This window comes from Paraburkholderia dipogonis (genome assembly GCF_046027395.1).
GTDB classification, from domain to species: domain Bacteria; phylum Pseudomonadota; class Gammaproteobacteria; order Burkholderiales; family Burkholderiaceae; genus Paraburkholderia; species Paraburkholderia dipogonis_A.
The window spans coordinates 288,035-344,122 of the sequence record NZ_JAQQEG010000001.1 but is presented as its reverse complement, the minus strand read 5'-3'; the positions used below and the strand labels follow the sequence as shown (position 1 = coordinate 344,122).

Here is a 56,088-nt window from a genome sequence, read left to right as displayed (position 1 = left end):
GCCAGACCACCATAGACATTCGTCTCCTGGGTCGCGATCCAGCAGAAATCGTCAAGCCGTGGCAAGCCACAGTGCTCAACGATGAAATTCAGGTCCTGAAAACTGGTGGCGGCATCGTCTACATCGGCCACGTCGAACGCATCGCGATTCAGCGGCAGAATCGTCGGTCCCTTGTGGACGTGGATGTTCTTGATGCCCAGCTTCTCGCAGCGTTCGAAATAACGCTGCACGCCGGGGTCCGACAGCTTGTAGCCCTTGCTGTCGCCGCGCCATTCCGCCGTGTAAAGCTTGACGCCCTGAATCTTGTAGAGGGACGCAAGCTCCTCGAGACGATCGAGTCCGGCTTCACCATCGCGCGGATCGAATGCGCCGTTGACGATAAAGCGGTGCGGATACTTCTGCTTCACCACGTAGTTGGCTTCGGTCGTGTTGAAGCCGTTCTTGTAGAAGTCCGTCAGATAGGTTGGCTGACAGATCGCCATGTCGTCGTAACCCGTGACGAACAGGTCGTTGTACATCGCTTCTTCGCCGTACTTGTCGAACTTCTCCTTCGGCCACAGATACTCCTTGGGGCTCAGGTTCGAGTGATACGCGTAGAAGCAGTCAATGAATTGCTGACCGTGCACGTTTTTAAGGTTGGCCTTGCTGCCGTCCCATAGATGAACGTGTCCGTCGATGATGAAGATTTCCTCACCGTCCGTGGTTCGATACATGGCACTCGTCTCCTTGGTTGCATGGGCGGCCCGTCGCCCTCGAGGGCACCCGGCCGCCTGATTTGCTGGCGGGGTGTTCGCTCACTCGTAAGCCATCGCATCGTCCATATTGCCGAACAGCACCACCGTCTCGTCGTCGATCATCACCATCCGCCCGTAGTGGGTCGAGGTGGAGATTTCGAACAGATGCGGCGTCATCTCGCGACCGAGCACTTCGCTGATCTCGCCCATCTTGAACTCGATCTTGCCCTGCCCGTCGATACGGATCATCGCGGGCAGATAGGTCACGGTGATGCCGGGCTTGGCGGACATCAGTTCGGCAATCGCCCGGGCCTCGACGCTGTCGTTCATCGTCACGCCACACTGATGCGAAATGGTCTGTTCGAAGCGGACGTCCTTCATCGACTTGAAAATATTGTCGGTATGCACTGACATTGCGTACTCCTCTTCGCGGTTGGTTCGATGGGTTCGAGCAGCGCTCAGGCGCGGATCGACGACGGAAAGTGAACGCCGATTTCTCTCGCGATCATCTCCGCCCGCTCTATCGAACTGTTCAGACAGTCGTTGAACTGGGCCGTCTTCACATGCGGAATCGACCAGATCGGCTGCAACTGCTTTGCTGCCGCCGAGGCCAGCGCACCGTGTTTTTCCAGCCACTCACCGAACAGCTTGCGATTGGCTTCGCCGTGCTGCGGGTCGTTAGCGAGCATATGGAACAGTTCGACGGCATTAGCCAGATTGCGCTCATAGTCGCCTTCCGCCGCGGACACGACAGTCGGAGTCAGAAAATCGTTCTGCGAGGCGGCGACCTGCATGATGAATCCGCTGCGAAACAGATCCGCCACGAGCGGCTCGAATACGACGTTCACGGCGAAGTACTTCTCGAGAAAATCGGTGGCGCCGCCGATGGTCTCTATCGCCCGGCGCGTGTCCTGCCAGATGGGATCGGTAAGCCAATGCTGCTTGCCGGCATCGAGGTCGAGATTGGGCAGGTCCAACGCGATCTCGCCTAAATAAAGCGTCAGGTCCTGAGCAAAGCGCAGCTTGTACGACGCGTTCGTGAGGATGGCGCTGTTGATCATCTGGGTGTAGCCGTAGCGCTGCGCATGCATCGTCGCTGTGCCCAAACCGAACTCCGCATGCTTGTACGCGCCCAGATGCTGTTCCAGCACCTTGATCCAGGTCTTGTCGAAGCGCTTTACCGCCCCTGAGCGCCGCGCGTTCTGGATCGCGCCGGTGATCATGCCGACAATGGTCGACTGGCGCTGGTAATGGGTACGCTCCCACTCTTCGTCCACAGCGCGGAACTGATGCCAGTCCGAGCTTCTGGCCGCCGTCCAGGTTTTCGAATACGTTGGCGTACCGTCAGCGAATGCAAGAATCCAGTCTTGCAGCAGATAACGATTCGGGTCCGGCTGTACATCCACGGTCATGTCTTCGTAGTGGCTCGCCTTGCGCCCCTTCGGCTCGAAGTAGTTGTACTTGCGGCTGTCCCAGCCGGAAAACTGGGCCGCGCCGGCCGCGCCCGACTTCACTGGCGACTGCTCTGCCAACGTACTCATGTTAGTCCTCCATCGTGTTTCGGTTATAGGCACTTCGAATAGGCGTTTTGCCAGATTCGGTCAGCGAACCGCCTGCGTAAACTTGTCGAAATAGAGCCGCTCTGGTGCGACACCCGCCATCTGAAGAACCGGCATCACCGCCTCGATCATCGGGGTAGGACCGCATGTGTAGGCGTCGATCTCGCCAGCAAGCGCCTCCTCGCGCAAGGTGCGGCTGAGCACCTCGTGAATGAAGCCGGTCTCGCCCGTCCAGCCGTCATCTGGTTCGGCATTCGAGAGCGCCGGAATAAAACGGAAATCCGGCAACTTTTGCTCGAGCTCCTCGAACTCGTCGAGATAGAACAGATCGCGACGGCTGCGCGCGCCGTAAAAGAAACGGATCGGTCGCTCTTCACCGCTTTGCACGTGATCGCTGAGAATCGACCACAGCGGCGACATCCCGGACCCTCCGCCCACCAGCACCATCGGTCCGGGTTGGTCCTCGCGCCGGAAACAGGTGCCGTACGGCCCCTTCGCGACCAGCCTGTCGCCAGGACTCAGACCACCGTCCAGTTGCGACGAAAACGCACCGTCGGGATACTTCTTGATGATGAATTTCAGCGTCGATTCGCCGTCAGGCGTATTCGCCATCGAGAAAGATCGCGTGATGCCCGCGCCCGGAATCGTCAGGTCGACATACTGGCCGGCCCAAAAGCGCAGCGGCCTCGACAACCTCACCTCCAGCAGCCTGATGTCGTGCGTGAGCGCGGTGATCTTCGTGAGCGTCGCATCATATTCGTTCACCGCGATCGAGCGGCGCATCAGGTCTTCGTCATAATTCAGTAGCTCGACGGTCAGATCGCTATAGGCGAGCGTGCGGCAAAGCAGGATGTGGCCGGATTCGCGTTCGTAGTCGGGCAACGCGAACGTCGAGTATTTCTTGAGTTCGACATCGCCTTCCACCAGCAGCGACTTGCAGCTGCTGCACTGCCCCTCCTTACATCCATGCATCACCGCAATGCCCTGGCGAAACGCTGCATCGAGCACTGTCTCGCCTTCCGCCACCGACATCTGCACACCGACCGGCTCGAAGTAAACGGTATGGAATACTTTGTCGTCGCCTGTGTCCGTCATCTCGTGCCTCGTCTCTTGCGTGTCGCTCATCTTGTGCTCCTGATCCGTCCGGCGGCGATATAGGCGCCGCCGGATCGGATAGCTTCGTCAATTCACCGGATTGATCTTGAAGCCGGCGCGATACTCGGCAATGTGTTTCTCGCGCTGCTCCGGTGTCATGGCGCGCAGCAGCACGATCGGGCTCTGGATCGTGTTGCCGCGCACGTGGTCGAGCGTCCACATCTGCCTGTCGTCAAAGCGTAGATGCGGTTGCGGCACGAGCGTCTTGCCGTCGCTGCGCACAAAGCCGAGATCCTTGATGCAATCGGCCAGATCCCAGCCGTGGTAGCACTCTTCCCATTGGCGGCGCCCGCTGAAGCGGCCCATAGCCGGGGTCGGTCTGCCCTCGTATTCCGGCGCGAACGCCACCTTGTGCGTCCAGCGGCACAGTTCCGAGCAATACGTGTACAGTTGGCCGTCGACCTCATCGACCACGAAGTCTTCACGGATCAGACAGGGCACCAGACAGCTCCAGCAACGGTGCGGATACACGTAACCGTTCTCCTGGTCGAACAGCATGTTGGTTTCGCCCGGCACGCTCTTTTTCGCGTACCACTTCCAGAAGTCGCCGAATTCGGCGTACCAGCCGGGATACTTGTGTTCGAACCATTCGAAGTCTTTTTCGGTCTGCGCTTCGATGCGCCAGAAGTTGACGGGCCAGCCCACGGAGAAGAACTGTGCGACCTTGTGGACGTAGTTCTGCTTGACAATGCGGTCCCAGGCCGCGGCGACGTCGTCGTGGTGAATCTTGATGCCGTACTTTTCCAGCGGCAGCATGTAGGTGCGGTAGTAATCCTCGTAGATCCACCGGTGCCACAACTCGGCGTACGATTCCTTGTTCTTGTCGCGGTCCGTGGTGCCGTACTCGATGAAGGTGCCAATAGCGGCATCGACGATCGCGTGGTTCTGCCAGAACGCATAGCGCAGGTCGCGCTCGAGCAGTAGATGGTTGTCCGGATCGTTGATGATCGACATCACCAGCGAGTGACCATTGCCGATATGGCGGCTTTCGTCCGACTGCACCGAAAGGAACACAGTCGGCAACGCGTAGTCGCCGTTGCGGGCGGCTTCCGACGGCATCGCGACAAACAGCGTGTTCGTGAACGCCGTTTCGGCCACCACCTGCAGAAACACGTTAGCGGCGGTGACCGCATCGCCGGTCAGGAACCCCTCGGCGAACTGACGGCCGATCGTGGTCGCATAGCACTTGCCAAACGCGGCTTCAGTAATATCGAACCCGGCCGGATCGATATAGTTCTCCATGTACCACTTTTTCAGGTTCATCTGGATCGTCGAGTGCCGGAACTCGTCGACCATCTGCATCGTAAAGCCGGTGCGTAGTTCTTCACCCGGCGCGAGCCGGCCAAGCATCGCCATCGAACGCGCCGCCGAAATCTCGGGGAACGGAATGATAGCGAGGAACAGCTTCATCCATTCCACCCAGCGGGGCTGGACGTTACGGAACATGTCGCCGCGCAATGCCGCGTCGAGTGCACCGTAGACGCGGTTGTCCTTTTCCTCCTGCATCGGAAAATAAGAGCGCAGCACCTGTTTCATCGGGTCACGTGGCGCCTTGCTGATCTTGTAGTCCGTCGGGAAGGTCATGGCCTCCTGGACGTAACTCGGAGTCCAGCCGAGATCGGCAACGCGGCGTGCCGCTTCGCCAATGCTGATCCCGCGCTGGGATGTGATCTTGTTGAGCGTTAATCCATCAGACATTGAGCTCTCCTAGTTCCATTTCGATAACTGTCGCAATGCGACGCTTCGGGCAGGGCCGGCTACCGCCAGGACCAGAGTCAACAACACGGGCGGGCCGTCTCGTTAGCAAGCGAAAAGTTCGGGAGAAGGAACGGAAGGACAAGCCCGCAGGGCCGGTCTTCATAATCGTGTCTCCTGCTGTTTTCGGTTCGCGTTTTGTGACGTCGACGCTTTCGGTTTGACCTGCACTGATAGAGCGATAAGCGTGCCAGAAGGACTCCTTTATTCCGCATCAAGCCTGGTAACGAGCACGGGCTTTTGCTAAAAATTCTTGCAGTGCGCCATGTTGTGTTCTGCGACAACTCCCGCTCACGACGCTGTCCGATATTGGGACGTTCGGATCGGGTAACGGGTGCTGGGTCGATCGCCTATATTCTTTCGGATACCTTATTTTCCATGATGGCTAACGGGTAAACCATGCCACTCTGCTACGTCGCTACGCTGCCGTGCCTTTCGCCTGTAAGAATCACGCTTCGGGCAGCACCGTCAGGCTCTTTTCCTTCAGCGACAAAGCGTGCCGTAAGAATTAGCGCGCCCAGCGCGAAGTCCTTTCCGTACGCCTCGATCATCTCGTCTGCCACGGCGCCAAGGCGCTCGAAGAACTGCTCTTTGGATGTGTGTCCGTTAGTCATGGTTGTCTCCGTTTTGACATGTGATGGGAGCACGGCCCGTTTATCTGCGGCGTCCGAAGCGGAACAGCTCGTCTGGCAGAAACACCAGCGCCACCTCGCCCGCCTCGGTTCCCAGAGCGAGCCGCCCACCGTCCGGCGACCACGCCATCGCGCTGACCGCACTGTCGCCGGACCCCTTGATGAATAAAATGTCGCTACTGCCCGGCTGACACAGCAATACCGCGCCGCTGTGATAACCCACCGCAATCAGAGGATGAACCGGATGGCAGGCCACCTGGCTTACCGGCGCCTTGCCGGGAACGCCGCATTCGTGTGGCTCACCGTTCGCGCCGGGCGGATCGAAGCGCCAGCACACTGCGCGCATGCCGCCGCTGGTGGCAAGAAAGCGGCCGTCAGCCGAGAACGATAGCGAGCGCGGCTGCCCGGGATAGCCGCCCATCTCGATGTCTGCGCCGTCGGGCAGCCGCCAGCCATGCAGCGCGTTCTCCTCCATACCGCTCACGAGATAGCGGCCATCAGGGCTCCACGCCACGTTACGGTGATAGCCCGGCCACGCAAGCTGACGCTCTCGGAGCGTGTCGGCCGCCCAAAGCGTGACCCCACCATGATGCGAGATCGCCAGTTGTGTACCAGCCGGGTCGAAAGCCAGCGATGTTGCCGTTCCGGGCAGCATCAGGCACGCGGGTTTAGCACCAAGCCAATGAACCCGGCGGCCGCTTGCATAGGCTCGACCGCCCGCCTGGCTGGCGGCCACGTGGTCGATCCATGCGCCGGCCTCGTGCGCGACGAGTTCGCTCGTGCCATCGAGGCGCAGACGGACAAGACGGCCGTCATCACCACCGCTCACGAATCCGCCCGCAGGGTCGGCGGCAAGGGCCAGACACGTGCCCTCATGCACGCTGAAGCGCGCGAGCGGCGCGGGTGGCGCTTGCGCCTGCACGACCTCGACGCCGCCGCTCTCGCGTGGTTTGAGTCGAGGGCCGCCGTCCCAGACACCGGTGGCGAGCGCAAGCGTACCGTCGCCAAGGGCGAATCCAGCAGATTGCCCCGCCGCGTCCCACACGACTTCGACGACGGACGCGTCGGTGACCCAACATGCACCAAGCAGTTCGATCAGAACAGGGGGCGCGTTCATGAGTCGATCTCGCAGTACCGGATGCTCTCCCGCAACTCGCGCCGGTCGAGATTGCGGCCGATAAACACCAGGCGGCTGTCACGGTGCTCCCCGGCTCGCCAGGGCCGGTCGAAATCCGTATCCATCGTCATGTGCACGCCCTGAAACACGAAGCGATGCTCCGATCCGGCGAGATCGACGATACCTTTTGCACGCAACAGGTTCTGGCCTTGCTCGACCACCAACTGCTGCAGCCAGGAGAGGAAGCGCGTACGTTCGAGCGGGCGCTCGACGCGCAGCGATACGCTATCGATACCGTGACTATGGCGGCCCTGTTTGACGGGAGCGCCTGCACGAAGCGGCACGTAGTGGTAAGTCCGCTCGCCGCGTGATGATTCACCGGCCTCACCCGCCGATGTGGCAAGCGCCATGCGCGTGAGATCGAACGCCCCGCGATCGAGCAGCGCGGCAAGCGGTATTTCGCAGCGCACACTGGTCCGCGATTCCACAGTCGGGTTGATGCGCCGCACGGCGTCCTGAACCAAAGCGAGACCGGCCGGATCGACGAGGTCGATCTTGTTGACCAGTACGATGTCGGCCTGCGCGAGTTGCTCCGCGGCCTCGCGGCTGTCTGCGAGGCGCGCCTGCAAATGCACAGCATCGGCCACGCAGACTACGCTGTCGAGCCGTGTGCGCTGCCGGATCTCATCGTCGATAAAGAAGGTTTGCACTACCGGCGCGGGGTCAGCCAGACCGGAAGTTTCAATCAGGATCCCGTCGAAGTTATCCTTACGCTTGACCAGGGCCGCCACCACGCGAATCAGATCGCCACGCACCTTGCAACAGACACAGCCGTTGTTCAATTCAATGACCTCGTCTTCCGCGCCGACGACAAGACCACCGTCAATGCCAATCGCGCCGAATTCGTTGACGATCACCGCATAGCGCCGGCCGTGCTGCTCGCGCAGAATGCGATTGAGCAGCGTGGTTTTTCCGGCGCCGAGAAAGCCGGTGAGCACCGTAACCGGAATCCGCTTCATTGCCAGCCCCCTTCTGTCTCAGACGACGCTCGACTGTCCAATCGGGCCAGCTCGTTCGCAAGCTGCTCCCGCTCCGATTCGATCGCCCGCAATGCGCTTTCGGCCTCGCCGAGACGCTCGCGCAATTGCTCGATATGCGACGTTCCTTCTGGCGAGACACCGTCGCGCGCCTCGCAAGCGAGTGCGCACGCCAGTTCGATCTCCGCGCCGGCGCGTCTGCTTTCTCCGCGTAAGTGGCGGGAATTGACTTCGGTCAGTGCAATAACCAGACGCATGCGCTCGAAAAACGAGACTGCGCCACGCTCCATAGTCACGGCGATCTCCACGTTAAGGTCCGCCGGTCGAGGCGTCTACGGAATCAGCACCGCCCGGCCTTTGATCTTGCCGTGGTGCAGATCCTTGAGCGCCTGATTCGCCTCGCTCAGACGGTATTCCCGTGTCGACAGATGGACGAGGCCACGGTCGGCGAGCGCCATCAGTTCGACGAGTTCGGGATAGGTGCCGACCAGGTTGCCGACGATGGTCTTTTCGCTGGTGATCATGTCGATGGTCGGCAACTCGATCTTTCCGCCATAGCCAACGATGTAGTAGAAGCCCGCGTTGCGCGTCATGGCGAGGCCCTTTGCGATTGCGTCGCCTTCGCCGACAAAATCGATTACCGCTTCGGCGCCGTTGCCGCCCGTCAGTTCGAGTACGCGCTCCACTTCGTGACCGTCGCCCTTGACCGTGTGATGCGCGCCGCAATCCTTCGCAAGCTGCAGCGCGACATCAGAGCGGTCGACTACGATGATTTCAGCCGCGCAAAGCGCGTTCAGCACCTGAATGCCGATGTGCCCCAGACCACCGGCGCCAATCACCACGGCAAATTGACCGGGGAGCAAATGGCGCGACGCTTTTTTTGCAGCGCGGTACGCGGTCAAGCCGGCGTCGGTATACGGTGCGACGTCCTTCGGCGCGAGCGATTTCGGCAACTGGATCAGCGAGCGTTCGCCCGTCAGCAGATATTGCGCGTAGCCGCCGTTGGCATTGATACCGGGAAACCGGCTGTCCGTCGCGTGCATATCGTCGCCACGCCGGCAGGCGAGGCAATGTCCGCTCGTCACGAGGGGATGGCAGATGACCGGGTCGCCCACCTTGACACTCTCCACACCGCGGCCCACCTCTTCGACCCAGCCGGCGTTTTCGTGACCCATGATGTAGGGCAACGTCACATCGACCTTGCTGCGCCAGATGCCTTCCACGACGTGCAGATCGGTGCGGCACACGCCGGCGCCGCCAATCCGGACGATGACATCAGTGGGTCGCTCGATCTTCGGATCGTCGACATCTTCGTAGTGCACGAATTCTTCACGAGTCAATGACTCGTCGTACTGATGCAGCACAGCAGCTTTCACTTTTTGTCTCCTCCGTTTATGTATGGCCGGCCAATGCACGAACCGTAAGAGCGGTGCTTTTGCGAGCGGCCAAACCAGACTAGGCAATGTCCATGCCAAAGGAGGAGAAAGCAATCACGCCACCCTGAGAAGGCTCGTGAGTATGCAGCAGCGGCGTTATCCGCAGTGACCAGACGGCTCGCGTGCTGGAGTACTGTCGCAAAATCGGACGCTTGGTTTGGTGAGGACCGCCGGCGTGTCCGAAAATGGGACGCATCGGGCGTGAAGGCTTCGCGCGTCCGACGGTCACGACCTCTCGCATGATCCATACAGAAACCTGCGGGTCTGCGGATTTTTACGGCTCGGTCCAATCGGATTGCGATAGACGCAGTTGCGCCAGATAGCACGCCGCCGAACGGCATTTCCGGCGACGGCGTGGCCGGCTGGTTGATCCACAGCATGCCGACTTCCCGTTGCTGCAACAGCAGACGCCGTAGCTTTTGAAACAGTAAGACTAGAACTTATGTCGGAATCCGATACGAGCGACCGCTTGACGGCGATTCGAAGAAGGCGGCAAATCGGCGATGTTCGCGACCGCCGTGTGCCCGGTCGAGTCGTTTCCGCTAACCGTCTGCCATGCGCCTGAAAGATAGACATCGGTGCGCTTGGACAGCGAGTGATTCACACCGGCGGAGATCTGATTGTATTTGGCGCCCCCAATGCTTTGAGTCACGGCGTTCCCTTTCAGAAAGTTATAGGCCGCCCCGACCGACCAATCCGGGGCAATCAGGTACTGCAGGCTGGCTTCCGCGTCATTGAAATCCGCACTGCTTCCACTAAGCGCGGCAATGTTCGAATAGCGAATGTTCGAATAGGTCGCGCCCATGACGACACGTCCGAACCTGTATGAACCGCCGGCCGCTACTACCTGGTAGGTTCTTGCCGACGCATAGCCGCTGTAGATCGGGCTTGCGGTCAGCCCGTTCGACGTCGCGGTATCGGTTGGGTTGCTCCCGAACAAGGACGCCGCCGGATTGTTGACGTGTGAATATGCCACGGACATGCCAAGCGGGCCCCTCACGAAATGGGCTCCGAAAGAGTACGCCTGGTTGGTTGCAAGCGAGCCCGGCACACCGCCGAAGCTATAGAGACTTTCGAAACTCAAACCGCCGAAGTTGGGACTCTGATACTTGACTGAATTGTTCTGGCGACGTGTGAAGTTGAAATTGTCGAGGTCGCCGGGATGTGCCGCGTGATCCGAGCCAAGATTTGAATCACCGAACTCGTATATTCCTACGTAGTCGACGATGGGATCATATTGCCGCCCGAGCGTCAGGGTGCCATACCGGTCATTCGACAATCCGACAAAAGCCTGACGGCCAAATTCATCTCCGCCTTGCGCGAGATTTCCGGTATTGAGTTCAAAGCCGTTCTCGAGCGTGAAGATCGCCTTGAGGCCGCCGCCGAGATCTTCGGATCCTTTGAGTCCCCAACGGGACCCATTCAGCCCGTTGTTGGCATCGAGTCGGAACAGTCTGCCGCCGCTTTTGCTGCCGGCAACAGGCGCATTGCTGATTGCTTCGAAGCCCTCGTCAATGATGCCGTATAAGGTAATGCTGCTTTGCGCGTGCGCGGCAGGGACAGACACAACAAAAGCACATGTCACTATGACTTTTTTCATTAGCAAACTCGCAGGATTTCGGCGTCGCCCGCAGCGCGTGGAAAGCGCAAGCAGGTCCGACGATGCCGAAGCGGAAGAAAGAAGACAATTCAAAGCCAATGGACGAAACGAACGCCGGCCCGTTTTATTCCTCTGACTTTCAGAAAACGAATTCGCGAGAGTTCTTGCAGCTCCGCATAACGTGGGCGACTGCGGCTGAACAAGCGCTAGCAGAGATGTGTTATCGGGAGGATATCGATGGGCGACCTGTACGGCTCGCCTTCATGCAGCGAGACCGCCAGGTACATGTCTTTCTTGTCCCGCGAGATGGACACCTGGATCGAGTCAATGCTGAACTCGGTAAGCACGGCTCAGCTAGTACGCGCTCATCAGTAGTTCTCCCGAACTGTCAAGACCGAGCTGGCTGGCGACTAAACGCATGCGTATCGTCGCCGGTCGAACGCCTCGTACGGGGCAATAGGGTCGCGAGAAAGTCCAATCGCCGGCACTAGTGAAAGGAGGTTCATCGCCGGCGTCGGCCCGCTGTTGCAGGTAACCCGCGTGAGAGGTACTGGACGCGTGGAAGTTGAGATTGAACCGCGCATTACGGCCTCGTTTCGGCGTCTTACACCCGTGTAAATTGGGGTTGATGTTGAGGATCATGCCGCGGATGAAAATGGCGTTCCGGTTGCGCCGGCAATCGTACACGCCATTCAGACTCACGACGCTTCCTCGCAGATCGATCCCACGGCCCGGGCGATGCGCGTGAGTTGCGACAGCGCTTCGCGCAACAGCGGTGATGCATCGCGATTGTGCGTGGCCGAACGGCGACGAGGGTTCGGTAGTACCCCACGCGCGCCTGCAACTTAACGATCCAGCGGGAGAGCCGATGGTTGCGTCGGGGCGCGGTGGGGACCGCGGAGCGCGCGCCCTGGAACAGGAGCGTGCGCAGATAGTCGTTACCCTGTCTGGTGATCCGCCCGAGCCGCTGCTTGCCACCGTTGCGATTTTGTTTGGGAACGGGACAAAAGCTACCTTCGCTCGCTCAATAGCCGCCCGCGCTAGTGCCCATGCTGCTACCCATGCTACTGCCCATATTGCTGCTACCAGAATCACTCATATCTCCTGGCGATGCGCATCCAGTCATTAGCACCGACAGCGCAAGCGAAATACCCATCAGAACCGCCGAAAGAATTCGGAACTTCTTCATCTCAATCTCCTGTTGGCAATCGGGGCATCAAGGCGGCAGCCACTTACGTCACGCGTCAGGACACGCTTCGAACCCGGTTAAAAAAAGCGCCCGCAGTGCGGGCTGTACGGGCGGCGCCATATGTCGTCGCGCCATCACGTTACTGTCCATAACGATGGTGGGTCCTGGTTTATTCCAATGCGTTGACCTTTTTATTCGGTCCTTTACTGTCGTCGAAAGCGGCCACTACTGCCCCGATTCGAGCCGGAGTAACACTTCGATGGGGGATCACAATCCGCCCGCAGTCGCTCCGTTTCAATCTTGACATGTCGACAGAGTCGGTTCGCACCGGCTTTGCGCTCCACTACAGCTGCTTGAATGGGACCGCTCGCCGTCTCTGGCGCCACGCTTGACGATCCCACATCGAGCGCCTGGATCTTCAGCCGGCTACATCGACGAATCTATGCGACCATACACACCCGTCGTCGCCGTCGGACCTGCCGCGAAAAACAGCGTGTTGGAAGGCTGGTTGTCGACGTTGTTGCCGAACGCCAGACCCCAGAGTCCTGGCTGCGTCACCTTCGAACCATCGGCCTGCGTGAGCGGCCCTTTGGACTCGCCAGTCGCAGGATCGAACGCGTTGATGGTGCCGTCGCCGAAGTTGCCGATCAACAGGTCGTTGCTGAACGCGCCGAAATTGGCCGGCGCCATGGCGATCCCCCACGGCGAATTGAGCGGCCCGTTTGACGCGACGCGCCTGATCAGGTGGCCGGCGGTATCGAATGCATCCACCACGCCGTTGCCCGCACCGCTTTGATCTCTGTGACCATCGGGCCCAAGCTTCGCATACACCACATAAATCGTATTGCCGACGGCCTGGATGCCGAACGGATTAAAACCCGCAGGTACGTTCGGATCGCTGAAGGCGCCGGCAGCCGAGACTTTCGTGAAAGTCTTGTCGAACATATCAACTTTGCCGTTATGGAAATCGGCGGCGTACAGCATGCTTGCGCCGGCGTTGCTGGCGATTGCAAGGCCTGTGTATTCGGCTGCGCCCGCGCCGTCGTCGTGAACGGTGACAGCCTGCGTCGGCAGCACCTTAGGCGACCAGGCCGCGATCGTGCCGGCGAGTGTGGCAAAAATGAATGCCGCGTTACCGGTTGCGCCATTCGCGGTGACGGCAAAGTCCGTAGTACCGTTGAAAACGATGCCGGTCGGACTCGCGGGTTGACCGCTTGCGGCCGGCGGTAGTGTGACGACGAGCGATTGCACCACGCCATTGCCGTCATACAGCGACGACTTCTGTGTGTTGTTGTCCGATACCCAAACGGGGGTGGTCGGACCGAACGCGATGCCCCAGCCGTTTTGCAGATTGGGGTCGACGTGCGGCGCGGCGACGCTGCCGTCGGACACGAGAATGGTCGACTTGAATGCACCGGCGGTCGCTGTGGGCATGTTGTTGTTCGAATTGCCGCCGCACGCAGCAAGTGCGAGCGTGGCCGCTCCAGCAAGCGAGAGAACAGTTGCAAGTTTATGCATGGCACCTCCTGATCCTTGAATGATTTGCTTATAGTCTCCGCGCGGCACGAACACTGGCAACGCGCGTCGACCCTTTTCTGTTCTGAACGAGCGCACCAACCCGCGGCGGCATCGATGGCATTCTTGCCCGCGACCTTCGCGTCGGTGGTGCGACGTCATTGCGCATTGAACGATCAAGCACGCGTGTTTATTCCGTGCGATCCGTATTTGAGTCACCTGAGGTTCAGATTGTGGGGCGGTGGTGCGCACGGACGTTGATATCTACTCGCGGTGCCCAGATGGCAATTGACTTTCAACGGCAGCTACAGATCGGCTTGACTGGCTCACCTTGAAAGCACGCGCATCCTCAGAGGCAGACGGGTTAGTAAGTCGGCCACCCCCGCGCGCGAACCCGCGTTATAGAGTGCCAACCGGTTGCGCACATGGGTTCAGCTGCGCGAACACCCCAATGCCGCCTATGAGGGATGGCATGGCCCCTTCCTGCTATGCCCGAGAGGCATGCCCCCCTGCTTACAAGGTCTTTGTTGCACCTTCGACGGAAACCTATAGTCGTTGCACCACCATGGTCAAAGAGTGGCGTAAGAAGCTCTTTTTTGATTGCTGAAATCCTCGCAGGCCAGGGCCGTACCGCCGTCTACACCAGGAAGCGCGCGAAGGTGGTCTTCGCCGATCTTCGCGATGGCGGGGAGCCGAGAAGGGGCACATTCAAAAAATTCCCGGGCAAGGATAACAGTCAATGAATCATTAACTCGATCAGTGACGCGGTGAATCGCTCACGGAAACTTTAGGAAATCACATGTCTGAGTTAGCCCAAAAAGTGGCACTGGTTACCGGTGGCTCACGGGGTATCGGTGCGGCAATCGCGAAACGTCTGGCCGCGGATGGAGCGAGCGTGGCCTTTACATACGCGAAGGACGCCAGCGCGGCTTCGGCCGTGGTCAAAGAGATCGAACTCAATGGCGGAAAGGCTATTGCGATCCAGGCGGATGCTGCTGACGTCAAAGCTGTCGAGGCCGCGGTCGAAAAAACTTTTGCGACCTTCGGCCGGCTGGATGTGCTGGTGAACAATGCCGGCACGGCCATTCCGAAACCGTTCGAAGACACGACGTTGGAGGAAATGGATAGAGTGATCGACATCAACATCCGCGGCGTATTCGCTACGACCAAGGCTGCGCTGAAGCACCTGAGTGATGGTGGCCGCATCATCATGATCGGATCGGCGGTGGGCGAGCGTGCCATTGCGCCCGGGCTGGTGCCCTACGCAGCCACGAAAGCAGCCGTCCGGATGTTCACCCAGGCGCTGTCCAGAGAGTTGGGAGGCCGGGGCATCACGGTCAACAACGTCCAGCCGGGTCCGATCGATACAGACCTGAATCCCGCCTCAGGCGATTGGGCGGTGCCGCAGAAAGCCGCCACCGTACTCGGCCGCTATGGGCGCGTTGAAGAGATCGCCGCCATGGTAGCTTTCGTCGCCGGCCCAGAGGCCTCGTACATTACCGGCGCGAATCTTACGGTCGATGGCGGGATGAATGCCTGAGCTTGGGGACATATTCGGCCGGCTGATTTGAAGGGTACGGCGACGACATGACACACGCCGGAAGCAACAGCGTGTTTCGGCAACCCGGAGGAGACCAGAGGACGTTCCTAGCTGCGCGCGCGGACCCGTTTGTCCACTGCATCGACATGACGGGCGGGATCGCCGTGCGAAGCGCCGCGCCCTCCACCGTCCGCATCCTCATAGCATGCGAACAACTGGCAGACAGCTCGCGGGTCTAGACAGCCATGCAGCAACGCGCGGAACCGGTGGTCGCAGAAACGCTGCGCGACATCAGCCAGCAATCGCAGATGCGTGTTGTTTGCCCATTCCGGGACGAGCAGAATGACCACGTCGCTCACCGGTTTGCCATCTGGTGCATCAAACGGAATCGGCTTTGCGGGACGAACGTAAAAAGCCATGGCCTGGCGCAGCGTTCGTATTTGACCGTGCGGAACGGCTACGCTCTGGCCGAGGCCAGTCGAGCCTAGCGCTTCGCGTGCTGTGAGTCCCGCCGTCACGGTCGTTGCCGGCAGCCCATAGTGCTGTTCGAAGAAGCGGCCGAACTGCGCGAAAAGTGTCTCCCGGTCAGCCACGTCCAGACCAAGCAGAACATGATGCGGTGAAAGCAGTTGCGCCAGGGCGGCCCCTTTTTCATCCGTTTCAACGCCACCGGCGCACGACAGCGGCTCGCCATCCATCAAGTCCCGCCAGGCGTGCGTCGGCGCGTCGGGGATTTCAAGCAGCCGCCCTACCTCAGCGGCCGGCGCCAGATGCGCGAGCCGTTGAATTGCCCCGTTGACCGCGTCCTTGGGCAGATAGAGCGATAACCTCACGCGACCCGTTCCGTGCAGAGGCGCGACGCGAATGGTCCATTGCTGATCACCACAGTCGCGGATCAGCGCCTGGCGCAACGGCGTGGCGTGCTGGGCGTCCAGGGTGACGCGCATCATCACGTTGCGGCCTCGCGTGGCTTGCGATCGGCCATGGGGTGGGGTTTTATCCAGTCCAAGAAGAGTCCGTAGACCATCCAGCGCGCGAGTCATGGCGGCTCCTGTGCGTTATCTCCTATCAGGTTAGCTAAATCGCCATTAACTTGGCGTAAAAATCGCTGCCAGCCGCAAACAGATCAAAGCGTTGTGGACAAGTGCGCCTCTTGTCGTTTTGCACGACGCCGTTCGCGAATCCGTTAGCGAGTGACTCGAAGTGGCCCGACTCGGGCCGACGGCGATCCGCCGCGTTCTCATGGTCGATCTCGATCGAAGTTCAAACGGACGTTGTGACCCATTCCTGTGTAGTGGGCAACCTCAAGTTTTTCGCAAACGTTCCGATAAAGCACGAGCGGACGAATAATTGGTAACGCCTCTTGAATGGAATGATTGATGCGACGCATGTCGAAACTCCTGAACCTTGGCGCGATCGCGGCGCTCACCGCCCTCGTGGGTTGCGCGGCAGGACCGCGCGCTGAGGTCGATACAGGAAAGCTTCGTTCGGTTCACACGGTGACGGTCGTGTACCCCGGGAAGGCGGTATATAGCGGCGGCCGCGCTCAGACGCCGCTTCTGTTGACTGGCGGCGGCCTGATCGGTGCGGCGCTCACGGGCGCTGTAACTGGCCTTGCGAATGCTAGCACCGCCAAACAGGATCCACTCGCGTTTGACGATGTTGTCACGGCAAAACTAGGCGACACAAAACTGAACCGCCGCTTCACTGACGGCATTGAAGCGGCTCTGCGTTCCCACGGCTATGTTGTCAACGAAGTCGACGTCTCCACGCCCACACTCCCTACCTTTTCGCGTGACGATCATAACCGGTGGCACGCAAGCGGCCCGGTCTACCGGGAGAGCGACGCGGTACTCTTGATTCGCGTGTCGCCAGCGTATAGCTCTGGCGGGCCAATGAGCGCCTATACGCGTCTGATCGTCGGCGAAATCGATATGTTCACAAGCGATACGCACGAAGCGGTTTTTAGACAACCCGTCCATTGGATGAAGACTATCGATCCGTATACCTACCACTTCATGGATGCGATCGTAGCCGATCTTCCTCACGCAATCAGCGGACTCGACGAGAGCCTGATGGCGCAGGTGGACCTCTTCGATAAGTCGTTAGACAGTATCCAGCATTGACGTCGGGAGTCGAGCCAGAGCTTGTGGACGCCGGGCTCGACACTGAATTTCCGTAGGCGACCTGGCAGGTCAGGTCCAGTGCCCTTTTCCTCGCTATTCGAAGCACTGGCATGTCGCCTTGCCGCAGAATAAAGGACTCGCATCGCGCAATAGACGCCACCGCGTTTTTTTTTGGCCAGCCATTCCTGCGCTTTAATCGAGCATCTACAGAAACAAGATATAACGTTTTATTCGGCCGAGACATTGCATGTTTATGTAATCGGAGATCTTCAGGGCGACGAAAACGCTTCACGTCTGCCCTGGGTCAACCAGATCCCGACCAGCAAAGCAGGCAGAGCCGCACCGACAACGCACGTCAACAGCCATCCGTGCATGGCGAACGCGATACTTGCAAGAGACGATCCCACAGATGCACCGATAAAACCCGCTGCGATAAAGACCGTAGTGACTCTTCCGCGCGCTTGCGGAGCAAGTCTGTAGATGACCGACTGATGTGTGACCTGCAGACCCATGACACCGATGTCGAGAATTACAATCCCGATCAGCAACGCGGCGAGCGAATGCGATCCCGCCAGAATGAAGCCCCACGCAGCAAGCGTCGCAATCGCAAGGGTCCACGTCGCCGTGAAGGCGTAACCACGGTCGGCAAGCCGTCCGGCACCGCTGGCAGCCATCGCGCCGGCGGCGCCGGCGAGACCGAACAGGCCGATCGTCGATTCAGAATAGTGATAAGGCGGACCGCTCAGAAGAAACGTGAGGCACGTCCAGAGCACGCTGAACGTGCCCAACCCAAGTGCGGAGAACAGCGCTCGCTGGCGCAACAGCGGCTCGTCCTTGATGAGCTGCACGAGCGATGCGAGGAGCGCGCGATAGCGCATCTCACCATGCCGCTCTTCGGCGGGCAACTGCGTCCATAGCACCGCGAGCAGGCATGACACGAGTCCCGCAGCGATCAGGTATATCGCGCGCCAGCTACCAGCCCATTGCACCACGAATCCTGCAACCGTTCGAGCAAGCAGAATGCCGAGCAGCAAACCAGTCATCACAGTGCCGAGATATTTCCCGCGAACCTTTTCGGGCGCGTACGATGCAACCGTCGCCAGCAGAACCATGACCGCACTGGAGCTCACGCCGATGCAAAGGCTGGCGGCGGCGAACATCGGGAACGTATGGCTCACGCTTGCAAGCAGCAATGAGACCACATTGCAGGCCAGCATCGCGGCAACCAGGCGCCGGTGATTGACGACATCGCTCAACGGAACAATAAATACGACGCCAATCACATATCCAAACTGAATCGCCGACACGAGATACCCCGCCCACGTGAGCTGGACGGCAAACGACGAGGCCAGCAACGCGGTAAGCGGTTGCAGGTAGTACAGGTTCGCAGTCAGCGCTGCACAGCAGAAAGCAAACAACAAGACGCGCATGGGCGTCACGACCTGCGCGTTACTGACTTCATTCGACATAACGATCGACCGGTTTTATCAAATTACTGTATTGGCGGCCGGATTCATGATTACCCGTTCGGGATCGGCATCCGTACCGAATCCTCACCGCAGACATATCCGGGAAAGCGGCTAAATTTCCTTAATTCCGCTTACAAAGCCTTGATGCGCTTCGTCATTCTGGCACCGTAAGTCAGGAACGCGATACTGCATATTCATGTATATCCGCGACAATAGTTTGTGGACTCACATGACGAAACATCAGTGCCACGGGGGTGCAAGCATTGATGCAGCGGCTGCTACTGGAATTGTGAAATCCATATATCTCCAGTACTACGCACGAATTGGCATGCTACGTATGCGCCAGTTAGAGGCAGCACTCAACAGACTTCCCCACGGATTGCACAAAGTTGCTGGCTTCAGGCCACGTTGATGGCATCTTTACGCGTCGAGCCGGATCTTTTTCGGCGCCTTGATGCCGCATTTGTTGAAATGAAAGCGCGCAAACGATATCGAAGGGTAATGACATGTTACGTTTGCTGATTCCGAGCCGCACGCAGAGCAAGGCCGAATGTCCGCAACTCCATTTCCCCCGTGCCTTGCGCCAGCAGCAGAAGCTGCGCGATGCCGAGCGCGCTGAAACAGAACAGCGCAATCCTTTACGACGCGTGCGTCCCCTATCGCTGGACACGCCACGCGTATTCGCCCCGGTGACGTAGACGATCGCCGTGCGCGCCGGCGCGAAACACCCAGATGTTGTGAGCACCCCGCAGCGCATCTGATCGTGTTTTGTCGGTGCGAAGGCTGTTGCATCGCAGAATCCATCCGACTTTCAGGAACGCGCTATGACAGCGCGATCATGAGTGCGCCAGCGGTTTTCTCAGTACGGTTGACAAACAAAGGAAATCAATGAAGAAGGTTCTCAAAAAACTGTTGTTGTGCAGTGTGCTGGGCACCGCGACGGTTGCGACGATGAGTTCAGCCGTCAGTGCGACAGCGGACACCAAACCGCTAATCAAGATCGGCTATGTCGAAGGTTGGGACGACAGCGTCGCAACGTCGAACGTGGCCGCACGCATTATCGAGAAGCGACTGGGCTATCCGGTTCAACTCGTGCCTGTGGCAGCAGGGGTCATGTGGCAGGGCGTCGCGCGGGGCGATCTTGATGCGACGCTGTCGGCATGGCTGCCGGCAACACATGGCGCGCACTGGGAACAGGTCAAAGGGAAGGTGATCGACCTTGGCACCAATTTCCAGGATGCGAAGATTGGTTTGGTCGTGCCGGCTCGCTTGCCCGAAAATAGTGTTGCCGAACTCGAAGCGCACAAAGCGGATTTCAACGGTCGTATCGTAGGGATCGATGCCGGTGCGGGCGTGATGAAGAAAGCGGACGACGCCATCAAGGCTTATAACCTGAGTCTGACGTTGATGCCGAGCTCGGGCAGCGCAATGACGGCGGAGCTCGCTCGACAGATGAATGGGGACAAGCCGGTTGTTGTGACCGGCTGGGCGCCGCACTGGATGTTTGCCAGGTGGAAACTCAAATTTCTGGATGATCCCAAGAAGGTATTTGGCGGCGCCGAGCACGTTGATAACGTGATCAACCCACCGCTTGAGACGAAGGCCGCACCCGTGGTTGCGTTTCTTACTAAATTCCAGTGGAAACCGGGTGAAATCGATAGCGTGATGCTGGCGACCGAGAATGGTAGCAAGCCTGAGGCCGCGGCCGATGCGTGGATTGCGGCGCACGCGAATCGCGTCGATAGCTGGCTCGCTGAGAAGAAATAACGCTTCCAGGTTTCGTAGCGCCTACCTGATGTCGGTGCGGGATCTACCTGCTCTTTGGCGTGTTTCCCGCATTCCCTCAGATAAAAGTAGACGTGCGTCCCATTCAAATCGTGGTGGTTTGATTCAAGGAATTCCGCCACAAGGACATGCAATCAATGGGTTCCCCAAAAGTCGTAGTCGAAGGTCTCTGCAAGGTATTTGGAAACAATCCCAACGCAGCTGCGGACTTGCTCGCGCGCGGTGCCACCAAGGACGAGATATTTGCCAGAACAGGCCAGGTGGTCGGTGTCCACAATGCCTCTTTCGACGTGCAGGAAGGCGAGATCTTCGTACTGATGGGCTTGTCCGGTTCCGGCAAATCCACGTTGATCCGTCTGATCAACCGGCTCGTCGAACCGACGGCGGGCAAGGTCGTCATCAACGGCCGCGACATCGCCGCCGTGCGACGCTCCGAGCTCATATCGCTCCGGCGCACCGATATGAGCATGGTGTTCCAATCGTTCGCGTTGATGCCGCAACGCACGGTGCTGTCAAATGCAGCATTCGGCCTTGAGGTGGGTGGCATGGGCCGCAAGCAGCGCGAAAAACGCGCGCTCGACGTGCTCGAGCAAGTGGGGCTCGCCACGTTCGCGCATAAGCTGCCAGCGGAACTGTCGGGTGGCATGCAGCAGCGTGTCGGCCTCGCGCGCGCGCTGGCAGTCAATCCTTCGCTGATGCTCATGGATGAGGCGTTCTCCGCACTCGATCCGCTCAAGCGCAAGGAAATGCAGAACGTGCTGCTGGAACTGCAAAAGAACCAGCGCCGAACGATTATGTTCGTGTCGCACGATCTCGAAGAGGCGCTGCGCATCGGCAACCGCATCGCGATCATGGAAGGCGGCCGCGTCGTGCAAATCGGTACGCCGCAAGACATCATCGCGAGCCCCGCCGACGACTACGTGCGTGCATTCTTCGAAGGCGTCGATACAAGCCAGTATCTGACGGCCGGCGATGTGATGCAGACAAACGGCGTGCCGCTCGTGCGCAATCTCGACCAGTCGAGCGTCGAAGCATCGTTGAACGGCAGCGCCGAATACGCGTTCGTGGTCGATGCGGAGCGCCGCATTCGCGGCTTCGTCACGCGCGATGCGATCGGCAATGCGTCGCCGTCGCTGCGCAAGGTCGAATGCATTTCGCGCAGCGCTTCGCTCGACCACGTGGTGTCGCGCGTGTGCGTGAGCTCGACCGCGTTGCCGGTGGTCGACGATGAAGACCGCTATTGCGGCTCCGTCGATCGGACGGATGTTCTGCAGGTACTGACGCGCAACCGGGACGCCCATGTCTGAGATCATTCCACTTGGCCGCTGGGTCGATCAATCGGTTCACTATCTGCTCGATCACGATGCAAATACCTTCGATGCGATCGGCAAGACGATTGAAAGCTTTGCTGCGCTGATTGAGCACGGCCTGCAGGCCATTCCGATGTGGGCGCTGATGGCGTTCTTCATCGGCATCGGTCTGTGGCGCGTGGGCTGGCGCTTTGCGATCTTCGCGATGCTATCGCTATTGCTGATCTATGCGACCGGGTTCTGGGATCAGACCGTCATCACACTAGGTCTGACGTTGTCGTCGACACTGATCAGCCTCGTGGTCGGCGTGCCGCTCGGCATCTGGACCGCGAAGAACAGGCACGTCGCGATGGTCATGCGGCCGATCCTCGACCTGATGCAGACGATGCCCGCTTTCGTCTATCTGATTCCGGCTGCGATGCTGTTCGGCCTGGGCCGCGTGCCAGGCATTCTGTCGACAGTGATTTTCGCGATGCCGCCCGCCGTGCGTCTGACGAGCCTCGGTATCCGTCACGTGAATCGCGAGATCGTCGAAGCGGGGCAAGCGTTCGGCTGCACGCCGTGGCAATTGCTCTACAAGGTGCAATTCCCGAACGCGCTGCCGTCGATCATGCAGGGCGTGAACCAGACGATCATGCTGGCGCTGTCGATGGTGATCATCGCGTCGATGGTCGGCGCGGGCGGCCTCGGGAATGACGTGCTCGCGAGCATCCAGCGTCTGGATATCGGTCTCGGCTTCGAAAGCGGTCTGTCCGTCGTCCTGCTCGCGATCATTCTGGACCGTATCACTGAGAGCTTCGGCCGCACCCCCGGCACAGCAAGTGCGCCGCGCTTCGCAGGCCTGCGCAGTGTGATTCGCGTACGACGGGCGCGGCCGGCCGCACAGAACTGAACAGGTAGAGAGCACCACGCCGCCGCGAAAGCCACCAACTTCCGCACCCGCCAGACCTACCGTTAGCATCATGGAGAGTGTCGTGACGTCAGCCACGCATGAATTATCGTTGTCGAGCCTTACGCATTTTAGCTTTCTCACGCTGCCCGGCTTTTCGATGATCGCGTTCATAAGCGCGATCGAGGTGTTGCGCATGGCGAATCACGCAGGCCGCGCGCAGCACTATCGATGGTCGATCATTACGCCCGATGGCATACCAGCGCGCGCCAGCAACGGTATCACGCTCAAGCCCGCGTGCACGCTTGAAGAAGCGGGCAGACCGGATGTGCTGATCGTCTGCGGCGGCACGCAGATCCGCAGTGCGGTGGATAACAGCGTCAGGAAGTTCCTCGGCGATGTCGCGCAGCAGGGCATACCGCTCGGTGGCATGTGCACCGGTGCATATGCGCTGATGTCGGTGGGATTGCTCAACGACTACTGCTGCACTGTGGATTGGGAAGACCTGCACGCGTTGCGCAAGGAGTTTCCGCGAGTACATTTTACAGACGAACTGTTCGTGATCGACCGCGATCGCCTGACGTGCGCCGGAGGTACCGCGCCGCTTGATCTGATGCTCAAACTGGTCGGCAGCCGGCTCGGGCAGAAGGTCGCCGAACAGGTATCGCTCGAGTTGCAACATTCTGCGAAGGCGTCTGCGTGATATCGCCGTGAGGTCGCAACATAATCATGTAATTACGGTGTCGAACCCGGCTTGCTACCATGGTTGCATCGAACAGCAATTTTTGATGCACTCAGGGCTGCATGGACGCCAGCAACAATAACCGAAGTGGACCGGCCCTGAACGGGACAGGCCATCACATGGCCCCGGCCGATGTTGATTTCTCGTTGGTTCGCGGCGTCGAATCGCGCCTCGTGAGAGCGCGCGCTGCCCTGCTGAAGGAATCGGATCAGGCTTTCAGCGGTCTTGCCGTCAGCACGAATGAAGCCGCTGTCCTGACGGCCATCGGTAAAAGTGTTGCCAACAGCCCTACGGGATTGTCTGAGGTGTTAGGCGTCAACTCGGGATTTATGAGCCGGTTGTTGAACCGACTGGAGAATAAGTCGCTGCTGCAGCGCTCCCAAAGCACGGGAGACCGAAGAGTAGTGAAAATCGCGCTAACGGAAGCGGGTGCCCGCATGTACATCCGCCTCGAGCAGATTATGCCCAATTTATTGAATCGGCGATTTGGCAGACTCTCGCATGTGGAACTGGTCGAATTGAACGGCCTGCTTGAAAGACTTATTGGCGAGTGACGCACCGGATGGACGCGTAACGCACTGGACGAGATCGACCTACTTCCGAATTGCACTTTGACATCTTTGTGCTGATACCATTTCCGCAGGTCTATCTGGAGCGCTGACCGATCCCGTGTGCCGCTTGCGTCATCGCGGCGCACCACTTCATGTTCAACTATCTTCGGCTTGCCTTTCCATGACTCGCGTATATTCGCGCCAATGAAGAAAAGGAGAATTAGTTTCCAGGCAACCACGAAGGTAATCCGGGCAAGCACTAAAGACGTCATCGCCCGCGACAGGGTCTCCGAGCTTGCTCCAGTTGAGAACCTCTCCGCGCCAAACCACCATGTTCAACAGCCGTAGAAAGACAATATGACCTCAACCATCAACCCCATCGTCCATCACACGCTCCGGGCGAACGGCATTCGCCAGCATTATCTGGATTCGGGTAACGGCCCGGTCGTCGTTTTGCTCCATGGTTTTCCCGAAACCCAGCTTTGCGTGACGTTTTCAAATCCCGGTTCTAGCGAACAAATTTCGCGTTATCGCGCCCGACCTTCGGGGGTATGGCGAAACCGACAAGCCGGCAACTGGGTACGACAAGCGCAATATGGCGCAGGATCTGATTGCCCTGCTCGACGAACTCGGCATCGGCATCGGCATCGGCATCGGCAAGATTGCATTGGTCAGTCACGACCGGGGCGCTCGCGTCGCCACGCGATTCGCCAAAGATTACCCACGGCGTCTCGACCGGCTAGTGGTGATGGACAACGTACCGACACGAGTCGTGGCTCAGAACATGAACGCGCAGACTGCACGTGCCTACTGGTTCTTCCTGTTTCATCTCGTCCCGGACCTGCCGGAAACTTTGATTAGCGGTAAGGAAGCGGAGTGGCTTCAGCATTTTTTCGCGGACTGGTGCTACAACCCGCATGCGATCGACGGAGCGGACTTCGACACTTATGTCAGGGCTTATAAACGGCCGGGCGCCGTGCGCGGAGCGATGTCCGACTATCGGGCGAATGCCGAGGATCGTATCAAGCATCCTTTCCGCTGTGACACTCAGTCTCACGATATTCCTACTGAAGCACTTCTGAAACCGGGTTGATTCCAGTTTCATGTAATAGCCGCCCTTCGCCGCGCCAACTATCACCAAAAATATCTTGCGGCTTCGGTGTCGCAGATAGTTCTTTGGCGCCGACCGCTGGTTTTCCGATCCCCTCGCGATGATCGACGAGATCGCTGCCCGGCGGTGCACAGTCAACAAGCTTCGCCGCGCACCGGCTGCCAAGGACCGCGGTTCGAATAAAGCCGTTGATCTGACCTATCAGCGCGGACAGCGTCGCTTCGGTCGATTGATTCAAGCGCTCGTCTGCGTCAGGAAGCGGTCGCTCTTTCATCTTGATTCTCCGCTTAGCATTGGGATTGAACGTACCGGGATACTGCGCCCCGGAATCGTTACGGTGGGCACTGCGCCTACGCAAAGTCACCAGACGGATTGCCGATTTCTTCGGAGGCGGTGATACGATTTTTAGGCCAGCTATTCCCGCGCTTTGATCAAGCGCCACAGAAACAGCATATATCGTTGTGCCCAGCCGATACATTGCATATCTATGTAATCCGAAGCACCTAAGTGCGACTGCCCCCATGGAGCTTTCTGTTGCCGTCCGTGTCAGTTGCCTGATCTCCTGTTTGTCTAATGAGAATCGAGGAACCGCATCATGCAAGCTCCCTTTGAAGAAGACAGAACGTGGCAATCAACGATGGCTCTCCTCTCGAGCGAAGGTGAAACGCATCTGCCCATTGTGTCCAGCCACGTCCGCCCGATGCGCACTTGCTGCCGCTTTAACAGTCTTACATTAGCTAATCTATGGACACGATTAGCAGTTTTTAAGGACTTCAACAGTATTTCAAGTACATGCAGCACCGATTGCCCGCGCGGCCTGTTAGCGTCCCGGGCTCACTCGCCTGGTAGCGAGCAAGCCTCAACCGCGCAGCGCCACAGTAACCACAACGAGAGCCGAGAAGATCAGCGCCGGGACGAGATGCCGGAACGACTCCCGGTTTCGTAGCAACGTGAAGAGCACGACGACCAAAATCGCACCGGCCAGAGTTAGGCCCAGGACTCTGGTTTGTTGTCCAAAAAGAAGTGCCGCACACAACAGCTCAAGAGCGCCACAGAGCAAATGAAACCATGCCGGGTAACCCCAGCGCGCGAAGTCGCGCTTCACCGCGCCGCGTCCTGTGAGATTGACCACCCCAGCAACCGCGAACAGAACCGCTACGATCATCGCGAGAATCGATTCGAAAGATGCACTGTTCCCCGCCATGGTCATGCTCCGTTGATTTGCTGAAAGTACTTTTGTACGGAGAGGTCCGCAATCAGGCCGGGGCCATGGGGCTTCCACGCAAGAACTCGCCGGGCATGCTGGCCGCTTACTGTCTGGTCGAGCGCCAGTGCGTCAGCGAACGGTCCAAGCGATTTGCGAGCATCGTCGAGCGGCCAGGGTTCGACGCAATCGGCGCCGACCGAGGCCCGAATCGCTTCACCCATTTCGGCAACCGCAACGGCCTCTTCCGCGACCACGTTGAAGATCTGTCCCGTGATTCGACCGTCCCCGCTTGCCGCCCGTTCCACCGCGCTCAGGTACGCCGCGGCGAGATCATCGACGTGCACGGCAGGCCAGTGGTTGCGACCATCGCCGACAACCCTCACACTGCCGGTCTGACGGACCATGCCGGCAAGCATGCCGAAGATGCCGCCGCCGTAGCCGTGCACCATCGCCGGCCTGAGGATTACTGCGGCAATCGAGCGGCGTGCTGCTAGCGCCAGCACCTGTTGCTCCACTGCGGGCCGCCAGGCGACGAGTGGTGTCGGGTTCAGCGCCGATGTTTCAGTCGCGGGCTCTCCCTCCGTATTGCCGTAGACCCAAGTGCCCGACGTATAGACAAACGCCGCGCCCGGACGCAAATGCGAAAGCATCGCTGCAGTCGCGGCCTCATCAGCAGCAGCGGCGGAAGCATCGTTGGTCGACGCCGCGTGCACCACGCCATCAGCGGCACCGGCAGTCGCAGCGAAAGACTGTGGCTCGCGCAGGTCGCCGGAATGCAGCGTCACACCGAGACGTGCCAGTGCGCTGGCGGCCGCCGAGCTGTCGTCGCGCACCAGCGCCGTCACCTCATGGCCGAGGCTGATTGCCTTGCGCGTGACCGCTTGCCCGATAAAGCCAGTACCACCTGTAATGAACAGTTTCAAAGCGTTCTCCAATGAGTGGCTGCGAAGTTGAATAGTCTTACAAACGAGACTCATCGGTCTCGTTTTGATCAATCTAAACGAGACTGACCAGTCTTGTCAACTACTCGACGATCTGTTATTTATCTCGCATGGACACTTCTTCTCTCCCCGGCCTGAGCCCGCTGCAATGCCGCAAGCGGTCTGCAATCCTCGATGGCGCGAAAACCGTTTTCTTACGCGAGGGTTTCGGTTTGGCAACGATGGATGATGTCGCCTCGGCCGCCGGCGTCGGCAAACAGACGGTCTACCGCCACTTCAAGTCGAAGGAGGCGCTCTTCGTTGGTCTGGTGAGCGCGATGTGCGCTCAGGTGGGCGCGGTGCTTGCCGGCGCTCAGGGCGAGCAATCCGATGGCGCACCCGAAGTCGAGTTGCGCGAGTTGGGATGGTTGCTGGCACGAAGCCTCATTACGCCGGATAGTCTGGGGCTTTACCGGGCCATCGTTGCTGAGGCCGCGCGCTTTCCGGAACTCGGCCAGGTGTTTTACGAAAATGGTGCAAAGGTCGTGCGTGCCTTCGCCGCAAAAATTCTGCGAAGACGATTTGACGAATCGACTGCTGCATTGCGGGCAGCGACATTCGTTCAGTTGGTGCTTGGCGATGCGCATCTGGAACTGACACTTGGCTACACGGTTCCCGATGTTGAAGCACGCTTTGCGCTGCAGATCGACGAGGCGGTAGCGGCTGCACTTCGCTAAGGAGCGGCGCATAAGATGTCGAGCCGCTGCATGCAAAACGCAACAGCGTGTGGCGCAGGAAGCAAGACAGCGCGTGTCCGATTCCGAACGCAGTCGCGCACCGGTTTCCGTACGATCCAGGCGAGTTTCTAAAATTGTGAGTGTCGTTTTGTGGCCGGTCACTGTCTGCCGCCGATCGACGGCACGCGACCCTCACCGGCCGCTCGCCCAAGTATGAACGCTACGACGGGTTCCAAGCTATAACGGTCATTCACGCGGCCATCTCTGCGCGTACGCTCGACACCGGACAGACCATCGCACCGCAGCCGAAAATATCCATTGAGCCTCAAGCAGACGCCTACCCACGATATCGCTCAGTTACGGCCGCATCCCGCCCGCACGACCGTCTACTCAACTCTGTCGCTCAGGAAGAGCACTGACGCAGTTCGCGCGCTTCACGTGGCCACCCGCAAAGATAAATCGTGGATGCCCTGGAACCAGTATGGTCTGTTGTGGATTACCAAACGATGTGGATGACGCCAACCTCTTCCACGAACGCCAACAAGTGATCTGACGAAGCAACCCGGGCGAGTTTGTTGCCCATTCAACTCCAGCATTCATGTGAGTTCAGTCTTCCGTATGCGCCCAGGGCACGCTCGCAAGACATTCGCCGAGATAGGCCAGCATCGCTGTCACCCGCGCCGGCCTGAAACCGCCAGGCGGTGTGACAAGGTTGAGATGAACTCTCGCAATCTGCCAGTCTGGTAAGACTTCCTCCAGTTCGCCGCTGCACAGCGCATCCCAGACGACGAACTCCGGTTGCAGCGCCAGACCCTGTCCCGCAAGCAGTGCCGGAATGATGGCCTCGGCATTGTTGCTGCTGATTCTCCCCTTCACGGGCACCACGCACTCGTCTCCGGACGCATGACGGAAGCGCCATTGGCCGGGCGTCGGCAGATTGGTGTAGATCAGGCAGGCATGGTCCGCGAGTTCCCGTGGATGCGTCAGGCGGCCGTTGCGGGAAAGATAGTCCGTGCTTGCGACGAGCGGCCGGCGCACCTCGCAGAGCTTGCGCGAGCGCAGCGACGAGTCCGGCAGCTCGGCGATGCGCAGTGCCACATCGTACCCTTCGGCGACGACATCGATCACAGTATCCGTCAACGACAGGTCGATGTTGACGTCGGGATAGCGGTTGAGAAATTCGGGAATCAGCGGCGTCAGATATTTGAGGCCAAACGACATCGGCGCACTGACGCGCACCGTGCCGTGCGGCGTGAGCGCTTGCGCCGACGCCTCGGCTTCGACGGCTTCACCTTCGTTCAGGATGCGGACCGCGCGTTCGAGGGCCATGCAGCCAGTCGGGGTTAACGACAGCCGGCGCGATGTCCGATATAGCAGCGCTGTGCCGAGCCGTTGCTCCAGGCGGGCAATCGCCTTCGATACGGTGGGCTGCGACATGCCGAGCGACTCGGCCGCTTTGGCAAACGAGCCGAGATCGGAAACACGGGCAAATATGGCCCAAGCTTGAAGATCGGGAAGAGAAGGCATGAAAAAAACGGAATGGAACCCATTCGTTCCATTCTATTTATCAGGTTGAGAAGGTCAATTACTATCGCTCCTTCGAAATCGTTCCTGCGGGCGCTCTCATCCATGTCGATGGAACTCTCAGCGCGGACGGTCTTCATCACGCGATATCAGGTTTGCTGAATCAACCTGGAGAACACGATGCTCCAAGCTCAGCCAAGCCTGGAAAACTGCTGCTTTCGCCGGCCGATCACACGCTGATCCTGATCGACAAAGTCGCAAATGCGTTCGCCACGAAGTCGATCGATCCGGTTCTGCTGCGCAACAATGCCGCGCAGGTTGCGAAGGTGAAGGATTTCTCCGTTTCGACGATCCTGACCACGGTGGCATTGAAGACCTTCTCGGGTCCGATCCGTCATCCGGAAACACCGAGCGGATCTCGTCGAAGAGGGTTGCGACGATTGTGGATGGGTCGATAGTACGCGTTGGCCGCTAAGGCAAGCAGACATTTAAAACCGTTAGTCCGACAAGGAAGGGCTTTCACCTAACGATAGAGAGGTTCTATGGAATCCGCGAGCGAACTAGTCTACGTGGTCGACGACGACGGGCGCGTGCGAGAAGCACTCGCTGCGCTGTTGCGCGCAAACGGAAGAGACGTCCAGACATTCGACTCTGGCGAGGAGTTCCTGGACACGCCGCATCAAAATGTCGTCGCATGCCTGATACTGGATATGAGAATGCCAGGCATGAGTGGCCTGGAAGTCCAGAGGCTTGTCCGCATGGACTCTCCGATTCCCGTCATTTTCATTACCGGAAGGGCAGATGTGCCGTCCACGGTCCTGGCCATGAAGGGCGGGGCTGTTGACTTCCTCACAAAGCCACTCGATGAAGACGCGCTGATGCGCGCGGTCGATGCGGCACTCGCCAGGGCGCACGTTCTTCGCAAGGAGGCGGAAGATACAGCGGCGCTCCAGGCTCTCCACCAATCGCTGACGCCTCGTGAGCAGGAGCTGTTGCCGTTACTCGCAAGCGGCCGGCTCAACAAGCAGGCGGCGGCAGTCCTTGGTATCACCGAATACACCGTGCAGGTGCATCGCGGCAACATCATGAGAAAAATGCAGGCGGATTCATTTGCCACGCTCGTCAGGCAGGCAAGCAGACTGCAGCTTGAAACATCGTCGACGACGCGACGAACGGCGTCACCAGCCGAGCGGCTGTTTCGAGAGCGAAGCTGACGCACGAATGTCCGGTTGCGCCGACGGGCAAATGACGCCTTCTGGCCGGGCACGGCCTGACGCGATGGGCTCGAGTCGACCCAACCAGGGAAGTTCGCCGGATTATCCGCAGCCTTCTGCATCAGCAACGAGAGCCAGTACTCCGAACTTAATTTAGCATTGAGAAAACATTTTCGCGGCGATTCGCTCTAATGACCTCGGTTCAGGCTGGCCTCCGCTTACGTCCGTCTGTAGCCCGTTTCCGCGCAGCATTTCATCTTGTGGAAGCGGGGACTGCGTTCTTTGTTGTGCGAATCAAAGTCACCGCCGGAAGTACAGACTTATTTGTGCATCCCCACCTATCACCCCCATTATCAGTAGTGCCTTCGTGCATATCGTAAAAATCCGATATATGATTCGTGTTGTAGCGATGCAGCCGTGAGGGCGCTAACCGGCGCCCTCAGCTGCCTGTTGTTTGTTGAAGACCCTGAAACCCACCCAATGACGCTCGACATCGACGCGATTCACAAAGCGCTTGCCAACCCTGTTCGCCGGGAGATTCTCGGCTGGCTGCGCGAGCCGTACGCGCATTTCGGCGACCAGGAACTGCCGCTCGATTACGGCGTGTGCGCGGGCAAGATCGACGGACACTGCGGCTTGTCGCAGTCCACCGTGTCGGCCCATCTCGCGGCCTTACAGCGCGCGGGTCTCGTCACGTCGAAGCGGGTGGGTCAATGGGTGTTTTTCAAACGCAACGAGGCCGTCATCCAGGCGTTCCTCGAGCACATGAACTCCCAGCTCTAGGCGCTGTTATTCGCATCGCCGCGCTTCTTTTATCAAGCAGTTTTTTCAGGCTCGGGCCGCGCGCCCTCGGTCAAAGGTGAACTCATATGCCGACTCTTTTCGATCCGCTGCAAATTGGCGACATCACGCTGTCGAACCGCATCATCATGGCGCCGCTCACGCGCCAGCGCGCCGAAGAAATCCGCGTGCCGAATGCGCTGATGGCGAAGTACTACGCTGAACGCGCGAGCGCCGGGCTGATCATCAGCGAAGCGACTTCTGTCACGCCGCAGGGCGTGGGCTATGCCGAGACGCCGGGCATCTGGTCGCAGGAGCAGGTCGAAGGATGGAAACTCGTCACGAGCGCCGTGCACGCCGCCGGCGGCAAGATCTTTCTGCAACTGTGGCACGTCGGCCGTATTTCGGACCCTCTGTTCCTGAACGGCGAACTGCCGGTCGCGCCGAGCGCGATCGCGGCACAAGGCCACGTGAGCCTGGTGCGTCCGGAGCGTCCCTACGTGACGCCGCGCGCCCTGGAACTCGATGAAATCGCCGGCGTAGTTGAAGCCTTCCGCAAAGGCGCGGCAAACGCGAAGGCAGCTGGTTTCGACGGCGTCGAAGTGCACGGCGCGAACGGCTATCTGCTCGACCAGTTCCTGCAGGACAGCACCAACAAGCGTACTGACGCCTACGGCGGCCCGATCGAAAACCGCGCGCGTCTGCTGCTCGAAATCACCGACGCCTGTATCGACGTGTGGGGCGCGAACCGTGTCGGCGTGCACCTCGCGCCGCGCCGCGACGCGCACGCCATGGGCGATTCCGATCCGGCCGGCACCTTCGGCTATGTGGCCCGCGAACTGGGCAAGCGCAAGATCGCATTCATCGCCGCACGTGAAGCGCTCGGCGACGACCGTCTCGGCCCGCAACTGAAGAAAGCCTTCGGCGGCCCATACATCGCGAACGAAAAGTTCACCAAGGAAACCGCGCAACAGGTGCTCGATGCCGGTGAAGCGGACGCGGTGGCGTGGGGTCAACTGTTCATCGCGAATCCGGATCTGGTGCGCCGCTTCGCGACCAATGCGCCGTTGAACAAGCCGAACCCGGCGACGTACTATGCACGCGGCGAAACTGGCTACGTCGATTATCCGACGCTGGAAACCGTGGAATAAGTCTTGAAGCAAGCTGCAAAAAAAGGCGAAGCTATGCGGTGAGTCGACGGAGGTGAAGCCGCTGAATCAAGCGGCACATGCATGGCAGTACGCTAGAAAACCGCGCGGCGGGTGTGACATGAACGATATGTTCCGGTCACACCCGCCGCGTTTTTATGCCCGCAAAGAAGCACGCATATCACGCAAGATCACGCCTCATGAACACCCGCTTCGATTCGTCGAGTCCTCGCGCGATATGCGCGTCGCGACGCGCGATCAACGCCGCGTCGAGTTCGGCTTCTTCGATATCGCGAAACCCGAGCCGCCGATAATACGGCGCATTCCACGGCACCTCGCGAAACGTCGACAGAATCAGTTGCGTGAGTCGTTGCGCGCGCGCAGTGTGCGCGACCTGCTCGATCAGCGCCGCGCCGATACGCTGCCCCGCGTGCGAGGTGAGCACATCGAGTTCCTGCACGTAGATGCGCGCGGGCTGCGGCTCGAACATCACGAAACCGGCACACGTTGCATCGGCGGCCACGGCAACGATGATTTCCCGCGCCGCGATCTTGCGCTCGACAAGTTCCAGATCCATCGGCGGTGCATCCGCAATACCCGCCATATCGACGCTGAGGAAGCGCTGCCCCGCTTCGAATTCGATCGTGCGGATTGCGTTCGCATCGTGCGGCTCGGCAAAGCGGAAGGTGACGGCGGTAGCGTGTTGCATGGGCGTTTTCGTAGGTGTGTACTGGTGGTTATTCTCGACGACACGCCCCGATATTGACATCACCCCCGAGAAATAGACAAGTCAGCACGCCGCAGCGGGACTAAACTCCTGAAGATCCGAATTCCCCTTCGACCCAAGATGGATCTGATGCATGTGCTGCAGGTCGCCCTGCACTTCGACCAGCACCTGAGCGGCCTGATCGTGCAATACGGCACCGCCGTCTACGCGATGCTGTTTCTCGTCGTGTTCGTCGAGATCGGTTTTCTGCCGCTGTTCTTCCTGCCCGGCGATCCGCTGATTTTCATTTGCGGCGGTCTCGCGGCCACCGGCGCGCTGAACGTCTGGCTCGTGATTCCCGTGCTGTTCTCCGCGACGGTGGCCGGCAGCATCGTCGACTACGCGATCGGGCGTGCAATCGGCGAAAAAGTCTATACCGCCGACTATCGCTGGCTCGACAAGAACGCGTTGCGCAAAGCGCACGCGTTTTACGAAGCGCGCGGCGGACTCACCTTTCTGCTGTCGCCGTTCATCGCCGTGGTGCGCACCTTCGCGCCGTTCGTCGCGGGCGTTTCGCGCATGACGTTCGCGCGGTTTGTGTCGTTCGTCACGGCGGGCGCGGCGCTGTGGATCGTCTCGCTGGTGGCGGCCGGCTATCTGTTCGGCAATGTGCCGCTGGTGCGCGATCATATGAGTTCGATCGTGCTGCTGGGCGTCGCGCTCGGCGTCGGCTCGCTGCTCGTGAGCGCCGTGTGGCGCTTCGTCAACCGGCGCTTGCGCGCGCACTGAAATTCGTGGAGATCGTCATGACGCTGTCTGCCCTGCTCGTTTTCGCCCTCGCGTTGATCGTCGGGGCCGGCACGCCGGGACCGAGTATCGCCGCGTTGGTCGCGCGCGTGCTGACCAATGGCTTTCGCGACGTGCTGCCCTTTCTCGCCGCCATGTGGATCGGCGAGGCGCTCTGGCTCACGTGCGCGGTGGCGGGACTTGCGGTGATCGCGCGCAGCTTCGGCGTGGTGTTCGTGGTGCTCAAATTCATCGGCGTGGCATATCTGCTGTTTCTCGCCTGGAAGATGTGGCGCGCGCCTGCCGATGTGCAAGGCAGCGAGTTGCCGAGCGGCCGGTCGCCGTGGCGCATGTTCGTGGCGGGTCTGCTCGTCACGCTCGGCAACCCGAAGATCATGATGTTCTACCTCGCGTTGTTGCCGACCATCATCGACCTCTCCCGCATCGGCACCATCGCGTGGTTCGAGCTCACGCTCACCATGCTGATCGTGCTGATGGCCGTCGACTTCGGCTGGGCGCTGCTTGCCACGCGTGCGCGCAAGCTGCTCACGACCCGGCGCGCCGTGAAGATCGCCAACCGCGCAAGCGCGACGGTGATGGCGGGCGTCGCAGCCGCGCTCGCCACGCGCTGAGGGTTTCCTCGCCCGGACGCCCTGGCGCTCCTCAGCCGGTCGGTCCGGACGCCCGCACCGCGGTTCGCAGCGAAGCCAGCAACGCCTGCCACCATTCGCCGTGCCGCAGCAGAAACACGCGATCAGGGAAATGGTGGCGGGCTACATGGTCCTGCGGCACCGTGTCCCAGCCACGATGCTCGACGGTCACTCGCGTTTCCTCGCCCACCGATTCGAAACGCACTTCGACGTGCGTGTGCTGCGCGTCGGTGAAACTGGCCTGACGCCAGCCGAAGGCGAGGCGCTCGCCCGGCTCCCAAACCGTGATGCGGCCAATCTCGAAGACGCTGCCGTCCGCCTGCGTCTCGATCAGACGGCCCTGCCCGCCCACTTGCTCGGCCGCTTCGAACGACAACACGCCGGCGCTTTGCGGCGTGAACTGAAAGAGCTGATTGGGCCGCCACCACGCGCCGATCTCGCGCGTGAAAATGTCGAACGCGCGTTGCGGCGAGGCGGCCACGCGCAACGACACCTGCACGCGCGAACTCATCCCGGTGCCTCCAGATGCGCTTTGAACGACAGCAATTGCCCGGCCCACATGGCCTCGGTCTGTTCGAGCCACGCTTTCAGCTCGCCCATCGGCGTCGAGCGCAACACGTAAAGGCGCACGCGCGCGTCGACGCCGTCATGCGATTCTTCGATCAACTGGCTCGAGCGCAGCACGCGCAAGTGCCGGCTCATCGCTTGAGGCGACAGGCCGGTGGCTTGCGCGAGTTCGCCGGCGCGCATCGGCTGACGGCTAAGCAGATCGACCACCTGACGCCGGTTCGGATCGGCTAGCGCGGCCAGCGTGCGGTCGAGCGAGGCGCTGGCAGGCAGGGCCATGCGTTACACCCATCCTTCGATCTTCAGACCGCTGACGCGCTCGGCTTCCTCGCGCGACACGGCGCGAACCGTCTGGCCGAAGCTCCACACATGGCCTTCCGGGTCGCGGGCGGCGTAGACGCGGTCGCCGTAAAACTGATCCTCCGGTTCGCGCGTAATCACCGCGCCCGCGGCGCGCGCGCGGGCGCAATGTTCGTCGATGCCGTCACGCAATTGCACGTGCACCGACTGCGTGTTCTTGCCGCCGATCGATGCCGGGCTGGCCGCGTTTTCCGACCATTCACGGCAGACCATCAGGTAGCTGTCGCCGAAACGCATTTCCGAGTGGCCCAGTTGGCCGTCGTTGTCCGTGATGACCATCTGGCGCTCGAAACCGAACGCCCGTTCGAGCCAATCGAGCGCGGCGAACGGATCCTTGTAGTACACCGCGGATCCCAACGAAGGGCGATGAAGCGGCTCGTTCATGATTGTCTCCTTTTGTAAACCTGACGGTTGATATTTAACACTATAGTTAAACAAATGGGGAAAGCAAGGACAATATGGATAACACTGCTAGTTGATCATCTCCTCTACCTTGACTCCAGCCAGATGTGAAGGTAACCTTTGTAGGTAACCTTCACATCTGTCATGGCATGAGCAAGAGCGATCTACCGGCTGATACCGAAACCCTGCACACCATGGCGGAAGACCTGCGCGTGCTGATCGGCAAACTGCGCCGCCGCTTGCGCGAAGAGTCGCATCTGGGCGATTTCACGCCGTCACAGGTGCAGGTCCTCGGCTTGCTGGAGCGCGAAGGTCCGGCAACGGTCACCGCGCTCGCGCGCGCTCACGGCATGCGTCCGCAATCCATGGGCGAGACGCTTTCGGTTCTGAAAGCCGCCGGGCTCGTCAGCGGCACGCCCGATCCGAACGACGGCCGGCAAACGGTCCTCTCCCTCACACCCGCCTTTCGCAAGAAGATCAAGGCAAGCCGCGCGGCGCGCGAGGACTGGCTGTTCCGCACCATCCAGACGCGCTTCTCGGCGGCCGAGCAACGACAACTCGCTACCGGCGTCGACTTACTCAAACGCCTCATCGACTCGTAACTCTCAGGAGCACCTCATGGCACTCACCACGCTCGACGCAAAGACCGCACTGGTCGTCATCGATTTGCAGCAAGGCATTGTCGCGCTGCCCACCGCGCATCCCACCGGCGAAGTCGTCAAGCGCTCGGCCGTCATCGCCGACGCGTTTCGGCGCCACGGCCTGCCCGTGGTGCTCGTCAACGTGGCCGGCGGCGCGCCGGGCCGCGCGGAACAGGCGCGCCACACCGGCGACTTCCCCGCCGGCTTCGCGGACCTCGTGCCCGAGATAAACGCGCAGCCGTCGGATCATCGGGTCACCAAGCGCACCTGGGGCGCGTTCACGAACACCGATCTCGAAGCGTATCTGCGCGAGCAGGGCGTCACGCAAGTGGTGCTCGTAGGCGTGGCCACCAGCATCGGTGTCGAATCCACCGCGCGCTACGCCAACGAACTCGGCTTTAACGTCACGCTCATCGTCGACGCCATGACCGACCTCAATGCGGACGCTCACACCAACAGCATCACGCGCATCTTCCCGCGTCTCGGCGAAACCGGCACGACGCAGGAAGTCCTCGAGTTGCTCGAGCGCTCGCGCGCATGATGCCGAGTTCAACGACACCTGAAAGTCTGCGCACCGGCCTAACCCCGCGCATGGAAACAGTCCGGTGAACGGCACTTTCCGTTCGCTGCGCAATTTCAATTACCGGGTCTGGGCGAGCGGCGCGATCGTCTCCAACGTCGGTACGTGGATGCAGCGCACGGCGCAGGACTGGCTCGTCCTCACGGAACTCACGCGTCACAATGCGACCTCCGTGGGGATTGTCATGTCGCTGCAGTTCGGCCCGCAAATGCTGCTGTTGCCGCTCACCGGTTACGCGGCCGACCATTTCGACCGTCGCAAGCTGCTGTTCGCCACTCAGGCAGCCATGGGTACTTGCGCACTGGGCCTCGGCATTCTCACCGTCACCGGGCTCGTGCAGTTGTGGCACGTCTATGTGTTCGCGGGGCTGCTCGGCTGCGTCACCGCGTTCGACTCGCCGGTGCGCCAGACCTTCGTGTCCGATCTGGTTGGCGAAGAGGATCTGTCGAACGCGGTCGGATTGAATTCCACCTCGTTCAACGCCGCGCGCATGATCGGGCCCGCGGTCGCGGGACTGCTGATCGCCTCGGTCGGCACTGGCTGGGTGTTTCTCATCAACGCACTGTCTTTCGTCGCCGTGCTCGGGTCGCTGCGCATGCTGCGGCTGAACGAACTGCATCTGAGACCGCGCGCGGTGCGCTCACGCGGCAGTTTCGCGGAAGGCTTCAGGTATGTCTGGAAGCGTCCCGATCTTAAGGCCGCGCTGTTGATGCTGTTCCTGATCGGCACGTTCGGCCTGAACTTCCCGATCTTCATTTCGACGATGTCGGTCACGGCGTTTCATGCGGGCGCCAGCGAATACGGCGTGCTGAGTTCGACCATGGCGATCGGCTCCGTGACCGGCGCGCTGCTCGCCGCGCGCCGTGCGAAACCGCGCATGGCGCTGCTGCTCAGCGCGGCGGCCATGTTCGGCGTGGGCTGTACGCTAGCTTCGCTGATGCCGAGCACCGCGTTATTCGGCCTGACACTCATCGCGATCGGTGTCTCGACGCAGACCTTCTCGACGTCCACCAACAGTCTCGTACAGATCACCACCGAGCCTGCCATGCGCGGCCGGGTGATCGCGATTCTGCTGGCTATTTTAATGGGCGGTACGCCGCTCGGCGCGCCGGTCGTCGGCTGGGTCGCGGACCGTTTCGGCCCGCGTTGGGCGCTCGGGGTAGGCGCGGCTTCGGGATTCGCGGCGGCGGTCGTCGGCTTGCTTTATTTCGTGAAGTACCGCCAGTTGCGCGTGTATATCGAAGGGGGGCGTCTGCGCTACAGCGTCGACGATCCGCGTCAGGCGCCTGCTTACGTCAGCCCCGCAGTCGCCGTGCAAAATGCCGTGTTGAGCGAAGCGGAAGAGGATTCCTCTGCGGGCGTTTAACGCGCCTGAGTTGAGGCCTCACGCAAAAAAGCCGCGCCTGATTCAGGCGCGGCTTTCTCATTGCAACCAACCCACCGATAACTTACTTCGCCACCGGCATCGTAAATTCAGCCCCCTTCGCGATGCTATCCGGCCAGCGCTGCATGATGCTCTTGTAGCGCGTATAGAAGCGCACACCCTCTTCGCCGTAAGCGTGATGGTCGCCGAATAGCGAACGCTTCCAGCCGCCGAACGAATGCCATGCCATCGGCACCGGAATCGGCACGTTGATGCCGACCATGCCCACCTGAATCTGCCGGCCGAACGCACGCGCCACACCGCCGTCCGATGTGAAGAGCGACACGCCGTTACCGAACTCGTGCGCGTTGATCAGCGCCACGGCGCTCGCGAAATCGGGCACTCGCACCACCGCCAGCACCGGCCCGAAGATCTCTTCCTTGTAGATCTTCATGTCCGTGCCGACATTGTCGAACAGCGTACCGCCGATAAAGAAGCCGTCTTCGCTCGCCACCGGATGCGCGCGGCCGTCGACGATCAGCTTCGCGCCTTCGGCCTCGCCCGAGGCGATATAACCGGCCACCTTGGCCTTATGTTCGGCGGTAACCAGCGGGCCCATTTCCGCGTCGAGATGTTCGCCGTTCTTGATCACGAGCGATTTGACGCGCGGCACCAGCTTGTCGATCAGCTTGTCGGCCACGTTGCCGACCGCCACCGCGACCGAGATCGCCATGCAGCGTTCGCCCGCCGAACCGTAGGCCGCGCCGATCAGTGCGTCGACCGCCTGGTCCAGATCGGCGTCCGGCATCACGACCAGATGATTCTTCGCGCCGCCGAGCGCCTGCACGCGCTTGCCGCGCTTCGACGCTTCCGTATGAATGTATTCGGCGATCGGTGTCGAGCCCACGAACGACAGCGCCGCGACGTCCGGGTGATCGATCAGCGCATCCACGGCCACCTTGTCGCCGTTGACGACGTTGAACACGCCGTCCGGCAGACCGGCTTCCTTCAGCAATTCGGCAATCCGCAGCGACGCCGACGGGTCACGTTCCGACGGCTTCAGCACGAACGTGTTGCCGCAGGCGAGCGCGACCGGGAACATCCACATCGGCACCATGACCGGGAAGTTGAACGGCGTAATGCCCGCGACCACGCCCAGCGCCTGGCGCAGATTCCAGTTGTCGATGCCGCCGCCGATCTGGTCGGTGAAATCGGTCTTCAGCAGGTTCGGAATGCCGCACGCGAACTCGACCACTTCGATGCCGCGCACTACTTCGCCTTGCGCGTCCGTGAACACCTTGCCGTGTTCGCGCGTGATCAGCATCGCCAGTTCGTCATGCTGCTGGTTCAGCAGCTCCTTGAACTTGAACAGAATGCGCGCGCGCTTGATCGGCGCGGTTTCGCTCCAGGCGGGAAAGGCAGCCTTGGCGGCCTGCACCGCCGCATCCACTTCCTCGACCGACGCCAGCGCCACCGAACCGGTCACCTTGCCGGTGGCGGGATTGAACACGTCCTTGAAGCGGCCGCTGGTCGGCGCGGCCGGCGCGCCGCCGATGTAGTGGCCCAACTGCTGCACCGACAGCTTCGCTTGTTCGTTCACTGCATTCATGTCCTTACCTCGTATTCGGGATAAACCGCGGCGCGTCACCACCGGGCCATAGGCAAAAAATCGGGCTACGTCGCACAGCGCCAGAGCGGCGATCCGCTCGTCGGCAGGCTCCATCGAGACCCGCCAACTGTATCGACGGCGCCGGTCATATTCCCGATACAGCCAGATAAAACCGCGCCTCACTGTATTGTTTTTTGCGTGGCAACTGTATTGGAACGCGAACCCCGTCCGGGCTTCCGCCGCGCCGCCGCGCAACGCCGTCAAAACCCGCCCACGCCGCGCGTCACCAGCGCATATGGCCCGTTCGTCAACTGTTCCCGGAGAAATTCGATGCACACCTGGATCTTCGCCGACGACGACAAACGCTCCGCGGTCACCGCCCACACGTCGGCAGACTGCATGTAGTCAGGCAGCACGCGCACCAGTTCGCCGGCGCGCAGGCTCTCCGCCACGTCCCAGATCGACACCATCACCACCCCGTAGCCGTCCTTGGCCCACTGCACGACGATATCGCTGAGATTGGACGCGACGGTGCCCGTCACCTTCACGCTCTTTTCGCCGTTCGGGCCGCTCAGACGCCAGACGCCGAAACGGTCGTCGCGTCCGCGAAACAGCAGGCAGTCGTGCTGGGCCAGTTCAGCCAACTCGAGCGGCACGCCACGCCGCTCCAGATAATCCGGCGACGCGCAGAGTATCCGCGTGCTCTCCACCATCTTGTGCGCGATCAGGTGCGGCTCATGCACTTCGCCCACGCGAATGTCGATATCGAAGTTCTCGCCGACGAGATCGGCGCGCCGGTCCAGCAATTCCAGCCAGATCTCGAGATTCGGATGACGCTGGCGCAACAAGGCCAGAATCGGCGACACATGCTTGCGGCCGAGCCGCAGGCTCGTGCTGATGCGCAGCAAGCCGCGCAACTCAGTGCGGCGATCGGCGAACGCGTCTGCCATGCCTTGCACGTCGTCGAGGATTTTCTGCGCCCACTGCAAAGCGGCTTCACCGTCGCTCGTCACGCTGACCCGGCGCGTGGTGCGCTGAAAGAGCTTCACGCCGAGACCGGCTTCCAGCATGGCAATGCGCTTACTGACATGCGAGGGCGACAAACCCATTTCCGTCGACGCCGCCACGAAACTGCCCCGGCGGGCGATGTTGCAGAACAACTGCAGGTCGCGCAGAAAAGACTCATTGCTGGCTGTGAGCGCATTCTGATTTTCCATTTGGCCGCATTGTGTCCGTGCAGAACCACATTACCCTAGCCTTAACGAGCCGATCGGGCAAGCCACGCCGGTCGGACGAAATACTCGGGACACCCAGGCACTGGTTAACCCTGTAGCGCCATTCGATTGGTGCGCTGCACAGCAACATTCGAGCATCCGGAAACAGACCACGCAGGCCGCGTCCCAGGAAAGTCCTGGCTTGCATAGTTTTGCTTTCAGGACGCCAATGAATCAGCCGTAGAAGCTGATCCAAACATTTCTGTTCAGGAGACAACATGGAAACGAATACATCGGCAGGCGGCCACGAACGCCGCTCGCAGGCTCGCAAAGCAACCGCCAGCGGTTGGATCGGCTCGGCACTCGAGTACTACGACTTCTTTATCTACGCCCAGGCGGCCGCCCTTATCTTTCCACAGTTGTTCTTTCCCTCGGGCAATCCGAAGATCGCTATCGTGGCTTCGCTCGCCACCTACGGCGTGGGTTACGTCGCGCGGCCGATCGGCGCGGTGGTGCTCGGGCATTGGGGCGACACCCACGGCCGCAAGAACGTTCTGCTCGTCTGTATGTTCCTGATGGGCTTCTCGACGATGGCAGTTGCCTTTCTGCCTACCTATCACAGCGTCGGGCTGCTCGCGCCCGCCCTGCTGGTGGTGCTGCGCCTGATCCAGGGCTTCGCCGTGGCCGGTGAAATCTCGGGCGCGAGTTCGATGATTCTCGAACACGCACCATTCGGGCGGCGCGGTTACTACGCCAGTTTTACCCTGCAAGGCGTGCAGGCGGGCCAGATTCTCGCCGCCGCCGTGTTCCTGCCGCTCGCCTACTTCATGGAAGAGAGCTCGTTCAATTCGTGGGGCTGGCGCATCCCGTTCCTGATGAGTGCCGTGGTGCTGATCGCGGGCTACTACATTCGCCGCGAAGTCCATGAAACACCCGCCTTCGCCAAGGAAGACGCGAGCGGCAACGTGCCCAAATCGCCGATTGTCGAAGCTTTCCGCTACAACTGGCCCGATATGGTGCGCGTGATTCTCTGCTCGTTGATGAACGTGATCCCGGTCGTCGCCACCATCTTCGGCGCGGCCTATGCGGTGCAAGCGTCGTACGGCATCGGTTTTTCCAAGAGCGTCTATCTGTGGATTCCGGTGATCGGCAACATCGTCGCCGTGCTGGTGATTCCCTATGTGGGCAATCTGTCCGACCGGATCGGCCGGCGCCTGCCCATCGTCGTCGGCGCGCTCGGCGCGGGTCTGCTGTCGTTCGGCTACCTGTACGCGATCAGCATCCGCAACGTGCCGCTCGCCATGGTGATGTCGATCCTCATGTGGGGCATCATCTATCAAGGCTATAACGCGATCTTCCCGAGCTTCTATCCGGAGTTGTTCCCGACCCGCTCACGCGTCTCCGCCATGGCCATCGGCCAGAACATCGGCACGACGATCACCGCCCTGCTGCCCGCGCTGTTCGCCTATGTCGCGCCGCCCGGATCGACCAATGTGCCGCTCATCATCGGCACGATCACGTTCGCCATCACCATCGTTGCCGCGGTGACCGCATGGACCGCCCGCGAGAACTACCGCGTCAAGTTGAGCGATCTGGGCGAACCCAATGCGGTGCCGATCGATAAGGTCAGCTACGACCGGATGCGGGCCGAGACCATGGCTGAAACCAAAAAAGCCCTCGCGTAATCCATTTCGATCGAATTTCGAAGGAATCGATCCATGAACAGGACCCGGATCGCCGTGGCCGGCGCGGGCTACATCGGCCACGCTCACATGGCTGTCGCGCAGCAGAGCGGCACGTGCACGCTGTCGGCGATCGTCGACCCGTCGCCGGCGGCACAGGCGCTCGCTAGCCAAGCCGGCGTGCCGCTTTACCGGACGCTCGAAGAACTGCTCGAACGGGACCGCCCGGACGGCGTGATTCTGGCCACGCCGAACCCGTTGCATGTGGAGCACGCGCTGACCTGTCTCGCGGCCGGCGTGCCGACGCTGCTCGAAAAGCCGATCGCATCCACGGTCGGCGAAGCGGAAACACTGGTCACCGAAGTCGAGCGCTGCGGTGTGCCGTTGCTGATCGGGCATCACCGCGCGCACAGTCCGATCATGGCCCGCGCCAGGCAACTGATCAACGAAGGCCGGCTCGGCAAACTGGTCGCGGTGATGGGCAGCGCGGTCTTTTTCAAACCGGATGAATACTACGCCGACGCCCCCTGGCGGCGCGAGCCAGGCGGCGGCCCGATCCTGCTGAACATGATCCACGAGGTGCACAACCTGCGCATGCTGTGCGGCGATATCGTGGCCGTGCAGGCGTTTTCGTCGCACGCCACACGCGGCTTTCCGGTCGAAGACACGGTGGCGATCAACCTGCGCTTCGCGAGCGGCGCGCTCGGCAGCTTCATGCTGTCGGACACGGCCTCGAGCGCGCGTAGCTGGGAGCAGACGTCGCAGGAGAACAAGGCTTATCCGACGTATCCGGATGAAGATTGTTACGTCATCGCGGGCACCTTCGGCTCGCTCGCGGTGCCCACCATGCGCCTGAAAACCTATGGCAAGGCCGAGGACCGTTCCTGGTGGAAGCCGTTCCAGGTCGGCGTTGCCGAGATGACTCGCGATGATCCGCTCAAGCTTCAGCTCGAACATTTCGTGCGCGTCATTCGAAAAGAAGTGGCACCGCTCGTGAGCGCCCACGACGGCCTGCAGAATCTGCGCATTACCGAGGCGATCGTCGAAGCGGCCAATGCCGGCTCCGTAGTCAACACGACGCCCACGCTCGCAGCGGCGCATTGATATCGCATCGCCTTTACTGAATCCATTACTCCAGGGACGCCCCATGAAAACGTTCGTGATGCTTCACGGCATCAACCACAATATGTTCGGCAAGCGCGACCCCGCGCAATACGGCACCGTGACGCTCGCCGAAATCGACAGCAGCCTGCAGGCATTGGGCAAGGAACTGGGCGTGCAGGTCGAGAGCTTTCAGACCAACAGCGAAGCCGCCATGTGCGAGCGCATCCACCAGGCTTTCACGGACAATGCCGACGGCGTCATGATCAACGCCGGAGCGTGGACGCACTACAGCTACGGCATTCGCGATGCGCTGGCGATCCTGACGGTGCCGGTGGTGGAAATCCACATGTCGAACATCCACGCGCGCGAAGCGTTCCGGCATGTTTCCGTGTTTGCGGAAGTCGTCAAAGGGCAGATTTGCGGCTTTGGTGTCGAGAGTTATCTGCTGGGGCTGCGAGCGGCTGTATCGGCGGCGGCCGCTTAAACAACGGTGATTTTGCATCGCCGCGTCCGGGGTCGTCCACCGTGCGCGGTGAATGCTCCATCAGCGCCATGCATCAGTCAACTCGTTGGCCAGCACCATCTTCTCGCGGATCACTTCGGCAAAGGCGGCGTCTGCGCCACCTTGTGCCTTGAGGAATTTGAGCGCGGCGGAATGCACGGTGCGCATCGCCCGTCCGTCGATTCCGCTCATGCGCGCCGCGCCGCGACGCGTCTCCTCCACCAGATCGCGCGCGCTGCTGAAGTCGGGCGACAAACCGCTCTGCGTTTCGAACCCGGCGCGCAGATCCGCCGCGTAATCGCGCGAACCGCCAAGCCGGTCCATATCGATCAGCAGATCGACACCCTCCGCCATGCGCAACGCACACAGAATCCACAACGCGACGAATGCCCGATACGCGTTATTGCCTTCCGCCGTGCGCGCATAGTGCTCACAAGCCATCGCATAAGCGTCGTCCGAAGTGGGCGCCACGGGCGGCAAGCTCACGCCGCAGATCTCGATGGCCTGCCTGACTAGCGGGTCCGATTGATTCAGCCCGAGCACGCGAAACGGCGCGGCCACGAAAAACGGATTGCTCCATTGCTGACTGAGCAGCCACCCCGAAGCGAACTGCGAGGCCGGATTGCGCAACACGCCCACATGCATGGCCTGCGGAAAAGCCTGCTTCAGCCACGGCAACCGGCCGGACGAGCGGCAAAACTTGAAGACCGGCACGCTGCCTTGTTCGGCGGTGCGCTCGCACAGATTGCGTAGATAGGCCTGCAATGCGGCAAATTCCGCATCCGGTACGCTAGCGAAGCGATCGAGGCTGAAACCCCTGCGGTATCCGTCCACACCACGAGCGCCTTCGCGCAGAAACGGACGATATTCGTCGAAATACGGCGCGTCAAGCGGCGGGTGGCCCGACGTCAGCGTGGGACGCGACGCGGACACATCGGCAACGCTCAGGTCCGCGAGCACGTTGCTGAGCGGCTCATAGAAGCCGGTCACGCTGTCGAGTTCGCGCAGACGCGACCAGACCCACGTTCCCGCGCTACGCCAGCCCGTGTGCAGAAACACCGCCTGTTTCAAGGCGCTGTTCCGCGCGGCATCGTTTGACGGGCCATTCGACGGCCCATTGGACAACGGCATGTGGACTTCTCTTCAAATGAAAGCATCAGGTGATCGGCGCAAATGCATACTTTAGCGGCTCGCGCCGCCGACTGCATGACAGAAGCATCACTTTACCTTGCAAGCCGCACTGCATTTGTCGGCGCGCGTGCCAGGCAGAACTGGAACCGCGCATCCAAACGCTTTAAGCTGCCAGACTTCCGAACTCAAACGTCGCTCACATGAACGATTCGGCCGATATCCGTTTCCTGTTGACGCTACGCGAAAGCGGCAGCCTGATCGCCGCTGCGCGAAAGCTGGGCTTGTCGCCCTCCGCGGTCACGCAGCGCCTTCAGCAACTGGAAAAGAAACTGGGCGCGCAACTGGTGAACCGCACCGCGCGCCGCCTGCAATTCACGGAAGAAGGCACGCTGCTGTGCGAACGGGGCGCCGACCTCGTCCAGCAGTTCGACGCGCTGTTCGAAGACCTGCAGATGCGTCGCGGCGGACTCGTCGGCACGCTGAAAATCAATGCGCCGCTGGGGTTCGGGCGGCGGCACCTCGCGCCCGCGATTGCCGAATTCCAGCAGCAGAATCCGGACATCGACGTCGCGCTTACGCTATCCGACAAGCCGCTGACCGAGACGATGGACCGCTTCGATATCGTCGTGCATATCGGCGAGCTGCCGGTGTCGAATCTGATCGGCTACGCGATTGCACCGAATGCGCGTTTCGTCTGCGCGGCGCCCGCGCTGGTCAAGCGGATCGGCACTCCGGATTCTCCGGATGAATTGAGCAAGCTGCCCTGCATCGTGCTGCGCGAGAACAACGAAGATGTCTCGCTGTGGCAGTTCAGCAAAGGCCGTACGCGCCGCAGCGTGCGCGTGTCTGCTCATTTGAGTTGCAACGATGGCGATGTGATCCGCCAGTGGGCATGCGAAGGACGCGGCGTGATCCTGCGTTCCGAATGGGACGTGGCTGACGACATCGCGAATGGCAAACTCGTCCGTTTGCTGTCGGGGTGGAAAGCGCCCGATGCCGACGTCATGGCGCTCACGCATCAACGCACGGGCCTGCCGGCGCGCACCCGCCATTTCATGCAGTATTTGCAAAGCAGGTTCAGGCCGCAGCCGCCCTGGCGGCGATGAATGTTAAAACCCGCTTGCGCGCAGGTCACAAAATCAATCATTCAATCAGACTGAATCTATGAGTTAATCCCTTTGAACGTTGCGCCGCTGATGAAACTTTATAATCAGCTCACCGTCCGTTGCTGGTCAAATCAATCATGACTCTCGCCCTCGTGCCTGCCGCCTACCCCAAAGCGGTCCTGTTCGATCTCCTGACCGCCCTGCTCGACTCGTGGACCTCATGGAATCGCGCGGCCGGTTCCGAACAGCGGGGCCGTGAATGGCGCGCCGCCTATCTGCGGCTGACCTACGGCTGCGGCTCATACATCGCATACGAACAACTGGTGCGCGAAGCCGCCGCACAAGTCGGCCTGCCCGAATCCGCCGCGCTCGCGCTCGAAGCGGACTGGCTGACGCTCACGCCGTGGAGCGGAGCCGTCGACGCGTTGCAAACGCTCGCGCCGCATTGCAAACTGGCGGTCGTCACCAACTGCTCCACGCGTCTCGGCACACAGGCGGCACATCTGCTGCCGGTCCGCTGGGACGCGATCGTCACCGCAGAAGAAGCCGGCGTGTACAAACCGGACCCGCTGCCATACCGCCTCGCGCTCGACAAACTCGGCGTGCAAGCTCATGAAGCCGCGTTCGTGGCCGGCTCCAGCTACGACATGTTCGGCACCGCCGCCGTCGGCTTGCGGACGTATTGGCACAACCGCGTCGGCCTGCCACTCGTAGACGGCGCGCAGCCGCCCGAGATCCAATCACCGACGCTCGACAAGCTCGTTCCGTGGCTCGCTCACTTCGGCACGAACCAGCATGACCCCGCATGACTCCATTTCCCGGTGAAAGCATGAAACTCGACCAGATTGAAACCCCAGCCGCGTTGATCGACATCGCACGGATGCAAAGGAACATCGCGCGAATGCAAGGACATATGAACACGCTCGGCGTCGCGTTTCGTCCGCACGTGAAGACCACCAAATGCATCGACGTGGTCCGCGCGCAGATTGCCGCCGGCGCGAGCGGTGTCACGGTGTCCACGTTGAAAGAAGCGGAGGCGTTCTTCGCCGCCGGTGTCGACGACATTCTTTACGCCGTCAGCATGGCCCCGTCGAAGCTGCCGAGAGCGCTCGCGCTGCGCCGCCAGGGCTGCAATCTGACGCTCGTGGTGGACAATCCGACCGCCGCCTCGGCCATCGCCGCGTTCGGCGATCAGCACGGCGAAACCTTCGAGGTGTGGATCGAAGTGGATACGGACGGGCACCGCTCAGGCATCACACCGGAACAGGACACGCTGCTCGAAGTCGGCCGGATTCTGCATGAGAACGGCGTCAAGGTGGGCGGCGTGATGACCCATGCCGGTTCGAGCTACGAGCTCGATACACCGGAAGCGCTCGCCGCGCTCGCTGAGCAGGAACGCGCGGGCTGCGTGCGCGCGGCGCAGCGGTTGCGCGAAGCCGGCATTGCATGCCCGGTGGTCAGCGTCGGCTCGACGCCGACTGCCCTCGCCGCCACGCAGTTAGAGGGCGTAACGGAGGTGCGCGCCGGTGTGTACGTGCTGTTCGACCTCGTCATGCACAACGTCGGCGTGTGCGCGCTCGACGACATCGCGCTCAGCGTGCTCGCCACCGTGATCGGTCATCAGGCGGACAAGGGCTGGGCGATTCTCGACGCGGGCTGGATGGCGATGAGCCGGGATCGCGGCACGTCGAAGCAGTCGCACGATTTCGGCTACGGCCAGCCATGTCTGCTGAACGGCACGCCGCTGCCCGGTTACGTGGTCAGCGGAGCCAATCAGGAGCACGGCATTCTCTCTCCGACAACAGAAAACGCGGACACCGGCGACGATGTCACGCAGCGCTTCCCGATCGGCATGAAACTGCGCATCCTGCCGAATCACGCGTGCTCCACCGGCGCGCAGTTTCCCGAGTATCACGCGGTGGCGCCGGACGACAACAGTGTGGAGTGGCGGCGCTTTCACGGCTGGTGAAGCGAGCGGCGTCAGAGCCTGACGACAACGCAGCGAGCACCGCGAACGTCGCGGCAGCCGACGCGGGCCCCTGACCCGCTACATCACTCGTCCTCTTCCTCCAGACCCGCCAGCAGATCGTCCACGGCGCGATACACGCGCTCGACGATCTCCGGCCCCACCTTGCGCTCCAGTTCGCGGTAATGCGCTTCGAGATCCTTCGAAATCACGCGCACCAATTCCGCGCTCGTGTCCGTCAGCGACACCAGCACGCGCCGCTGGTCTTCGGCGAAACGCTCCTTGGTCACCAGTTCCATGCTCTCCATGCGCGCGAGCACGCCGGCCATGCTCGGGCTCGAAATCGTGCAGATATCGGAGATGTGGCGCGGCTCCATCGGACCGTGCTCGTTGAGGGCTCGAATCACGCGCCACTGCTGTTCGGTCAATCCATGCGCAGTAATCAACGGACGAAACCGCTCCATCATTTTCTCTCTGGCGCGCAGCAACAACATCGGCAGATTGCGGTGCAAAACTCGGGTCGAGGCAGAAGCGGACATGTTGGAAGATGATTTAAAAAGCAGCCGTCGAAGCTTAAGGGAAAACCCGCGATCAGCCGACAGGCTATTGACCATGGATGATATCAAGCGCAATACTACTAACATGTTAGTGTTTTTGCCGAGAGACAGCGAATTTATGTTTGCACTAGCCGATCATCTGCTGCATCCCGAAGGCGAAGCGTTGCCGCGCGACGTGGATGCGCGCACCGCGGCCGCGCTGCTCGCACGCGGCATGGCCTGCCGCGCGCCGGTTGGCGGCGCTGTCTATGGAACCTTGCTGAACGACCGCGCCGCGCTCCAGGCGCTAGGCGACGCGGTGCACGCCGCGCCATATAAAGCGCCGCCGAAAGCGCCGGTGCTCTATCTGAAGCCGCGCAATACGCTCGCCGGGCATCGCGCGCGGGTCGTCGTGCCGGACGATGCGTTGGGCGTGGAAGTCGGCGCGTCGCTCGGCATCGTGATCGGCCGCACTGCAACATGCGTCGGCGTCGAGCAGGCGTTCGATTACATCGCCGGCTATACGCTGGTCGCCGATCTCAGCGTGCCGCATGCAAGCGTGTACCGGCCGTCGGTACGATTCCGGGCGCGCGACGGTTTCTGCGTCGTCGGGCCGGCCGTGGTTGCGGCGCGTCATGTTGCGACGCCGGACAATCTGACAATCCGGGTTCAACTCGGGTCGCGAGACGCGTTCACGGCGAACACCGCGTCGTCGGTACGCAACGTTGCACAACTGCTGGCGGACGTCACCGATTTCATGACGCTCAGCGCGGGCGACGTCATCACGCTTGGCGTGCCGCACGGTTCGCCTGTCGCGCATATCGGCGACACGGCCATGCTGTCGATCGGCGCCATGCCGCCGCTCACGGTGTCGTTCGTCGGCGCCGAAGAACAAGAAGGGGAACAGCCATGATGCGCGGCCGCGTTGCGTATGCAGGCGCGATTCACGAAGCCTATCCCGACGCCAATGGCGTGCGTCTCGCGGATGGCCGCGTGCGTCGCGAGGATGAAGTGGTGTGGCTCGCGCCGATCGAAGTCGGCACGATCTTCGCGCTCGGCTTGAACTACGCCGAGCATGCGAAGGAATTGCAGTTCAACAAGCAGGAAGAGCCGCTCGTGTTTCTCAAGGGACCGGGCACGGTGGTCGGACATCGCGGCTTTACACGCCGCCCTGCCGACGTCACCTTCATGCACTACGAGTGCGAACTGGCGGTGGTGATCGGGCAAACCGCGAAAACCGTGAAGCGCGACAACGCCATGCAGCATGTGGCGGGCTACATGATCGCCAACGACTACGCCATCCGCGACTACCTCGAAAACTACTACCGTCCGAACCTGCGCGTGAAGAATCGGGACGGCGGCACAGTGCTCGGCCCCTGGTTCGTCGACGCCGCCGACGTCGAAGACGTCACGCAACTCGAATTGCGCACGTTCGTGAACGGCACGCGTCAGCAACACGGCAACACGCGCGATCTCGTCACCGACATCCCGGCGCTGATCGAATACCTGAGCAGCTTCATGACCCTCGCGCCCGGCGACGTGATCCTCACCGGTACGCCGGAAGGCATCGTCAACGTCAACGCGGGCGACGAAGTGGTCTGTGAAATCGACGGCCTGGGCCGTCTCGTCAATACGATTGCATCCGACGCGGACTTCGACCGCGCCTGATCGGGGTGCGGTGCATGGGACCGGAGTAAGTGCTGAAGCACTAACTCCGGCTCGACACGGTGCATGGGATCGAAAAAGAGAAAGGACAAGGCAATGCGAATCGAACATCTGATCAACGGCAAGGCAGGCGCGGCGAAAGACTACTTTGAAACGGTCAATCCGGCCACACAGGAAGTGCTCGCCGAAGTCGCGCGAGGCGGTGCGGAAGAAGTCGACGCCGCCGTGCGCGCCGCCAAAGACGCGTTTCCCGCATGGGCCGGCAAGCCCGCCGCGGAACGCGCGAAACGGGTGCGCAAGCTCGGCGAACTGATCGCGAAGAACGTGCCGGAGATCTCGGAGACCGAAACGAAGGACACCGGCCAGACGATCTCGCAGACGCGCAAGCAGCTCGTGCCGCGCGCCGCCGACAACTTCAGCTACTTCGCCGAGATGTGCACGCGTGTCGACGGCCATACGTATCCGACCGATACGCATCTGAACTACACGCTGTTCCATCCGGTCGGCGTGTGCGCACTGATCTCGCCGTGGAACGTGCCGTTCATGACGGCCACCTGGAAAGTCGCGCCCTGTCTCGCGTTCGGCAATACCGCGGTGCTGAAGATGAGCGAACTGTCGCCGCTCACGGCTTCGATGCTCGGCAACCTCGCGCTCGAAGCGGGTATTCCGGCCGGCGTGCTGAACGTGGTGCACGGCTTCGGCAAGGAAACCGGCGAACCGCTGGTCGCGCATCCGGACGTGCATGCGGTGTCGTTCACCGGATCGACGTCAACTGGCAATCGCATCGTGCAAACCGCGGGGCTGAAGAAGTTTTCGATGGAACTCGGCGGCAAGTCACCGTTCGTCATTTTCGACGACGCCGATTTCGAGCGTGCGCTCGACGCCGCCGTGTTCATGATCTTCTCGAACAACGGCGAACGCTGCACGGCGGGTTCGCGCATTCTCGTGCAGCGCTCTATTTACGCGCGCTTTGCCGAGCGCTTCATCGAGCGTGCGAAGCGGTTGAGCGTGGGCGATCCGCTGTCCGACAGCACCCTTGTCGGCCCCATGATCAGTCAGGGCCATCTGGCGAAGGTGCGCAGCTACATCGAACTCGGCCCGAAAGAAGGCGCGACGCTCGCGTGCGGCGGCCTCGACATGCCGGACCTGCCCGACGCCATGCGCAAAGGCAACTTCGTGCAACCCACCGTATTCGTCGATGTCGATAACCGCATGCGCATCGCGCAGGAAGAAATCTTCGGCCCGGTCGCCTGCCTGATTCCGTTCGACGACGAGGCCGACGCGATCAAACTCGCCAACGATATCTCCTACGGCTTGTCGAGCTACATCTGGACCGAGAGCAGCGGCCGCGCATTGCGCGTCGCCGCCGCGGTCGAAGCCGGCATGTGCTTCGTCAACAGCCAGAACGTGCGTGATCTGCGTCAGCCGTTCGGCGGCACCAAGGCATCGGGCGTGGGCCGCGAAGGCGGCACATGGAGTTATGAAGTGTTCCTCGAACCGAAGAATGTTTGCGTGTCGCTAGGCTCACATCACATACCGCGCTGGGGCGTTTGAACCATCGGTGCCGGCGCGTGAAGCGCCGGTGTGTTTTCAGCGCGAGCGCCTCATGCGCCGCGCGGCAACAGAACTGGAGACCGCGATGGGCAAACTCGCATTAGCAGCAAAAGTCACACACGTCCCGTCGTTATATCTGTCCGAACTCGACGGTCCGCATAAAGGCTGCCGTCAGCCGGCGATCGACGGCCATCATGAAATCGGCCGACGCTGCCGCGAACTGGGCGTGGATACGATCGTCGTGTTCGACGTGCATTGGCTGGTGAACAGCGAATACCACATCAATTGCGCGCCGCAGTTCGAAGGCGTCTACACGAGCAACGAACTGCCGCATTTCATCAAGAACATGCCGTACGCGTATCCGGGCAATGTCGGACTCGGCAATCTGATCGCGGAAGTCGCCAACGAAATGGGCGTGAAAAGCCGCGCGCACAGCGAGACCACGCTCGAACTCGAGTACGGCACGCTCGTGCCGATGCGCTACATGAATGGCGATCAGCATTTCAAGACCGTGTCGGTAGCCGGCTGGTGCATGTGGCACGACCTCGATACCAGCGCGCGCTTCGGCCTCGCGGTACGCAAGGCCATTGAAGAACGTTACGAAGGCACCGTGGCGATTCTGGCGAGCGGGTCGCTCAGCCATCACTTCGCCAACAACGGCACAGCCGAGCAGTTCATGCACAAGGTATGGAGTCCGTTTCTCGAGCAGATGGACCGCAGGGTGGTCGAGTTGTGGGAAGCCGGCGACTGGAAGACCTTCTGCGGAATGCTGCCGCTCTACAACGAAAAATGCTGGGGCGAAGGCGGCATGCACGACACCGCCATGCTGCTCGGCGCACTCGGCTGGGACCGTTACGACGGCAAGGTGGAAGTCGTCACGCCGTACTTCGGCAGTTCGGGTACAGGCCAGATCAACGCGATTTTCCCGGTTACGCCCCTGCCCGCCTGAGACGCAAGGAGTCGAACGTGCCACATCTGACATTGGAATACAGCGCCAACCTCGCCGCTGAAGAGAGCATCGGGCAACTCTGCAAGACGCTCGCACAGTGCCTCGACACGCAACGCGAGAACGAACAGCGCATCTATCCCCCTGGCGGCATCCGCGTGCGCGCGTTGCGCTGCGAACAGTACTGCATCGCCGACGGACGCGCCGACGCCGCGTTCCTCCATGCGAACCTGAAGATCGGCGCGGGCCGCTCCGAGGCCGCGAAAAAGGCCACCGGCGATGCGCTATTCGCGCTGATCAAGCAGCACTTCGCCACTGAATTCGCACAGCACGGTCTGGCCTTGTCGCTGGAGATCAATGAATTCAGCGAAGCCGGTACGTGGAAACATAACAACTTGCACGCGCGCCTGAAGGCTGAATAGCGGGCGCCGAGAGAATCCATCATGCTAGACGAACAGATTATTCGCGACCTCGCGGCGCAACTCGACCACGCGGAGAAAACGCGCACGCAACTGCGCCACTTCTCCGCCAGGTTTCCGCAGATGACCGTGCAGGACGGTTACGCGATTCAACGCGAATGGGTCAAGCTCAAGCTCGCCGAAGGCCACGTGATCAAGGGCCGCAAAATCGGCCTCACCTCGCGCGCGATGCAGCGTTCGTCGCAGATCGACGAACCCGACTACGCGCCGCTGCTCGACAGCATGTTCATCGAAAACGGCCAGGATATTCGCACGGACCGCTTCATTGCGCCGCGCGTGGAAGTGGAACTGGCATTCGTGTTGAGCAAGCCGTTGAAGGGCCCCGGCGTCACGCTATTCGATGTGCTGGACGCGACCGCTTACGTGACGCCAGCCGTGGAGATCATCGACGCGCGCATCGAACAGTTCGACCGCGAAACCAAGGCACCGCGCAAGGTCTACGACACGATCTCCGACTTCGCGGCGAATGCGGGCATCGTGCTGGGCGGGCGTCCGGTGCGTCCGTTGGACGTCGACTTACGCTGGGTCGGCGCGTTGCTCTACAAGAACGGCGCGGTCGAAGAAAGCGGCCTCGCGGCCGCCGTGCTGAATCATCCGGCCACGGGCGTGGCCTGGCTCGCCAACAAGATCGCCCCGTATGACGAAACGCTCAACGCGAACGACGTGATTCTAAGCGGCTCATTCACCAGCCCGATCGTCGCTCGCGCCGGCGACACCTTCCACGTCGACTACGGCCCGCTCGGCGGCATCGGTTTGAATTTCATCTGAGCTCATTTGAGTCGACACGACATGTCTCTACCGCAAAACACATTCAAACGCGCTCTTGCAGAGGGCAAGCCGCAATTCGGCCTGTGGGCCGCGCTCGCCGACGCCTACGTGACCGAACTGCTGGCCACCGCCGGCTTCGACTGGCTGCTGATCGACAACGAGCATGCGCCGAACGACGTTCGCAGCACGCTCGCGCAATTGCAGGCGGTGGCCGCGTATGCATCGCATCCGGTGGTGCGTCCGGTGCGCAGCGACAGTGCGTTGATCAAGCAATTGCTCGACATCAGCGCGCAGACTCTGTTGCTGCCGATGATCGACACCGCCGAACAGGCCGCCGACGCGGTCGCGGCCACGCGTTATCCGCCGCAAGGCATGCGTGGCGTGGGCAGTGCGTTGGCGCGCGCGTCGCGCTGGAACCGGATACCGGATTACCTGAACACGGCGGCCGACGAGTTGTGCGTGCTGGTGCAGGTGGAAACCGTGCAGGGCATGGAGAATCTGCCGGCGATCGCGGCGGTGGACGGCGTCGACGGCGTGTTTTTCGGTCCGTCGGACCTGAGCGCGTCGATGGGACTGCTGGGCAAACCCGGTGATCCCAGCGTGCGCGAAGCGATTCGCCACGGCATCCGAACGGTGCGAGACGCGGGCAAAGCGGCAGGCGTACTGGCACCTGACCGGGAGATTGCAAGCGACTATCTGGCAGTTGGCGCCACGTTCGTTGCCGTCGGCACGGACACAGGCCTGCTGAGCCGGGCAGCGGCGGAGCTGGCGGCGTCGTACAAAACGACCGCGGCGCCGGCTGCGGCGCCCAAGGGTGGGTACTGACCGAATCCGTTCAGCGCAAACACGCGGACCCGCTGCGTGCGAAAAGGCACGCCCTATTCCCCCGCGGGCCATGGCAAGCCCGACGCCGACCAGTCCAGTTCCACGCCGATCACGGATCGCTCGGCGGCGAACTGCAGCGCCAGCGTGACCGCGATGCATGGCCT

General features: G+C 61.0%; 56 protein-coding genes and 4 pseudogenes (2 of these 60 only partly in view). 31 read left to right on the top strand and 29 right to left on the bottom strand.

All coding sequences use genetic code 11. The features are described from left to right. From PQR32_RS01545 to PQR32_RS01480, 14 genes and pseudogenes are all read right to left on the bottom strand, one after another. A protein-coding gene (locus PQR32_RS01545) for an amidohydrolase family protein (RefSeq protein WP_408221819.1) crosses the window boundary here: on the bottom strand, positions 1-713 show its 5' portion. 313 nt of this gene lie to the left of the window's left edge; 713 of the gene's 1,026 nt are visible here — the first part of the coding sequence; the start codon lies at positions 711-713; its stop codon lies off the left edge, out of view. Positions 714-794: 81 nt separating this feature from the next. Then, positions 795-1,148 carry an MmoB/DmpM family protein gene (locus tag PQR32_RS01540; RefSeq protein ID WP_018434416.1) on the bottom strand — a complete coding sequence of 118 codons (354 nt, stop codon included), beginning with the start codon at positions 1,146-1,148 and terminating at the stop codon, positions 795-797. A gap of 44 nt (positions 1,149-1,192) precedes the next feature. Further along, the gene (locus PQR32_RS01535; protein ID WP_408208988.1) at positions 1,193-2,275 is read right to left on the bottom strand and encodes an aromatic/alkene monooxygenase hydroxylase subunit beta; all 1,083 of its coding nucleotides are present in this window, start codon (positions 2,273-2,275) and stop codon (positions 1,193-1,195) included. Between the two features lie 60 nt (positions 2,276-2,335). Next, on the bottom strand, positions 2,336-3,418 hold the full coding sequence (locus PQR32_RS01530; protein ID WP_408221818.1) for an NADH:ubiquinone reductase (Na(+)-transporting) subunit F: 1,083 nt from the start codon (positions 3,416-3,418) through the stop codon (positions 2,336-2,338). 57 nt (positions 3,419-3,475) lie between these two features. Further along, positions 3,476-5,146, bottom strand: coding sequence for an aromatic/alkene/methane monooxygenase hydroxylase/oxygenase subunit alpha (locus PQR32_RS01525; protein ID WP_408221817.1), 1,671 nt, complete (start codon positions 5,144-5,146; stop codon positions 3,476-3,478). Between the two features lie 467 nt (positions 5,147-5,613). Next, entirely contained in the window at positions 5,614-5,817 is a 204-nt protein-coding gene (locus PQR32_RS01520; RefSeq protein ID WP_408221816.1) for a hypothetical protein, read from the bottom strand. A 40-nt stretch (positions 5,818-5,857) separates the two neighbouring features. Beyond that, positions 5,858-6,952, bottom strand: a complete 1,095-nt coding sequence (locus tag PQR32_RS01515) for a WD40 repeat domain-containing protein (RefSeq protein WP_408221815.1) — start codon at positions 6,950-6,952, stop codon at positions 5,858-5,860. Next, on the bottom strand, positions 6,949-7,971 hold the full coding sequence (locus PQR32_RS01510; RefSeq protein ID WP_408221814.1) for a CobW family GTP-binding protein: 1,023 nt from the start codon (positions 7,969-7,971) through the stop codon (positions 6,949-6,951). The genes PQR32_RS01515 and PQR32_RS01510 overlap by 4 nt, the downstream gene beginning before the upstream one ends. Then, positions 7,968-8,297 (bottom strand): hypothetical protein, encoded by a 330-nt coding sequence (locus tag PQR32_RS01505; protein WP_408221813.1) that lies wholly within the window; start codon positions 8,295-8,297, stop codon positions 7,968-7,970. Before PQR32_RS01505 ends, PQR32_RS01510 begins: the two co-directional genes overlap by 4 nt. A 24-nt stretch (positions 8,298-8,321) precedes the next feature. Further along, the gene (locus PQR32_RS01500; RefSeq protein WP_408221812.1) at positions 8,322-9,365 is read right to left on the bottom strand and encodes an NAD(P)-dependent alcohol dehydrogenase; all 1,044 of its coding nucleotides are present in this window, start codon (positions 9,363-9,365) and stop codon (positions 8,322-8,324) included. Between the two features lie 493 nt (positions 9,366-9,858). Then, a complete protein-coding gene (locus PQR32_RS01495; RefSeq protein ID WP_408221811.1) occupies positions 9,859-11,025 on the bottom strand; it encodes a porin in 1,167 nt (388 codons plus the stop codon). A gap of 802 nt (positions 11,026-11,827) precedes the next feature. Then, a pseudogene (locus tag PQR32_RS42250) lies at positions 11,828-12,025 on the bottom strand (transposase); the annotation flags it as partial. Between the two features lie 24 nt (positions 12,026-12,049). Next, positions 12,050-12,214 (bottom strand): hypothetical protein, encoded by a 165-nt coding sequence (locus PQR32_RS01485; protein ID WP_408221810.1) that lies wholly within the window; start codon positions 12,212-12,214, stop codon positions 12,050-12,052. 426 nt (positions 12,215-12,640) lie between these two features. After that, positions 12,641-13,732, bottom strand: coding sequence for a TIGR03118 family protein (locus PQR32_RS01480; RefSeq protein ID WP_408221809.1), 1,092 nt, complete (start codon positions 13,730-13,732; stop codon positions 12,641-12,643). 796 nt (positions 13,733-14,528) lie between these two features. On the opposite strand from PQR32_RS01480, the gene PQR32_RS01475 reads away from it, so the two are divergent. Next, positions 14,529-15,269, top strand: coding sequence for an SDR family NAD(P)-dependent oxidoreductase (locus tag PQR32_RS01475; protein ID WP_408221808.1), 741 nt, complete (start codon positions 14,529-14,531; stop codon positions 15,267-15,269). Positions 15,270-15,376: 107 nt separating this feature from the next. Here PQR32_RS01475 and PQR32_RS01470 read toward each other — a convergent pair whose 3' ends face one another. Continuing rightward, complete coding sequence (locus PQR32_RS01470) at positions 15,377-16,312, bottom strand: PTS sugar transporter subunit IIA (RefSeq protein ID WP_408221807.1); 936 nt, start codon at positions 16,310-16,312, stop codon at positions 15,377-15,379. Between the two features lie 345 nt (positions 16,313-16,657). On the opposite strand from PQR32_RS01470, the gene PQR32_RS01465 reads away from it, so the two are divergent. Then, positions 16,658-17,395, top strand: coding sequence for a hypothetical protein (locus PQR32_RS01465; RefSeq protein ID WP_408221806.1), 738 nt, complete (start codon positions 16,658-16,660; stop codon positions 17,393-17,395). A 269-nt stretch (positions 17,396-17,664) separates the two neighbouring features. On the opposite strand, the gene PQR32_RS01460 is transcribed toward PQR32_RS01465, so the two are convergent. Beyond that, entirely contained in the window at positions 17,665-18,864 is a 1,200-nt protein-coding gene (locus PQR32_RS01460) for an MFS transporter (RefSeq protein WP_408221805.1), read from the bottom strand. A gap of 888 nt (positions 18,865-19,752) precedes the next feature. Between PQR32_RS01460 and PQR32_RS01455 the strand changes: the two genes are divergently transcribed. The 6 genes and pseudogenes from PQR32_RS01455 to PQR32_RS01430 all read left to right on the top strand — a co-directional run. Further along, complete coding sequence (locus PQR32_RS01455) at positions 19,753-20,631, top strand: glycine betaine ABC transporter substrate-binding protein (protein ID WP_408221804.1); 879 nt, start codon at positions 19,753-19,755, stop codon at positions 20,629-20,631. A 155-nt stretch (positions 20,632-20,786) separates the two neighbouring features. After that, complete coding sequence (locus PQR32_RS01450) at positions 20,787-21,956, top strand: quaternary amine ABC transporter ATP-binding protein (RefSeq protein ID WP_408221803.1); 1,170 nt, start codon at positions 20,787-20,789, stop codon at positions 21,954-21,956. Further along, complete coding sequence (gene choW, locus PQR32_RS01445) at positions 21,949-22,851, top strand: choline ABC transporter permease subunit (RefSeq protein WP_408221802.1); 903 nt, start codon at positions 21,949-21,951, stop codon at positions 22,849-22,851. Before PQR32_RS01450 ends, choW begins: the two co-directional genes overlap by 8 nt. A 70-nt stretch (positions 22,852-22,921) precedes the next feature. After that, positions 22,922-23,515: pseudogene (locus tag PQR32_RS01440) on the top strand (AraC family transcriptional regulator); the annotation flags it as partial. 137 nt (positions 23,516-23,652) lie between these two features. Beyond that, on the top strand, positions 23,653-24,144 hold the full coding sequence (locus PQR32_RS01435) for a MarR family winged helix-turn-helix transcriptional regulator (protein WP_408221801.1): 492 nt from the start codon (positions 23,653-23,655) through the stop codon (positions 24,142-24,144). A 354-nt stretch (positions 24,145-24,498) separates the two neighbouring features. Then, positions 24,499-25,159, top strand: a pseudogene (locus tag PQR32_RS01430) (alpha/beta fold hydrolase); the annotation flags it as partial. Between the two features lie 46 nt (positions 25,160-25,205). Here the strand turns inward: PQR32_RS01430 and PQR32_RS01425 are convergent. From PQR32_RS01425 to PQR32_RS01415, 3 genes are all read right to left on the bottom strand, one after another. Beyond that, the gene (locus PQR32_RS01425) at positions 25,206-25,526 is read right to left on the bottom strand and encodes a hypothetical protein (protein ID WP_408221800.1); all 321 of its coding nucleotides are present in this window, start codon (positions 25,524-25,526) and stop codon (positions 25,206-25,208) included. A 585-nt stretch (positions 25,527-26,111) separates the two neighbouring features. Beyond that, the gene (locus tag PQR32_RS01420) at positions 26,112-26,456 is read right to left on the bottom strand and encodes a DoxX family protein (protein ID WP_408221799.1); all 345 of its coding nucleotides are present in this window, start codon (positions 26,454-26,456) and stop codon (positions 26,112-26,114) included. Positions 26,457-26,458: 2 nt separating this feature from the next. Beyond that, positions 26,459-27,382 (bottom strand): NAD-dependent epimerase/dehydratase family protein, encoded by a 924-nt coding sequence (locus PQR32_RS01415; RefSeq protein WP_408221798.1) that lies wholly within the window; start codon positions 27,380-27,382, stop codon positions 26,459-26,461. 128 nt (positions 27,383-27,510) lie between these two features. On the opposite strand from PQR32_RS01415, the gene PQR32_RS01410 reads away from it, so the two are divergent. Then, the gene (locus PQR32_RS01410) at positions 27,511-28,116 is read left to right on the top strand and encodes a TetR/AcrR family transcriptional regulator (protein WP_408221797.1); all 606 of its coding nucleotides are present in this window, start codon (positions 27,511-27,513) and stop codon (positions 28,114-28,116) included. A gap of 606 nt (positions 28,117-28,722) precedes the next feature. Here the strand turns inward: PQR32_RS01410 and PQR32_RS01405 are convergent. After that, on the bottom strand, positions 28,723-29,643 hold the full coding sequence (locus tag PQR32_RS01405) for a LysR family transcriptional regulator (RefSeq protein WP_408221796.1): 921 nt from the start codon (positions 29,641-29,643) through the stop codon (positions 28,723-28,725). A 155-nt stretch (positions 29,644-29,798) separates the two neighbouring features. Here PQR32_RS01405 and PQR32_RS01400 point away from each other — a divergent pair. The 4 genes and pseudogenes from PQR32_RS01400 to PQR32_RS01385 form a co-directional block, all read left to right on the top strand. Further along, positions 29,799-30,032: pseudogene (locus PQR32_RS01400) on the top strand (hypothetical protein); the annotation flags it as partial. A 150-nt stretch (positions 30,033-30,182) separates the two neighbouring features. After that, entirely contained in the window at positions 30,183-30,854 is a 672-nt protein-coding gene (locus PQR32_RS01395; RefSeq protein WP_408221795.1) for a response regulator transcription factor, read from the top strand. A gap of 480 nt (positions 30,855-31,334) precedes the next feature. Continuing rightward, on the top strand, positions 31,335-31,637 hold the full coding sequence (locus PQR32_RS01390; RefSeq protein ID WP_408221794.1) for an ArsR/SmtB family transcription factor: 303 nt from the start codon (positions 31,335-31,337) through the stop codon (positions 31,635-31,637). A gap of 86 nt (positions 31,638-31,723) precedes the next feature. Next, entirely contained in the window at positions 31,724-32,785 is a 1,062-nt protein-coding gene (locus PQR32_RS01385; protein ID WP_408221793.1) for an alkene reductase, read from the top strand. Between the two features lie 178 nt (positions 32,786-32,963). On the opposite strand, the gene PQR32_RS01380 is transcribed toward PQR32_RS01385, so the two are convergent. After that, a complete protein-coding gene (locus PQR32_RS01380; RefSeq protein ID WP_408221792.1) occupies positions 32,964-33,491 on the bottom strand; it encodes a GNAT family N-acetyltransferase in 528 nt (175 codons plus the stop codon). 138 nt (positions 33,492-33,629) lie between these two features. On the opposite strand from PQR32_RS01380, the gene PQR32_RS01375 reads away from it, so the two are divergent. Further along, positions 33,630-34,277, top strand: coding sequence for a VTT domain-containing protein (locus tag PQR32_RS01375; RefSeq protein WP_408221791.1), 648 nt, complete (start codon positions 33,630-33,632; stop codon positions 34,275-34,277). Positions 34,278-34,294: 17 nt separating this feature from the next. Next, positions 34,295-34,906 carry a LysE family translocator gene (locus PQR32_RS01370; RefSeq protein WP_408221790.1) on the top strand — a complete coding sequence of 204 codons (612 nt, stop codon included), beginning with the start codon at positions 34,295-34,297 and terminating at the stop codon, positions 34,904-34,906. Positions 34,907-34,937: 31 nt separating this feature from the next. On the opposite strand, the gene PQR32_RS01365 is transcribed toward PQR32_RS01370, so the two are convergent. The 3 genes from PQR32_RS01365 to PQR32_RS01355 are packed head-to-tail and all read right to left on the bottom strand — an operon-like array spanning position 34,938 to position 36,235. Further along, the gene (locus tag PQR32_RS01365) at positions 34,938-35,435 is read right to left on the bottom strand and encodes an SRPBCC family protein (protein WP_408221789.1); all 498 of its coding nucleotides are present in this window, start codon (positions 35,433-35,435) and stop codon (positions 34,938-34,940) included. Further along, the gene (locus PQR32_RS01360) at positions 35,432-35,770 is read right to left on the bottom strand and encodes an ArsR/SmtB family transcription factor (RefSeq protein ID WP_408221788.1); all 339 of its coding nucleotides are present in this window, start codon (positions 35,768-35,770) and stop codon (positions 35,432-35,434) included. Before PQR32_RS01360 ends, PQR32_RS01365 begins: the two co-directional genes overlap by 4 nt. A gap of 3 nt (positions 35,771-35,773) precedes the next feature. Continuing rightward, positions 35,774-36,235, bottom strand: a complete 462-nt coding sequence (locus PQR32_RS01355; RefSeq protein ID WP_408221787.1) for a VOC family protein — start codon at positions 36,233-36,235, stop codon at positions 35,774-35,776. 167 nt (positions 36,236-36,402) lie between these two features. Between PQR32_RS01355 and PQR32_RS01350 the strand changes: the two genes are divergently transcribed. The 3 genes from PQR32_RS01350 (at position 36,403) to PQR32_RS01340 (ending at position 38,840) form a co-directional block, all read left to right on the top strand. After that, positions 36,403-36,855: a MarR family winged helix-turn-helix transcriptional regulator gene (locus tag PQR32_RS01350; protein ID WP_408221786.1), complete on the top strand. Its 453-nt coding sequence runs from the start codon at positions 36,403-36,405 to the stop codon at positions 36,853-36,855. A gap of 16 nt (positions 36,856-36,871) precedes the next feature. Then, positions 36,872-37,435 (top strand): isochorismatase family protein, encoded by a 564-nt coding sequence (locus PQR32_RS01345; RefSeq protein WP_408221785.1) that lies wholly within the window; start codon positions 36,872-36,874, stop codon positions 37,433-37,435. 64 nt (positions 37,436-37,499) lie between these two features. Further along, positions 37,500-38,840, top strand: coding sequence for an MFS transporter (locus tag PQR32_RS01340; RefSeq protein WP_408221784.1), 1,341 nt, complete (start codon positions 37,500-37,502; stop codon positions 38,838-38,840). Positions 38,841-38,922: 82 nt separating this feature from the next. Here PQR32_RS01340 and PQR32_RS01335 read toward each other — a convergent pair whose 3' ends face one another. Then, positions 38,923-40,446, bottom strand: coding sequence for a CoA-acylating methylmalonate-semialdehyde dehydrogenase (locus tag PQR32_RS01335; RefSeq protein ID WP_408221783.1), 1,524 nt, complete (start codon positions 40,444-40,446; stop codon positions 38,923-38,925). A 260-nt stretch (positions 40,447-40,706) separates the two neighbouring features. Beyond that, a complete protein-coding gene (locus PQR32_RS01330) occupies positions 40,707-41,663 on the bottom strand; it encodes a LysR family transcriptional regulator (RefSeq protein ID WP_408221782.1) in 957 nt (318 codons plus the stop codon). 275 nt (positions 41,664-41,938) lie between these two features. Between PQR32_RS01330 and PQR32_RS01325 the strand changes: the two genes are divergently transcribed. From PQR32_RS01325 to aroQ, 3 genes are read left to right on the top strand one after another with little or no spacing between them, the layout of a single operon-like run. Next, positions 41,939-43,345: an MFS transporter gene (locus tag PQR32_RS01325; protein WP_408221781.1), complete on the top strand. Its 1,407-nt coding sequence runs from the start codon at positions 41,939-41,941 to the stop codon at positions 43,343-43,345. 33 nt (positions 43,346-43,378) lie between these two features. Then, the gene (locus tag PQR32_RS01320; RefSeq protein WP_408221780.1) at positions 43,379-44,446 is read left to right on the top strand and encodes a Gfo/Idh/MocA family protein; all 1,068 of its coding nucleotides are present in this window, start codon (positions 43,379-43,381) and stop codon (positions 44,444-44,446) included. Between the two features lie 43 nt (positions 44,447-44,489). Next, positions 44,490-44,930, top strand: a complete 441-nt coding sequence (gene aroQ / locus PQR32_RS01315) for a type II 3-dehydroquinate dehydratase (RefSeq protein ID WP_408221779.1) — start codon at positions 44,490-44,492, stop codon at positions 44,928-44,930. Between the two features lie 60 nt (positions 44,931-44,990). Here aroQ and PQR32_RS01310 read toward each other — a convergent pair whose 3' ends face one another. Beyond that, positions 44,991-46,079: a hypothetical protein gene (locus PQR32_RS01310; RefSeq protein WP_408221778.1), complete on the bottom strand. Its 1,089-nt coding sequence runs from the start codon at positions 46,077-46,079 to the stop codon at positions 44,991-44,993. Positions 46,080-46,279: 200 nt separating this feature from the next. On the opposite strand from PQR32_RS01310, the gene PQR32_RS01305 reads away from it, so the two are divergent. The 3 genes from PQR32_RS01305 (at position 46,280) to PQR32_RS01295 (ending at position 49,154) form a co-directional block, all read left to right on the top strand. After that, positions 46,280-47,185 carry a LysR family transcriptional regulator gene (locus PQR32_RS01305; protein ID WP_408221777.1) on the top strand — a complete coding sequence of 302 codons (906 nt, stop codon included), beginning with the start codon at positions 46,280-46,282 and terminating at the stop codon, positions 47,183-47,185. Between the two features lie 137 nt (positions 47,186-47,322). Next, positions 47,323-47,994, top strand: coding sequence for an HAD family hydrolase (locus PQR32_RS01300; protein ID WP_408221776.1), 672 nt, complete (start codon positions 47,323-47,325; stop codon positions 47,992-47,994). Between the two features lie 20 nt (positions 47,995-48,014). Next, on the top strand, positions 48,015-49,154 hold the full coding sequence (locus PQR32_RS01295) for a DSD1 family PLP-dependent enzyme (protein ID WP_408221775.1): 1,140 nt from the start codon (positions 48,015-48,017) through the stop codon (positions 49,152-49,154). An 83-nt stretch (positions 49,155-49,237) separates the two neighbouring features. Here PQR32_RS01295 and hpaR read toward each other — a convergent pair whose 3' ends face one another. After that, positions 49,238-49,645: a homoprotocatechuate degradation operon regulator HpaR gene (gene hpaR, locus PQR32_RS01290; RefSeq protein WP_408221953.1), complete on the bottom strand. Its 408-nt coding sequence runs from the start codon at positions 49,643-49,645 to the stop codon at positions 49,238-49,240. A 181-nt stretch (positions 49,646-49,826) separates the two neighbouring features. Here hpaR and PQR32_RS01285 point away from each other — a divergent pair, with 181 nt between their 5' ends. From PQR32_RS01285 to hpaI, 7 genes are all read left to right on the top strand, one after another. Beyond that, a complete protein-coding gene (locus tag PQR32_RS01285; protein ID WP_408221774.1) occupies positions 49,827-50,600 on the top strand; it encodes a fumarylacetoacetate hydrolase family protein in 774 nt (257 codons plus the stop codon). Then, positions 50,597-51,355, top strand: a complete 759-nt coding sequence (locus PQR32_RS01280) for a fumarylacetoacetate hydrolase family protein (protein WP_408221773.1) — start codon at positions 50,597-50,599, stop codon at positions 51,353-51,355. The genes PQR32_RS01285 and PQR32_RS01280 overlap by 4 nt, the downstream gene beginning before the upstream one ends. 93 nt (positions 51,356-51,448) lie before the next feature. Next, on the top strand, positions 51,449-52,906 hold the full coding sequence (hpaE, locus tag PQR32_RS01275; RefSeq protein WP_408221772.1) for a 5-carboxymethyl-2-hydroxymuconate semialdehyde dehydrogenase: 1,458 nt from the start codon (positions 51,449-51,451) through the stop codon (positions 52,904-52,906). Between the two features lie 85 nt (positions 52,907-52,991). Then, positions 52,992-53,855 carry a 3,4-dihydroxyphenylacetate 2,3-dioxygenase gene (gene hpaD / locus PQR32_RS01270; RefSeq protein ID WP_408221771.1) on the top strand — a complete coding sequence of 288 codons (864 nt, stop codon included), beginning with the start codon at positions 52,992-52,994 and terminating at the stop codon, positions 53,853-53,855. A gap of 17 nt (positions 53,856-53,872) precedes the next feature. Beyond that, entirely contained in the window at positions 53,873-54,274 is a 402-nt protein-coding gene (locus tag PQR32_RS01265) for a 5-carboxymethyl-2-hydroxymuconate Delta-isomerase (RefSeq protein WP_408221770.1), read from the top strand. A gap of 21 nt (positions 54,275-54,295) precedes the next feature. Next, positions 54,296-55,099: a 2-oxo-hept-4-ene-1,7-dioate hydratase gene (gene hpaH / locus PQR32_RS01260; protein WP_408221769.1), complete on the top strand. Its 804-nt coding sequence runs from the start codon at positions 54,296-54,298 to the stop codon at positions 55,097-55,099. A gap of 21 nt (positions 55,100-55,120) precedes the next feature. Continuing rightward, positions 55,121-55,924 (top strand): 4-hydroxy-2-oxoheptanedioate aldolase, encoded by an 804-nt coding sequence (hpaI, locus tag PQR32_RS01255; protein WP_408221768.1) that lies wholly within the window; start codon positions 55,121-55,123, stop codon positions 55,922-55,924. Between the two features lie 53 nt (positions 55,925-55,977). Here the strand turns inward: hpaI and PQR32_RS01250 are convergent, their stop codons facing one another. Further along, positions 55,978-56,088 carry the end of a diguanylate cyclase gene (locus PQR32_RS01250; RefSeq protein ID WP_408221767.1) on the bottom strand. 2,223 nt of this gene lie beyond the right edge of the window, so the window shows 111 of its 2,334 coding nt (coding positions 2,224-2,334); the start codon falls outside the window, past its right edge; the stop codon is at positions 55,978-55,980.

Bases quoted from the DNA above. Each gene is read 5' to 3' on its own strand.
- PQR32_RS01540 (WP_018434416.1), bottom strand. From the start codon at position 1,148: ATGTCAGTGCATACCGACAATATTTTCAAGTCGATGAAGGACGTCCGC.
- PQR32_RS01535 (WP_408208988.1), bottom strand. From the start codon at position 2,275: ATGAGTACGTTGGCAGAGCAGTCGCCAGTGAAGTCGGGCGCGGCCGGC.
- PQR32_RS01530 (WP_408221818.1), bottom strand. From the start codon at position 3,418: ATGAGCGACACGCAAGAGACGAGGCACGAGATGACGGACACAGGCGAC.
- PQR32_RS01525 (WP_408221817.1), bottom strand. From the start codon at position 5,146: ATGTCTGATGGATTAACGCTCAACAAGATCACATCCCAGCGCGGGATC.
- PQR32_RS01520 (WP_408221816.1), bottom strand. From the start codon at position 5,817: ATGACTAACGGACACACATCCAAAGAGCAGTTCTTCGAGCGCCTTGGC.
- PQR32_RS01515 (WP_408221815.1), bottom strand. From the start codon at position 6,952: ATGAACGCGCCCCCTGTTCTGATCGAACTGCTTGGTGCATGTTGGGTC.
- PQR32_RS01510 (WP_408221814.1), bottom strand. From the start codon at position 7,971: ATGAAGCGGATTCCGGTTACGGTGCTCACCGGCTTTCTCGGCGCCGGA.
- PQR32_RS01495 (WP_408221811.1), bottom strand. From the start codon at position 11,025: ATGAAAAAAGTCATAGTGACATGTGCTTTTGTTGTGTCTGTCCCTGCC.
- PQR32_RS01485 (WP_408221810.1), bottom strand. From the start codon at position 12,214: ATGAAGAAGTTCCGAATTCTTTCGGCGGTTCTGATGGGTATTTCGCTT.
- PQR32_RS01480 (WP_408221809.1), bottom strand. From the start codon at position 13,732: ATGCATAAACTTGCAACTGTTCTCTCGCTTGCTGGAGCGGCCACGCTC.
- PQR32_RS01475 (WP_408221808.1), top strand. From the start codon at position 14,529: ATGTCTGAGTTAGCCCAAAAAGTGGCACTGGTTACCGGTGGCTCACGG.
- PQR32_RS01470 (WP_408221807.1), bottom strand. From the start codon at position 16,312: ATGACTCGCGCGCTGGATGGTCTACGGACTCTTCTTGGACTGGATAAA.
- PQR32_RS01465 (WP_408221806.1), top strand. From the start codon at position 16,658: ATGTCGAAACTCCTGAACCTTGGCGCGATCGCGGCGCTCACCGCCCTC.
- PQR32_RS01460 (WP_408221805.1), bottom strand. From the start codon at position 18,864: ATGTCGAATGAAGTCAGTAACGCGCAGGTCGTGACGCCCATGCGCGTC.
- PQR32_RS01455 (WP_408221804.1), top strand. From the start codon at position 19,753: ATGAAGAAGGTTCTCAAAAAACTGTTGTTGTGCAGTGTGCTGGGCACC.
- PQR32_RS01450 (WP_408221803.1), top strand. From the start codon at position 20,787: ATGGGTTCCCCAAAAGTCGTAGTCGAAGGTCTCTGCAAGGTATTTGGA.
- choW (WP_408221802.1), top strand. From the start codon at position 21,949: ATGTCTGAGATCATTCCACTTGGCCGCTGGGTCGATCAATCGGTTCAC.
- PQR32_RS01435 (WP_408221801.1), top strand. From the start codon at position 23,653: ATGGACGCCAGCAACAATAACCGAAGTGGACCGGCCCTGAACGGGACA.
- PQR32_RS01425 (WP_408221800.1), bottom strand. From the start codon at position 25,526: ATGAAAGAGCGACCGCTTCCTGACGCAGACGAGCGCTTGAATCAATCG.
- PQR32_RS01420 (WP_408221799.1), bottom strand. From the start codon at position 26,456: ATGGCGGGGAACAGTGCATCTTTCGAATCGATTCTCGCGATGATCGTA.
- PQR32_RS01410 (WP_408221797.1), top strand. From the start codon at position 27,511: ATGGACACTTCTTCTCTCCCCGGCCTGAGCCCGCTGCAATGCCGCAAG.
- PQR32_RS01405 (WP_408221796.1), bottom strand. From the start codon at position 29,643: ATGCCTTCTCTTCCCGATCTTCAAGCTTGGGCCATATTTGCCCGTGTT.
- PQR32_RS01395 (WP_408221795.1), top strand. From the start codon at position 30,183: ATGGAATCCGCGAGCGAACTAGTCTACGTGGTCGACGACGACGGGCGC.
- PQR32_RS01390 (WP_408221794.1), top strand. From the start codon at position 31,335: ATGACGCTCGACATCGACGCGATTCACAAAGCGCTTGCCAACCCTGTT.
- PQR32_RS01385 (WP_408221793.1), top strand. From the start codon at position 31,724: ATGCCGACTCTTTTCGATCCGCTGCAAATTGGCGACATCACGCTGTCG.
- PQR32_RS01380 (WP_408221792.1), bottom strand. From the start codon at position 33,491: ATGCAACACGCTACCGCCGTCACCTTCCGCTTTGCCGAGCCGCACGAT.
- PQR32_RS01375 (WP_408221791.1), top strand. From the start codon at position 33,630: ATGGATCTGATGCATGTGCTGCAGGTCGCCCTGCACTTCGACCAGCAC.
- PQR32_RS01370 (WP_408221790.1), top strand. From the start codon at position 34,295: ATGACGCTGTCTGCCCTGCTCGTTTTCGCCCTCGCGTTGATCGTCGGG.
- PQR32_RS01365 (WP_408221789.1), bottom strand. From the start codon at position 35,435: ATGAGTTCGCGCGTGCAGGTGTCGTTGCGCGTGGCCGCCTCGCCGCAA.
- PQR32_RS01360 (WP_408221788.1), bottom strand. From the start codon at position 35,770: ATGGCCCTGCCTGCCAGCGCCTCGCTCGACCGCACGCTGGCCGCGCTA.
- PQR32_RS01355 (WP_408221787.1), bottom strand. From the start codon at position 36,235: ATGAACGAGCCGCTTCATCGCCCTTCGTTGGGATCCGCGGTGTACTAC.
- PQR32_RS01350 (WP_408221786.1), top strand. From the start codon at position 36,403: ATGAGCAAGAGCGATCTACCGGCTGATACCGAAACCCTGCACACCATG.
- PQR32_RS01345 (WP_408221785.1), top strand. From the start codon at position 36,872: ATGGCACTCACCACGCTCGACGCAAAGACCGCACTGGTCGTCATCGAT.
- PQR32_RS01335 (WP_408221783.1), bottom strand. From the start codon at position 40,446: ATGAATGCAGTGAACGAACAAGCGAAGCTGTCGGTGCAGCAGTTGGGC.
- PQR32_RS01330 (WP_408221782.1), bottom strand. From the start codon at position 41,663: ATGGAAAATCAGAATGCGCTCACAGCCAGCAATGAGTCTTTTCTGCGC.
- PQR32_RS01325 (WP_408221781.1), top strand. From the start codon at position 41,939: ATGGAAACGAATACATCGGCAGGCGGCCACGAACGCCGCTCGCAGGCT.
- PQR32_RS01320 (WP_408221780.1), top strand. From the start codon at position 43,379: ATGAACAGGACCCGGATCGCCGTGGCCGGCGCGGGCTACATCGGCCAC.
- aroQ (WP_408221779.1), top strand. From the start codon at position 44,490: ATGAAAACGTTCGTGATGCTTCACGGCATCAACCACAATATGTTCGGC.
- PQR32_RS01310 (WP_408221778.1), bottom strand. From the start codon at position 46,079: ATGCCGTTGTCCAATGGGCCGTCGAATGGCCCGTCAAACGATGCCGCG.
- PQR32_RS01305 (WP_408221777.1), top strand. From the start codon at position 46,280: ATGAACGATTCGGCCGATATCCGTTTCCTGTTGACGCTACGCGAAAGC.
- PQR32_RS01300 (WP_408221776.1), top strand. From the start codon at position 47,323: ATGACTCTCGCCCTCGTGCCTGCCGCCTACCCCAAAGCGGTCCTGTTC.
- PQR32_RS01295 (WP_408221775.1), top strand. From the start codon at position 48,015: ATGAAACTCGACCAGATTGAAACCCCAGCCGCGTTGATCGACATCGCA.
- hpaR (WP_408221953.1), bottom strand. From the start codon at position 49,645: ATGTTGTTGCTGCGCGCCAGAGAGAAAATGATGGAGCGGTTTCGTCCG.
- PQR32_RS01285 (WP_408221774.1), top strand. From the start codon at position 49,827: ATGTTTGCACTAGCCGATCATCTGCTGCATCCCGAAGGCGAAGCGTTG.
- PQR32_RS01280 (WP_408221773.1), top strand. From the start codon at position 50,597: ATGATGCGCGGCCGCGTTGCGTATGCAGGCGCGATTCACGAAGCCTAT.
- hpaE (WP_408221772.1), top strand. From the start codon at position 51,449: ATGCGAATCGAACATCTGATCAACGGCAAGGCAGGCGCGGCGAAAGAC.
- hpaD (WP_408221771.1), top strand. From the start codon at position 52,992: ATGGGCAAACTCGCATTAGCAGCAAAAGTCACACACGTCCCGTCGTTA.
- hpaH (WP_408221769.1), top strand. From the start codon at position 54,296: ATGCTAGACGAACAGATTATTCGCGACCTCGCGGCGCAACTCGACCAC.
- hpaI (WP_408221768.1), top strand. From the start codon at position 55,121: ATGTCTCTACCGCAAAACACATTCAAACGCGCTCTTGCAGAGGGCAAG.